The 54,175-nt window shown below is 70.7% G+C and carries 47 protein-coding genes; 27 read left to right on the top strand and 20 right to left on the bottom strand.

Features of this window, described 5'->3' with window-relative positions:
• Nucleotides 1–263 precede the first annotated feature (263 nt).
• From gcvH to BBH68_RS21240, 5 genes are all read left to right on the top strand, one after another.
• A complete protein-coding gene (gene gcvH / locus BBH68_RS21260; RefSeq protein ID WP_065964915.1) occupies nt 264–644 on the top strand; it encodes a glycine cleavage system protein GcvH in 381 nt (126 codons plus the stop codon).
• A gap of 23 nt (nt 645–667) precedes the next feature.
• Nucleotides 668–1,933: a serine hydroxymethyltransferase gene (gene glyA / locus BBH68_RS21255; RefSeq protein ID WP_065964912.1), complete on the top strand. Its 1,266-nt coding sequence runs from the start codon at nt 668–670 to the stop codon at nt 1,931–1,933.
• Nucleotides 1,934–2,028: 95 nt separating this feature from the next.
• On the top strand, nt 2,029–3,411 hold the full coding sequence (locus BBH68_RS21250) for an L-serine ammonia-lyase (RefSeq protein WP_065964910.1): 1,383 nt from the start codon (nt 2,029–2,031) through the stop codon (nt 3,409–3,411).
• 439 nt (nt 3,412–3,850) lie between these two features.
• On the top strand, nt 3,851–4,438 hold the full coding sequence (locus BBH68_RS21245; protein WP_141713035.1) for a hypothetical protein: 588 nt from the start codon (nt 3,851–3,853) through the stop codon (nt 4,436–4,438).
• Nucleotide 4,439: 1 nt separating this feature from the next.
• Entirely contained in the window at nt 4,440–5,057 is a 618-nt protein-coding gene (locus BBH68_RS21240; RefSeq protein ID WP_065964907.1) for a restriction endonuclease subunit S domain-containing protein, read from the top strand.
• Nucleotides 5,058–5,114: 57 nt separating this feature from the next.
• On the opposite strand, the gene BBH68_RS21235 is transcribed toward BBH68_RS21240, so the two are convergent.
• Nucleotides 5,115–5,492 carry a hypothetical protein gene (locus BBH68_RS21235; protein WP_065964932.1) on the bottom strand — a complete coding sequence of 126 codons (378 nt, stop codon included), beginning with the start codon at nt 5,490–5,492 and terminating at the stop codon, nt 5,115–5,117.
• Between the two features lie 8 nt (nt 5,493–5,500).
• The gene (locus BBH68_RS43255; RefSeq protein WP_245738196.1) at nt 5,501–7,558 is read right to left on the bottom strand and encodes a CdiA C-terminal domain-containing protein; all 2,058 of its coding nucleotides are present in this window, start codon (nt 7,556–7,558) and stop codon (nt 5,501–5,503) included.
• Between the two features lie 200 nt (nt 7,559–7,758).
• Here BBH68_RS43255 and BBH68_RS21225 point away from each other — a divergent pair, with 200 nt between their 5' ends.
• The 4 genes from BBH68_RS21225 (at nt 7,759) to BBH68_RS39650 (ending at nt 13,779) form a co-directional block, all read left to right on the top strand.
• On the top strand, nt 7,759–9,015 hold the full coding sequence (locus tag BBH68_RS21225; protein ID WP_065964904.1) for an AAA family ATPase: 1,257 nt from the start codon (nt 7,759–7,761) through the stop codon (nt 9,013–9,015).
• A complete protein-coding gene (locus tag BBH68_RS21220; protein WP_079151118.1) occupies nt 9,015–9,764 on the top strand; it encodes an RloB family protein in 750 nt (249 codons plus the stop codon). The genes BBH68_RS21225 and BBH68_RS21220 overlap by 1 nt, the downstream gene beginning before the upstream one ends.
• Nucleotides 9,765–9,905: 141 nt before the next feature.
• Nucleotides 9,906–12,614 (top strand): type I restriction-modification system subunit M, encoded by a 2,709-nt coding sequence (locus BBH68_RS21215; RefSeq protein WP_065964900.1) that lies wholly within the window; start codon nt 9,906–9,908, stop codon nt 12,612–12,614.
• Nucleotides 12,607–13,779: a restriction endonuclease subunit S gene (locus BBH68_RS39650; protein ID WP_079151117.1), complete on the top strand. Its 1,173-nt coding sequence runs from the start codon at nt 12,607–12,609 to the stop codon at nt 13,777–13,779. Before BBH68_RS21215 ends, BBH68_RS39650 begins: the two co-directional genes overlap by 8 nt.
• Before the next feature lie 72 nt (nt 13,780–13,851).
• Here the strand turns inward: BBH68_RS39650 and BBH68_RS21210 are convergent, their stop codons facing one another.
• Both BBH68_RS21210 and BBH68_RS21205 read right to left on the bottom strand, forming a co-directional pair.
• On the bottom strand, nt 13,852–14,076 hold the full coding sequence (locus BBH68_RS21210; RefSeq protein ID WP_065964899.1) for a DUF397 domain-containing protein: 225 nt from the start codon (nt 14,074–14,076) through the stop codon (nt 13,852–13,854).
• Entirely contained in the window at nt 14,076–14,966 is an 891-nt protein-coding gene (locus tag BBH68_RS21205) for a helix-turn-helix domain-containing protein (RefSeq protein WP_425428830.1), read from the bottom strand. The genes BBH68_RS21210 and BBH68_RS21205 overlap by 1 nt, the downstream gene beginning before the upstream one ends.
• Before the next feature lie 486 nt (nt 14,967–15,452).
• Between BBH68_RS21205 and BBH68_RS42060 the strand changes: the two genes are divergently transcribed.
• The 4 genes from BBH68_RS42060 to BBH68_RS21190 all read left to right on the top strand — a co-directional run bounded on the left by BBH68_RS42060 (nt 15,453) and on the right by BBH68_RS21190 (nt 20,570).
• Nucleotides 15,453–15,620 (top strand): hypothetical protein, encoded by a 168-nt coding sequence (locus BBH68_RS42060; RefSeq protein ID WP_170066584.1) that lies wholly within the window; start codon nt 15,453–15,455, stop codon nt 15,618–15,620.
• Nucleotides 15,617–15,901, top strand: a complete 285-nt coding sequence (locus BBH68_RS21200; protein ID WP_245738191.1) for a hypothetical protein — start codon at nt 15,617–15,619, stop codon at nt 15,899–15,901. The genes BBH68_RS42060 and BBH68_RS21200 overlap by 4 nt, the downstream gene beginning before the upstream one ends.
• Before the next feature lie 232 nt (nt 15,902–16,133).
• Nucleotides 16,134–19,796 carry a type I restriction endonuclease subunit R gene (locus tag BBH68_RS21195; protein WP_076970736.1) on the top strand — a complete coding sequence of 1,221 codons (3,663 nt, stop codon included), beginning with the start codon at nt 16,134–16,136 and terminating at the stop codon, nt 19,794–19,796.
• Between the two features lie 6 nt (nt 19,797–19,802).
• On the top strand, nt 19,803–20,570 hold the full coding sequence (locus BBH68_RS21190) for a M48 family metallopeptidase (protein WP_245738189.1): 768 nt from the start codon (nt 19,803–19,805) through the stop codon (nt 20,568–20,570).
• Between the two features lie 157 nt (nt 20,571–20,727).
• Here the strand turns inward: BBH68_RS21190 and BBH68_RS21185 are convergent, their stop codons facing one another.
• The 6 genes from BBH68_RS21185 to BBH68_RS21160 all read right to left on the bottom strand — a co-directional run bounded on the left by BBH68_RS21185 (nt 20,728) and on the right by BBH68_RS21160 (nt 26,156).
• Nucleotides 20,728–21,111: a VOC family protein gene (locus tag BBH68_RS21185; RefSeq protein WP_065964889.1), complete on the bottom strand. Its 384-nt coding sequence runs from the start codon at nt 21,109–21,111 to the stop codon at nt 20,728–20,730.
• A gap of 54 nt (nt 21,112–21,165) precedes the next feature.
• A complete protein-coding gene (locus BBH68_RS21180) occupies nt 21,166–21,906 on the bottom strand; it encodes a DUF624 domain-containing protein (protein WP_079151116.1) in 741 nt (246 codons plus the stop codon).
• Nucleotides 21,907–21,916: 10 nt separating this feature from the next.
• On the bottom strand, nt 21,917–22,843 hold the full coding sequence (locus tag BBH68_RS21175; protein WP_065964885.1) for a carbohydrate ABC transporter permease: 927 nt from the start codon (nt 22,841–22,843) through the stop codon (nt 21,917–21,919).
• Complete coding sequence (locus BBH68_RS21170; protein WP_065964881.1) at nt 22,840–23,742, bottom strand: carbohydrate ABC transporter permease; 903 nt, start codon at nt 23,740–23,742, stop codon at nt 22,840–22,842. The genes BBH68_RS21175 and BBH68_RS21170 overlap by 4 nt, the downstream gene beginning before the upstream one ends.
• A complete protein-coding gene (locus BBH68_RS21165) occupies nt 23,739–25,013 on the bottom strand; it encodes an ABC transporter substrate-binding protein (protein WP_245738187.1) in 1,275 nt (424 codons plus the stop codon). Before BBH68_RS21165 ends, BBH68_RS21170 begins: the two co-directional genes overlap by 4 nt.
• 123 nt (nt 25,014–25,136) lie before the next feature.
• Nucleotides 25,137–26,156: a hydroxyacid dehydrogenase gene (locus BBH68_RS21160; protein ID WP_065964878.1), complete on the bottom strand. Its 1,020-nt coding sequence runs from the start codon at nt 26,154–26,156 to the stop codon at nt 25,137–25,139.
• Nucleotides 26,157–26,362: 206 nt separating this feature from the next.
• On the opposite strand from BBH68_RS21160, the gene BBH68_RS21155 reads away from it, so the two are divergent.
• The gene (locus BBH68_RS21155) at nt 26,363–27,466 is read left to right on the top strand and encodes a substrate-binding domain-containing protein (RefSeq protein WP_065964876.1); all 1,104 of its coding nucleotides are present in this window, start codon (nt 26,363–26,365) and stop codon (nt 27,464–27,466) included.
• Between the two features lie 78 nt (nt 27,467–27,544).
• Here the strand turns inward: BBH68_RS21155 and BBH68_RS21150 are convergent, their stop codons facing one another.
• Nucleotides 27,545–29,572 (bottom strand): DUF2264 domain-containing protein, encoded by a 2,028-nt coding sequence (locus tag BBH68_RS21150; RefSeq protein WP_065964874.1) that lies wholly within the window; start codon nt 29,570–29,572, stop codon nt 27,545–27,547.
• A gap of 149 nt (nt 29,573–29,721) precedes the next feature.
• Here BBH68_RS21150 and BBH68_RS21145 point away from each other — a divergent pair, with 149 nt between their 5' ends.
• Nucleotides 29,722–31,713, top strand: coding sequence for a heparinase II/III domain-containing protein (locus BBH68_RS21145; RefSeq protein ID WP_079151115.1), 1,992 nt, complete (start codon nt 29,722–29,724; stop codon nt 31,711–31,713).
• Nucleotides 31,714–31,804: 91 nt separating this feature from the next.
• Here the strand turns inward: BBH68_RS21145 and BBH68_RS21140 are convergent, their stop codons facing one another.
• Nucleotides 31,805–32,131 carry a plasmid stabilization protein gene (locus BBH68_RS21140; protein ID WP_065964872.1) on the bottom strand — a complete coding sequence of 109 codons (327 nt, stop codon included), beginning with the start codon at nt 32,129–32,131 and terminating at the stop codon, nt 31,805–31,807.
• Nucleotides 32,132–32,133: 2 nt separating this feature from the next.
• Nucleotides 32,134–32,715 (bottom strand): hemerythrin domain-containing protein, encoded by a 582-nt coding sequence (locus BBH68_RS21135; protein WP_065964922.1) that lies wholly within the window; start codon nt 32,713–32,715, stop codon nt 32,134–32,136.
• 197 nt (nt 32,716–32,912) lie between these two features.
• Between BBH68_RS21135 and BBH68_RS21130 the strand changes: the two genes are divergently transcribed.
• Both BBH68_RS21130 and BBH68_RS44075 read left to right on the top strand, forming a co-directional pair.
• Nucleotides 32,913–33,140, top strand: a complete 228-nt coding sequence (locus BBH68_RS21130; protein WP_065964870.1) for a DUF5133 domain-containing protein — start codon at nt 32,913–32,915, stop codon at nt 33,138–33,140.
• Between the two features lie 22 nt (nt 33,141–33,162).
• Nucleotides 33,163–33,540, top strand: a complete 378-nt coding sequence (locus tag BBH68_RS44075) for a TraR/DksA family transcriptional regulator (protein WP_065964921.1) — start codon at nt 33,163–33,165, stop codon at nt 33,538–33,540.
• Nucleotides 33,541–33,555: 15 nt separating this feature from the next.
• Here the strand turns inward: BBH68_RS44075 and BBH68_RS21120 are convergent, their stop codons facing one another.
• A complete protein-coding gene (locus BBH68_RS21120; RefSeq protein ID WP_065964869.1) occupies nt 33,556–34,122 on the bottom strand; it encodes a Uma2 family endonuclease in 567 nt (188 codons plus the stop codon).
• A gap of 72 nt (nt 34,123–34,194) precedes the next feature.
• Between BBH68_RS21120 and BBH68_RS41265 the strand changes: the two genes are divergently transcribed.
• The 4 genes from BBH68_RS41265 to BBH68_RS21105 all read left to right on the top strand — a co-directional run bounded on the left by BBH68_RS41265 (nt 34,195) and on the right by BBH68_RS21105 (nt 36,395).
• A complete protein-coding gene (locus BBH68_RS41265; protein WP_245738185.1) occupies nt 34,195–34,347 on the top strand; it encodes a tetratricopeptide repeat protein in 153 nt (50 codons plus the stop codon).
• A gap of 9 nt (nt 34,348–34,356) precedes the next feature.
• A complete protein-coding gene (locus tag BBH68_RS21115) occupies nt 34,357–35,283 on the top strand; it encodes a UbiA family prenyltransferase (RefSeq protein ID WP_079151114.1) in 927 nt (308 codons plus the stop codon).
• A gap of 171 nt (nt 35,284–35,454) precedes the next feature.
• Complete coding sequence (locus tag BBH68_RS21110; RefSeq protein WP_065964866.1) at nt 35,455–36,009, top strand: GH25 family lysozyme; 555 nt, start codon at nt 35,455–35,457, stop codon at nt 36,007–36,009.
• Nucleotides 36,010–36,086: 77 nt separating this feature from the next.
• Complete coding sequence (locus BBH68_RS21105) at nt 36,087–36,395, top strand: hypothetical protein (protein WP_065964864.1); 309 nt, start codon at nt 36,087–36,089, stop codon at nt 36,393–36,395.
• Nucleotides 36,396–36,441: 46 nt separating this feature from the next.
• On the opposite strand, the gene BBH68_RS21100 is transcribed toward BBH68_RS21105, so the two are convergent.
• The 5 genes from BBH68_RS21100 to BBH68_RS21080 all read right to left on the bottom strand — a co-directional run bounded on the left by BBH68_RS21100 (nt 36,442) and on the right by BBH68_RS21080 (nt 40,765).
• Nucleotides 36,442–36,657, bottom strand: a complete 216-nt coding sequence (locus tag BBH68_RS21100; RefSeq protein ID WP_065964862.1) for an EF-hand domain-containing protein — start codon at nt 36,655–36,657, stop codon at nt 36,442–36,444.
• 81 nt (nt 36,658–36,738) lie between these two features.
• Nucleotides 36,739–37,356 carry an N-acetylmuramoyl-L-alanine amidase gene (locus BBH68_RS21095; RefSeq protein ID WP_065964859.1) on the bottom strand — a complete coding sequence of 206 codons (618 nt, stop codon included), beginning with the start codon at nt 37,354–37,356 and terminating at the stop codon, nt 36,739–36,741.
• A gap of 476 nt (nt 37,357–37,832) precedes the next feature.
• Nucleotides 37,833–38,336, bottom strand: a complete 504-nt coding sequence (locus BBH68_RS21090; protein WP_245738184.1) for an ATP-binding protein — start codon at nt 38,334–38,336, stop codon at nt 37,833–37,835.
• A gap of 288 nt (nt 38,337–38,624) precedes the next feature.
• Nucleotides 38,625–39,392 (bottom strand): enoyl-CoA hydratase/isomerase family protein, encoded by a 768-nt coding sequence (locus BBH68_RS21085; RefSeq protein WP_065964857.1) that lies wholly within the window; start codon nt 39,390–39,392, stop codon nt 38,625–38,627.
• A 140-nt stretch (nt 39,393–39,532) separates the two neighbouring features.
• Nucleotides 39,533–40,765: a L,D-transpeptidase gene (locus BBH68_RS21080; protein WP_065964855.1), complete on the bottom strand. Its 1,233-nt coding sequence runs from the start codon at nt 40,763–40,765 to the stop codon at nt 39,533–39,535.
• A 307-nt stretch (nt 40,766–41,072) separates the two neighbouring features.
• On the opposite strand from BBH68_RS21080, the gene glgX reads away from it, so the two are divergent.
• The 3 genes from glgX to BBH68_RS21065 are packed head-to-tail and all read left to right on the top strand — an operon-like array spanning nt 41,073 to nt 47,340.
• On the top strand, nt 41,073–43,454 hold the full coding sequence (gene glgX, locus BBH68_RS21075; protein WP_065964853.1) for a glycogen debranching protein GlgX: 2,382 nt from the start codon (nt 41,073–41,075) through the stop codon (nt 43,452–43,454).
• A 35-nt stretch (nt 43,455–43,489) separates the two neighbouring features.
• On the top strand, nt 43,490–45,442 hold the full coding sequence (locus BBH68_RS21070) for an ABC transporter ATP-binding protein (RefSeq protein ID WP_245738182.1): 1,953 nt from the start codon (nt 43,490–43,492) through the stop codon (nt 45,440–45,442).
• Nucleotides 45,439–47,340 (top strand): ABC transporter ATP-binding protein, encoded by a 1,902-nt coding sequence (locus BBH68_RS21065; RefSeq protein WP_065964852.1) that lies wholly within the window; start codon nt 45,439–45,441, stop codon nt 47,338–47,340. Before BBH68_RS21070 ends, BBH68_RS21065 begins: the two co-directional genes overlap by 4 nt.
• A 49-nt stretch (nt 47,341–47,389) precedes the next feature.
• Here the strand turns inward: BBH68_RS21065 and BBH68_RS21060 are convergent, their stop codons facing one another.
• Nucleotides 47,390–47,914, bottom strand: a complete 525-nt coding sequence (locus BBH68_RS21060) for a DinB family protein (RefSeq protein WP_065964849.1) — start codon at nt 47,912–47,914, stop codon at nt 47,390–47,392.
• 489 nt (nt 47,915–48,403) lie between these two features.
• Between BBH68_RS21060 and BBH68_RS21055 the strand changes: the two genes are divergently transcribed.
• From BBH68_RS21055 to BBH68_RS21045, 3 genes are all read left to right on the top strand, one after another.
• Nucleotides 48,404–50,626, top strand: coding sequence for a M4 family metallopeptidase (locus BBH68_RS21055; protein WP_065964917.1), 2,223 nt, complete (start codon nt 48,404–48,406; stop codon nt 50,624–50,626).
• Between the two features lie 418 nt (nt 50,627–51,044).
• On the top strand, nt 51,045–52,652 hold the full coding sequence (locus BBH68_RS21050) for a M4 family metallopeptidase (RefSeq protein WP_104531363.1): 1,608 nt from the start codon (nt 51,045–51,047) through the stop codon (nt 52,650–52,652).
• 130 nt (nt 52,653–52,782) lie between these two features.
• The coding region (locus BBH68_RS21045) for a M4 family metallopeptidase (protein WP_065964847.1) at nt 52,783–54,175 on the top strand (1,393 nt) is incomplete at its 3' end.

Genomic DNA, 54,175 nt, shown 5'->3' with positions numbered 1-54,175 from the left:
CAAGCCAAGCGGCGCTGAGCGCTCTGCGGGCGGCGCTGGGCGCTGGACGACCGGCGCCGAGCGCTTCCGCGAGCGGCGCTGAGCGCTCTGCGGGCGGCGCTGAGCGCTTCCCACGAGCGGCGCCGAGCCGCACCGAGCACGCGCCGGGCCGCCCGGCGCGCGGGCGGCGCCGGGGCACTCCCGCGCGTACCCGCCCATACCGCCTGTCCCACCAGGCAAGACCCGTTTCCCAAGCACTCCCCCGTATCCAGGAGAATCGCATTATGAGCAACCCCCAGCAGCTGCGTTACAGCAAGGAGCACGAGTGGCTGTCGGCCGCCGGCGAGGACGGCGTGTCGACGGTCGGCATCACCGAGTTCGCGGCCAACGCGCTCGGCGACGTCGTCTACGTCCAGCTCCCGGAGGTCGGCACGACGGTCACCGCGGGCGAGACCTGTGGTGAGCTGGAGTCCACGAAGTCCGTCAGCGATCTGTACGCGCCGGTCACCGGCGAGGTCACCGAGATCAACGAGGATGTGGTCAACGACCCGGCGCTGGTGAATTCCGCCCCCTTCGAGGGCGGCTGGCTGTTCAAGGTGCGGGTGACGGACGAGCCGGACGAGCTGCTCTCCGCCGACGAGTACGCCGCCTTCGCCGAAAACTGACCCCTCCTTCGATCGGGACCCTGATGTCGCTTCTCAACAGCCCCCTGCACGAGCTCGACCCGGACGTAGCCGCCGCGGTCGACGCCGAACTCCACCGCCAGCAGTCCACCCTGGAGATGATCGCTTCGGAGAACTTCGCTCCGGTCGCGGTCATGGAGGCCCAGGGCTCGGTCCTGACCAACAAGTACGCCGAGGGGTACCCGGGCCGCCGCTACTACGGCGGCTGTGAGCACGTCGACGTGGTCGAGCAGATCGCGATCGACCGGGTCAAGGCGCTCTTCGGGGCCGAGGCGGCCAACGTCCAGCCGCACTCCGGCGCCCAGGCCAACGCGGCCGCGATGTTCGCCCTGCTCTCCCCCGGCGACACCATCCTGGGGCTGAACCTGGCGCACGGCGGGCACCTCACCCACGGCATGAAGATCAACTTCTCCGGCAAGCTCTACAACGTGGTGCCCTACCACGTGGACGCCGGGACCGGCCTGGTCGACATGGACGAGGTCGAGCGGCTGGCCAAGGAGCACCGCCCCAAGCTGGTGATCGCCGGCTGGTCGGCGTACCCGCGCCAGCTCGACTTCGCGGCCTTCCGCCGGATCGCGGACGAGGTCGGCGCCTACCTGATGGTGGACATGGCCCACTTCGCGGGCCTGGTGGCGGCCGGGCTGCACCCCTCCCCGGTGCCGCACGCCCATGTGGTCACCACCACGACCCACAAGACCCTCGGCGGCCCGCGCGGCGGCGTGATCCTCTCCACGGCCGAGCTGGCCAAGAAGATCAACTCCGCGGTCTTCCCCGGTCAGCAGGGCGGCCCGCTGGAGCACGTGGTCGCCGCCAAGGCCGTGGCCTTCAAGATCGCGGCGGGCTCGGCCTTCAAGGAGCGCCAGCAGCGCACCCTCGAGGGCGCCAAGCTGCTGGCCGAGCGGCTCACCCAGCCGGACGTGGCCGAGGCCGGCGTCGCCGTGCTGTCCGGCGGCACCGACGTCCACCTCGTCCTGGTCGACCTGCGCGACTCCGAGCTGGACGGCCGGCAGGCCGAGGACCGCCTCCACGAGATCGGCATCACGGTCAACCGCAACGCCATCCCGAACGACCCGCGCCCCCCGATGGTGACCTCCGGCCTGCGCATCGGCACCCCCGCGCTGGCCACCCGCGGCTTCACCGCCGACGACTTCCGCGAGGTCGCCGACGTCATCGCCGAGGCGCTCAAGCCGTCCTACGACGCGGAGGCGCTCAAGGCGCGCGTCACCGCGCTCGCCGACAAGCACCCGCTGTACCCGGACCTCACCAAGTAATCCGGGCCGGAAGGTGGAGGGGGCGCACCACCCCGGCGCCCCCACCCACCCCGCACCACACGCACGCACTCCGTGCAGATCCAAGGAGCTCCCCCGTGGCCATCTCCGTCTTCGACCTCTTCTCGATCGGCATCGGACCGTCCAGTTCCCACACGGTCGGCCCCATGCGGGCCGCGCGGATGTTCGTCCGCCGGCTGAAGAACGACGGCCTGCTGGCCCACACCTCCGCCGTGCGCGCCGAGCTCTTCGGCTCACTCGGCGCCACCGGCCACGGCCACGGCACCCCCAAGGCCGTCCTCCTCGGCCTGGAGGGCCACTCCCCCCGCACCGTGGACGTCGAGACCGCCGACGACGAGGTGGAGCGCATCCGCACCACCAAGCGGCTGCGGCTGCTCGGCGCGGAGATCGGCGCCGAGCACGAGATCGCCTTCGACGAGTCCGCCGAGCTGGTCCTCCACCGCCGCCGCTCGCTGCCGTACCACGCCAACGGCATGACCCTCTTCGCGTACGACGCCGACGGCCTCCCCCTCCTGGAGAAGACCTACTACTCGGTCGGCGGCGGCTTCGTCGTGGACGAGGACGCGGTCGGCGCGGACCGCATCAAGCTCGACGACACCGTGCTGAAGCACCCCTTCCGCACCGGCGACGAGCTGCTGCGCCTGTCCCATGAGACCGGCCTGTCCATCTCCGCGCTGATGCTGGAGAACGAGAAGGCCTGGCGCACCGAGACGGAGATCCGCGAGGGCCTGCTGGAGATCTGGCAGGTGATGCGCGGCTGCGTCGAGCGCGGCCTGTCCCGCGAGGGCATCCTCCCCGGCGGCCTCAAGGTCCGCCGCCGCGCCGCCACCGCCGCCCGCGCCCTGCGCGCCGAGGGCGACCCGGCCACCCGCGCCATGGAGTGGGTCACCCTCTACGCCATGGCCGTCAACGAGGAGAACGCCGCCGGCGGCCGCGTGGTCACCGCCCCCACCAACGGCGCGGCCGGCATCATCCCCGCCGTCCTCCACTACTACACGCACTTCGTCCCCGGCTCCGACGAGGACGGCGTCGTCCGCTTCCTCCTCGCCGCGGGCGCCATCGGCATGCTCTTCAAGGAGAACGCCTCCATCTCCGGCGCCGAGGTCGGCTGCCAGGGCGAGGTCGGCTCCGCCTGCTCCATGGCCGCCGGCGGCCTCGCCGAGGTCCTGGGCGGCTCCCCCGAACAGGTCGAGAACGCCGCCGAGATCGGCATGGAACACAACCTCGGCCTCACCTGCGACCCCGTGGGCGGCCTCGTCCAGATCCCCTGCATCGAGCGCAACGGCATGGCCTCGGTCAAGGCCGTCACGGCGGCCCGCATGGCCCTGCGCGGCGACGGGCGGCACCACGTCTCCCTCGACAAGGTCATCAAGACCATGAAGGAGACGGGCGCCGACATGAAGGTCAAGTACAAGGAGACGGCGCGGGGCGGGCTCGCGGTCAACGTCATCGAGTGCTGACGGCCCGGCTCGCCTGCTGAGCTCCTCTGCGGTCCCGGCCTGGTTCCGCAGGCCCGACCTGGTTTCTGCGGCGGTCGGGCTTCCTCATGTGTCCGCTACTACGCACCACTACGCATCACTACGCGCTAGTCGCGTAGGTACCTACGCGACAAGAGATCCTGTCTTCTGGTAGCTTTTCATTAGTCAGAAGGCGACGGCTCATTAATTGACGGAAGCCAAAAGCATCTGCTGGCGACAGAGCTACGCCCCGGGGCGCTTGCTATGCCTAGGCGCACACCGGGGCTTACACGCCGACCATACCTGGCGTCAACCACGGAATCAATCCTGCGGGGGTGCGGTGCGTACTCAGGAGTTAAGCCTCGGCGCGGTGGCCAGGGCGGTGCGAGCGGAGGTATTCTCCCCGGCCGGCAGCCTCTGCTCTCCCAAGTGCGAAGGCGCCATGCGCTGGTACGCCTGGGAAGCCGAGATCGCCTCGGCCTTCTTCCCGCTCCTGCGCCATCTGGAGCGGACACTCGGACATGCCATGGCGAAGCAACTCACGGCGCGGTTCGGCCGGATGGACTGGTGGGACCACCCCGAGATCGATCTCCATCATGTCTCCCGCAGCAAGATCGCAGCCATCCAGAAGAAGCTGGCCCGCGACCGCCGACGTATGCCCACAGCCGGGGCCGTGCAGCGCGAGCTCACGCTGGGCTTCTGGGTTTCCCTCCTCGGTCCCGGCAACGACTACGAGACCCGGCTTTGGCGGCCCACCCTGCGACATGCCTTCCCTTCCTATAGCGGGCCTCGCAAGCCCCTCCACCAGGACCTGAACAAGCTGCGCGAACTCCGCAACCAGGTGGCCCACCACGAGCCGATCGGCTCCCGGCCCCTCGCCGCCGATCGGGAAAGCGCGTATCGCGTCCTCGGGTACCTTTCGACTGACGTGCGCGACTGGGCGGCCGTGGACGACCGGATCCCCCAGATCCTCGCCGAGCGTCCGACTGCCTGCGCTCCGGCGCTCCCGGGCACCCGGAAGGAACTCTGAGATGCCCACATACGAACGGCTTGCCCTCGGCGAACTCTGCGAGATCGTGCCCGGCCCCTCCGGCGGTCTGCTCGACGAACTGTCGCCGGGTATCGAGGGTGTACCCGTCATCGCACCCCCCGATCTCACCGACCGCCAGGCCGTGGACACCAGCCGCATCCGGCGGGTGAGCGGGGAAACCGCGAACAGCCTGGCGGAACGGTTCCGGCTCCGTCAGGGCGACGTGGTCCTCGTTCGCCAGTCGACGACGGGCCTCGGGCGACGAGCTTTGATCACCGAAGAGCAGGAGGGATGGCTGTTCGCCACGTCCTGCCTTCGGGTCGTGGTGACGAATGACCGACTCCTCCCGTCCTACCTGCTGCACTACCTGGGCCATGCGCCGGTGCACCGCTGGATCAGCAACCGGGCCAACCCAGGACAGGCCGTGGAAACCCTGACGTCCAGGAACTTGTCAGAGCTTCCGGTGTTGTTGCCCGACCTGGAGAGTCAGCGGGCGCTGGCGGGGGCGCTCGACCAGATCAACACACAACTACGGATGCATGACGAACTGAGCAGACGGCTGCCGCTTCTGGGGCGAGCCATGCTCACCGCAAAACTCGGGGATGCGCGATTGGAGTGACCCGGGCGCCTCGGCAGACGTCCCCCAGGCGCGGCGTGCCGGGCGCGTCTCAGCCGATCAGCCGGAGCCGGGCCCTTGCCGTGGAATCGCGGAATCGAGCAGAACTTGCAGGTCTAGGACGAGGGCCAGGGAATATCTCTCCAGGGATGCCAGGTTTCTGAAGATCGCGCGCGCGAGGTTCTCCTGTCGCACCAAGTCCGAACCAAAGTCCCTGACGGCGAGCAGGGAATCATACGCCTCGAATGGAATTCCGTAGGCTTCCTCGTACTCATGCGAGAGCTCGACCTCCACGGCCGCATATCCCAGATTGGCGGAGTAATCCACAAATTCAGAGGAGGCCGACCTCAGATCGACTCCGCAGGCGTAGGAGATATCCGAGAGAAGTCGCTCCCTGGGCCGACCCGGGCTGATGAAGACGTAATGGTATTCGCTCACGCTCTCCCCTATGGCCACTTGATGTCGTAGCCGTCGCCGATGATCCTGATAGAGTTCATCCGGCCTGGCGGGTTGTTGCGCAAGAATTTTCCCATGCCTTCTCGCGCGCCACCCTCGTCAAGCCCGCTCCCACGCGCGTCCACGACGGCATCTCGGGACTGCTTTTTCGCTGTATTGAGTGTGTTCTTCACGGCATTGGGAGCGGCTCCCGGTTGCAGCGTCTTGAACTCGGTCGGCACTCCATCCACCAGAGCATCGGGCGTCTTGACACCATCCACGGCAGACTCTTTGAGCGCCTTGACGCTCTTGCCCTCAGCCTGCAGCGTCTCGGCTATTCTACGCTCCTTTGGGCTGAACGGTTTTTCGGTCTCATCAATGCTTCCCTTATCGCTTTGCGCAGGGCCTTGGTCCCGGTCCCCGGAGCTTTCCTCTCGCCCGCCGGCATCGCTGCCGGACGCCGCCGTCATGAGGACGACGCCCAGGGTGCCGAGCGCGGCAGCGTGAACGGCCGCCTCGGTGGTGACAGCGCCCGCTGTCACTCCTGTGGTCGCGAGGGCGAGCCCGCCGCCGGGTGGGAAGAGGGCGAGGAGGGCCAGCAGCATGAGGGCGAAGCCGAGGTAGGCCAGGAAGTTGTTCAGCGCGTCGAGGAGATGGAGGTTGCGGATCACCGGGCCGTCCGGCGCCACGCCGACCCCCAGCCTCAGCACCAACAGCACACCCGTGACACCGCCGCCGAGCGCCACCCAGATCCGGAGGCGGATGATCGCGAGCACCTCGCCGTGCGGAAGCGCGAGGGTCGCCCGCCAGGCGACCAGCAGCCGCATGAGCTGCCAGCCGGTGAGCAGCAGACCGACGATCCCGAAGCCGACCAGGATGTACAGCCCGTTGCCCGAGCCGAAGTACCGCTGCACCTCAGCCGCAGCGGGAAAGGACCCGAGCAGCAGAAGGGCCAGGGCCGGGATCGTCAGCCCGAGGGCGATGACCACAAACCACTTCCGGCGCGGGTCCCGAAGCACGCCCCCTGCCCGGAGCACGGCCCGTAAGTCGACACCGCGCCAGGCCTGTTCGCGGTCGGAGGCGTCGATCTGGGAGGCGGCCCACGCGACCGTGCGGTGCAGGACCTCAGCACCCGCGTACGGCGCACCGCCCGTCATCCCGTAGAACAGCGACCGCCGGAGCCGTGCGAAACGCAGGGCGATCAGCGTCGACCAGGGCACACACCAGGCCGCGTACCCCGCGAGTGCACTCAGACCGGACCTCCCGGCGCGCTCCGCGTGCAGCAGGACGCCCGGCACCACCGGTTTCGCACGCCGCACCTGCCGCAGATCGGCGGTCAGGGCCACGGCCAGGCACACCAGGGGAACCGCCCACAGCACCCCCTGGAACGTATCGACCCGTGACGCGGCGTCCCGGTCGGTCGGATGCGCGGCGGCGTAGTTGGTGAGCATGTGCAGAGCGGACGTGGCGACCAGGGGCACGACGCCGAGGGCCCGTACCCAGCCCCTCGCACGCAGCAGAACTCCCACACCGAGCGCGGCCAGAGCCGTGTAGACCAGATGGGGACTGGTTCCCGCGGCCGGGGAGAGATCACCCAGTTCGAGAGTTCCCTGCGGAGCGGGGAACCAGGCGGAGAAGACCTGCTCGGGGCCTGGGACATAGGGCGCGCGAAGGCTGTCGGGAATGATCCAGCCGCCGCCCGGATGGCTGATCACCCGCTCCGCCTCCAGCCCGTACCGTGCCACGGCCTCCAGCAACCCGAACCCCGCACCCAGCCCGGCGCCGAGCACCACGAAGTCCGTGAGCCCCCACTGACGGCGGATCTTGATGTTCCACCCGACCAGCAGCAGCGGCGTGACCTTGATCAGCTCTTCGACAACCGGGTCGACCGTGTAGCTCGCGGTTTCCACGACCTTGGCCAGCGGCTCCCCGGTCGCCTCGGCGGCATTCCGGGTGTACGCCAGCTCCAGCAGCGCCGCCACGACACCGCATCCGTAGACACCCACCGCGATGGCCAACAGTGCCGTGGAAACCCGTGCCGATCGCGCCGGCGAGGACACCACGAGCATCTGCGCCACGCCGTACACCGTCGCGGCAACCATGAGTAACGCCACATCCGCCCCCCGCGGCTGTTCGACTCGGGTGGCGAGGTTATGTCCTGATCATGGTCGCGACAAGATGATTTTCTTGCCGCCGGCCGGCCCGATGTACAAGACGATCACTCCAAGCCGCCGCATCACCGTTACGCTGTGTCGATGAGGAGGGTGGCATGCTGCTGAGATTCCGCGTGGCGAACGCGTTGTCCCTGCGCGACGAGCAAGAGCTGTCCTTCGTCGTCCCGCAGGGAGAGGACCCGGCGACGGCCCGCGCCCTCAAGCTGTCCGACGGCAAAACGCTCGACGTCTACCCTCTCCTGGGTATCTTCGGGGCGAACGCCTCCGGGAAGTCGAACGTCCTCAGCTCGCTCAAGAAGATGCGTGAGGCCGTCCTGAAGTCCTACACGGGCTGGGGATCCCACAAGCCCGTCCCCCGCGAGCGATTCGCCCTCGATCCACACTCGGCCGACGAGAACACCTTCTACGAGGCGGACTTCGTCCTTGAGGACGGCGTCCGCTGGACCTACGGCTTCGAGCTGAGCGACATCCGGGTCGAGGCCGAATGGCTGCACGCCTACCCCAAGGGGCGGCGACAGGAGTGGCTCGACCGGGACGCCTCACGCGACAGGGAGTTCCACTTCCCCGGGGAACGTATCCAGGACCGCGCGCTCCTTGCCCGTACCACCCGGTCCAACGCCCTGCTGCTCTCCCGGGCCGCCGCCGACAACCACCCTCAGCTCAGCCGGATCCACCGCTGGTTCTTCGACAACCTCTGGGACATCGACCCGGAGGCGGAACGGCTCCAGCGCGAGGCATACACGACGGAAAGGCTCCAGGACCCCGAGGTGCGGTCCCGCATCGAGGAGTTGCTGCGCGTCGCCGACCTCGGAATCACGGGCACCCGCGTCGACCAGCGGCCAGGCACCGACCGTCCTGTCGTCCGGCTGATCCATGCCGCCGGGGAGGGGGAGGGAGTGGCGATCGCCTGGGAGCGGGAGTCCTTCGGCACCCGTTCCTGGTACGCCCTCCTCGGCCCGCTGCTGCTCGCCCTGGACGAGGGGGCGGTGCTGCTGGTCGACGAACTTGACTCCAGTCTGCATCCGCGCTTCGCCGCCGAGGTCGTCCGGCTCTTCCACGACCCGCTTGTCAATCCCAAAGGTGCGCAGTTGGTCTTCACCTCGCATGATCCCTCGCTGCTGTCCGCGCCGAGCGGCGGCAGGCTGCTCGACCCAGGCCAGATCTGGCTCACGGAGAAGGACAGCCATGGGGCCACGGAGCTGTACCCGCTCACGGCGGCGGAACCAGGCGAGGACGAGGATCTGACCCGGTCCTATCTCGAAGGCGCGTTCGGCGGCATCCCCACGCTCACCGCGGGACAGATCGGGCGCAGACTGCTGATGGCACGAGCGACGGAGGTGGAGCGGACCTGATGGCTCCGAAGAGGGGGAAGGACTCTGCACAGCGCACCGCCCGGCGAGCCGTTCGCCGCCGGATGGTCTATGTCTTCACAGAGGGCACCCTGACCGAGCCCTCCTACATCGACGCGCTGATCCGTTTCAGGCAGCAGGCGCGGGACGCGGGAACCTTCACAGCGGAAGGCGTCGAGTCCACTGTCGAGATCATGTGGGACGAGCGCACCCACGGCGGGACGCGTGGTCCGAAGCGCCTCGCTCATGAGCGCAAGCCGCTGACGATCGTCGAGGCCGCCATCGCGCACAAGAAGAAGGTGACGCGGGAAGCACGGCATCTGAGGAAGCAGTACCAGCCCTCCGTGTGGTGCCTCTTCGACCGGGACGATCACCAGGGCGTACAGCGGGCGGCCGGCATGGCGCAGAAAGCAGGCGTCGAGATCGCGTACTCCCACCCCTGTTTCGAACTCTGGCGCCTGCTGCACTACCAGGACTACACGACCCCCCTCGGCGGTGTGTGCGGGGAGGTATCGGCCCGCCTTCGGCGGAATCCGAAGTTCATCAAGACGTACGGTCGGCACCTGACGTCCGTCTCCGACGACCAGGCCAAGCTGGTGCTCCCCTCACAGGTGGAGGGCGGGTACCAGCAGGCCAAGAAGTTCGCGAAGAAGATCAACGAGCAGCACACCTCCCCTGATCGCGAGAAATGGGACCCATACACCGACGTCTGGCGCTTTGTCGAGGACGCCATCGGGCTGACCGACTACTGACCGTCGCTCCCGCCGAAGGCCGTAGGCTGCTCTGCGGCAGCCCCGCCGTTCCACACACCGTTGCCGCATGCGGCTCCGCCGCGCGGCACGACCGAACGGGGCGGGGTGCCGGGCAGTACATCAGCAGAGGGAGTCTCGTACGTGGCAAAGCTCACGCTCGCCCAGTTGGAACGCCATCTGTTCGCGGCGGCGGACATCCTGCGGGGCACGATGGACGCGGCCGAGTACCGCGACTTCATTCTCGTCCTGCTCTTCCTCAAACGCGTCAACGACGAGTTCGACGCCGCCCGGGAAGCGATCATCGCCGAGGAGCGGGCGAGAGGTGAGTCCCAGGAGTACGCCGAGGAAGTCGCCGACTTCGCGGAGACATACGCCACCCGCAAGGCGCTCTACGTGCCCAAGGCAGCCCGCTGGGAGCGGCTGTCCGGAGCGGTGGACGACGTGGCCGGCCAGTATCTCCAGCCCGCCCTCCGCGAGCTGGAGGCCAGCAACTCCGCCCTGCGCGGTCTCTTCGACCACATCAACTTCAACCGCATCGGCGGCGGAGCGGGCAGCAGCACCTCGGCGGCGAAACTCGCCGACAAACGGCTCTCCGCGCTGATCGGCCACTTCGGGAGCGTGCGCCTGCGCGGCGAGGACTTCGAGTTCCCCGACATGATCGGCGCCGCGTACGAGTACCTGCTCAAGGACTTCGCCGACTCGGCGGGCAGCAAGGGCGGCGAGTTCTACACCCCGCGCGCGGTCGTGCGCATGATGGTGGAGCTGGCCCGCCCCACGGAGCAGCATCGGATCTACGACCCCTGCGTCGGCTCGGGCGGCATGCTGATCCACGCCAAGGAGTACGTCGACGAGCACGGCGAGGAATCCGACGGCATGCTGCTGGCCGGGCAGGACGCCAACAGCGGCTCCTGGGTCATGGCCACCATGAACATGCTGTTCCACGGCGCCAACCGCTTCCGGCTGAGCACCGGCGACACCCTCACCGATCCGGCGCACCTGGACACCGGATTCGACCTGGTGCTCAGCAATCCGCCCTTCTCCATGGACTACACGCTGGGGGAGGTCAAGCACCAGTCGGCTCGCATGCCGTACGGAGTGACCTCGGAGCGCGGCAAGGCCGACCTGATGTTCCTCCAGCACATGCTGTACCAGGTCCGCGACCAGGGCGGCGCCGTCTTCAGCGTCATGCCGCACGGCGTTCTGTTCCGAGGCGGCGCGGAGCGCGCCATCCGTACCGAGCTGCTGAACGCGAACCTGATCGAGGCCGTCATCGGACTGGCCCCGAACCTCTTCTACGGCACCGGCATCCCCGCCTGCGTCATCGTGCTGCGCGCCCCGGGCGCCAAGCTGCGCCACCAGGGGCGCGACGTGCTCTTCATCAACGCCGACCGTGAGTTCCACGCGGAGCGGGCGCAGAACGTGCTGCTGCCCGAGCACGTCGAAAAGATCGTCTCGACGTACCACCGCTTCCGCGACGACGAGAACTTCACCGGGGTGGAGGGCTTCGCCCGCCGCGTCACCCGCGAGGAACTCGCGGACAACGACGACAATCTCAACATCCGCCGCTATGTGGACAACACCCCGCCGCCGGAGCCGCAGGACGTGCGGGCGCATCTGAAGGGTGGAGTGCCGCGCGCGGAGATCGAGGGGAAGAAGGGGCTACTCGACGCGTACGGAATCGGCGTGACGGATCTGTTCGCGGAGCGCCCCGGCGACCCGGATTACGTCGACTTCCTGCCGGAGGGGCAGCGGCCCGACGCGGCCCGGTTGGCGGAGCTGGCGCGGACGCGTGAGGACGTGCTGCGCGGGGAGTTCGCGAAGTGGTGGGACCGTGAGGCCGAGCAGATCGCCGCGCTGGCACCGGTGGAGGGCGATGACCGCACGGAGAGCGAACGCCGCAGGCAGCTCGCCCGGCTGCGGGCCGATCTGATCGACTCGTTCCGCTCGCAGCTCCTCCAGGTCGGGCTGCTGGACGAGTACGCGCTGGCCGGCGCGGTCGCCGGCTGGTGGCAGGACGCGCGCAACGAGCTGAAGGCCCTGTCGGTGGGCGGCTTCAAGGGCGTGGTGGACGGCTGGGTCGAGAACGTCGAAACCATGCTCGCCCCCGAGCGCGACCCCCGTACGGGCGGAGCCCGCAACCGCTCAGGCGCGGAGCGCCGTCAGGCGTACGACCACAAGGTGGTCGCCGCCATTGCCTCTGATTTCCTGGAGGAGCTGGCGGCGGCGGACCGCCACAAGGCGCAGTTGGACGCCAAGCTCAAGGCCGCACAGGAGGCGGAGGCGGCGCTCGCGGAGGCGCGGGCGGAGGCCGAGTCGGGGGATGGCGAGGGTGAGGGCGACGGCGGTTCCGGGGGCATCGATCCGGCGCTCGTGGAGGCGGTGCTCAGCAAGGCGCAGATGACCAAGCTGAAGAAGGACCGCACGGCGGCGGGTAACGAGGTCAAGCGGCTGGAAAACGACTTCTGGCCGCTGGAGCCCTCCGGGCGGGGGCGACCGAAGGCGAAGAAGAAGGCGGTGGCTGCCGAGACGCCCGAGCAGGGCACGCTGAATGTCCTCGCGGATGTGCTGCCTGCCGATGCCGAGAAGTCTCCGAAGATGTCCCGCCTCGCCCGCGCGCGCAAGGCGTTGGCGGAAGAGGTGGACGGCGAGCGCCGCGTGGTGCTCGGCATCCTCCGGGACGACCTGGCCGGCAAGCTGGAGGGCCATGTGGTGCGGCGCCGCCGGGAGTTGGTCGAGGCGTACCGGGTGTGGGAGGACAAGTACGCGGTGTCGCTCCGGGAGATTGAGGAACGGCGGGCGGAGGCAGCGAAGCGGCTGGAGGGGTTCCTGGAGGAGCTGGGTTATGCGTGAGCTGGATTGGGTGCCGCTTTCTGATCTCGTGCAGGTTAACCCTCGGCCACGTCCTTCGGGGGACACGGTCCCTTACGTGGGCATGGAAGATGTCTCCAACGACGGCCAATTGTTGAGGGTGACCGAACGGGCAGCAACCTCAGTAAGCGCAGGCCAGCCATCCTTCGAGGATGACGACATTCTTTTTGCGAAGATCACGCCTTGCATGGAAAACGGAAAGGGGGCATACGTAGCAGGCCTAAACGGCAGAGTCGCCTACGGAAGTACGGAGTTTCATGTATTGCGCGCACATCCGGGCGTACATGCAAAATTCATTCACCACTGGACTATGACGCGGGAATTCCGACGCAAGGCCGAGTCTATGATGACTGGAACAGGCGGACAGCGCCGAGTTCCAGCAGATTTTTTCACCAGATTGCAAGTTCCCCTGCTTTCATTTGATCACCAGCGACGGATTGCGCGGGCACTCGATACCATCACGGAATCCGAGCAAGCCATCTCAGCATCCATCAGGAAGTTGCACCTTTCACGTCACGCATCCATCGAATCCATGCTGTCCGAGATGTACTCGACGGCGCCCCTGATCTCGCTAAGCGAGGTGGCCGAAGTTGAAAGAGGGAAGTTCTCTGCTCGCCCGAGAAACGATCCATCATATTTCGGAGGGGAGTATTGCTTCATCCAGACGGGCGACATTACCCAGGCAAACGGAAATGTAATTACCGACGCATCACAACATCTGAACTCACGCGGATTGAAGGTCAGCCGCGAGTTCCCTCCAGGAACCGTTGCCGTGACCATCGCGGCTAATATTGGAGAAACAGCCATCCTCGGAAAATCTATGTGCTTCCCCGACAGCGTGGTTGGGGTTAGCCCGCACGAGGGGTTCGAGTCACGTTTTCTAGAGAGGTGCATCAACAGGTTCCAGCCCCTCCTTGAGGCCCAGGCACCTCAGAGTGCCCAGAAAAACATCAACCTTCAACATCTTCGCCCTCTCCCGATCCCCCACGTCCCGATCAATAAGCAGCGCTACTTCCTGTCAGTTTGGGAAGGATATGAGCGCAGGCTGCTATTCGCTTCTCGTGAACTGGCCAAGCTTCACAAACTCAAGGGTGGATTGGCGGACGACCTGCTAACTGGCAAGGTCCGATTCAGCGGCAGCTCGTAAATTGAAGCCGCAAAACGCGCGGCCTCGCCGTTCTCGCCCAAGTGAGACGGCGAGGCCGCGCGGCATTACTCCTCAGGAAGTGGGGAAGTCTTCGCTCCTCACGGCAACCGTGAACATGTCCCACGCGTCCACCGAGAAGACAAGGACCGTGCCATTCGGGTTCTTACTGTCCCGGACAGGGACGGCACCGGAAATCCTGGCTATGTCGGGGGCGAACTCGACACACTCTCCTTCATGGCCGTTGCTGTAGCTGGACTTGACCCATTTGGCGCCGGAAAGGTCGAGGGCAGTCCTCATCAGGTGTACTCCTCCATGATTCTGCGGATCATCGCCAACGACTCATCCGGGTGGAGAGCCGCTGCCCGTAGCCTCTCGTACGTAGCCGTCGCGTAGTCAACTTCCGCCGGAGAGTCGATCACCCGACCCCCCATCGCCGTGTCTTCATACACCACACCAGGCCCCTCGCTGAACGTAAGGAGAGTGAAGCTCTCTCCAGCAGGTAGAGCCCCCGCCCCGAACGGTAGAACCTGAACGGCCACATTGGGGGAATCCGCTTCGGCCAGAACATGAGCAAGCTGTGCACGCATGATCTCCGCCCCTCCTACGTTGATGCGTAGACAAGCCTCGTTTAGGACGCACCACAGAAGCGGAGGGGTGTCCTTCTCCATCACCGCACGCCGCCGGAGCCGTCGTTCCACCTTGGCGTCGATCGTTTCCGCCCCGTCCCGTGGATGAGCAGCTCGGAAGACAGCACGAGCGTAATCAGCCGTCTGAAGCAGGCCCGTAACGCGAGCCACCGAGTAGTTGGAGATACCCGTCGCCTGCCGCTCCAACTGCACGTACGGCACGAACCATTCCGGATAGCCGTGCTGACTGGCCCGCTGCCGTAGCCGCGCGAACGTGCCCGGCGTGCCGAAGACCCGGTCACACGCGTCGGCGAACTCAGGGCTCGCCAACCGCTCCCCCGCCTCGACCTTGGCCACATACTGCTGCCCGTAGTTGGCCTTCAAGCCCAACTCCCGCTGACTCAGCCCGGCCTTCAGCCTCCAGGCTCGCACCTCGGCACCAAAGAACGCGGCTCCGCTGAGCGGTTCCTGTCCTTCCTTCATCGCCCCATTCATCTGCGGGTCTCCCCTCACCCCAAGCCTCTTGGTGTGCGCAATCCCCTGTTGCCTGCTGTTCCTCACGGCAACGCTGGGAGTACACAGAGTGATTAAACCTCGCAAGAAGCATCCAGGTCAGAAAGAACCCCCCAAGGTGTTTCCCACCGAACACGCCATCGAATCCACACGACCCCCGAAACCCACAACCCCCGCCTCCCCCAAACTCCACCGCGTCGCAGACCGCGTAACCCGCGAGATGCGGGAAGTGGCGCGACGACGCGGGTGGGTCGCGGCGGCCCCGAGCGAGCCATCAACGGCAGACACACTGGACGTCCTCTTCTGCGGGGCCCTCCGCGAAGACCTCGCACGGCGGCACGCCGCAGGACTTCAGCGCCGGAAGCACGGAGCCGCCACCCCATGAGCCCCGACACGCCCTCGCCGTCGCCCAGACCTCCCGCCGCAAACCAGGAAGCAGCCCACCCCTCACCCAACACCCCCGCCCTCGACGAGCTGTGGCGTCTCGCCGACCAACAGCCCCACACCCACACCCCCACCCACCGAAAGTGACCGATGACCGACGACACCTGCCCCACCTGCCGCCACTACCAGGCGCTGCGCGAACAGGCCAAGCAGGCCGGGGACTACAGCAAGGCGACCGACTACGAGGTGCTGCGCCGCCGGCACCCCACCCACACCGTCCACATCCCCAGTCAGCCCGGAGGGGGACGCGCCGCATGAACGCCGGACCCAAAAGCAGTGCCCGCCGCCAGGAGCCCGTGCCCGGCCCCGGCCGCCTGCCCCGCCCGGACCGCCTTCCCGGCCCCGGCCAGCTCGCCTACGACCCCGTCAGCGGCCGGACCGGCGTCGTACAAGCGGTGCACCCCACCGCCGAGCTGTGCTTCGACCACCAGGTCACCGGTCCCCACGTCGCCTTCCTCCGCCCGGCGCGCGGCGGCGTCGAGTGGACGGCCGACGCCTCCACCCTCCTGAGTCCCGCCACCGAGGATCGGGCTACCTGACGCCCGTACCGGCGCCCCAATCCACGCTTTGCGGTGAGTATGGGACAGCGACACGCCGTCGCATCGGCGTGTCGCCGTCCCATACTCACCACAAAAACGCGCACATACGGAACGGCAGCCCCAGCCGACACACCGCCCCCTCCCCTTCCGGCCGTAAGCCCAACGCCCCTGTCGCACAATGGATTAGAGGCACGGGGCAGGCACAGCCGGACGGGCGAAGGGGCGCGGGCGCATGGCTACGGCACGGAGAGAGGCCGAACGGGAAGAGGTCGAGCGACCGTTCATCGATCAGCTCGTCTCGATGGGGTGGACCCACCTGCACGGCACCGACCTCGCCACCGAGCGCTCGTACGAAGAGGTGTTCCTGACCCGGCGCATCGACGCCGCGCTGCGCCGCGTCAACCGTCTCGCGCAAACACGCACACGGTGGGTCAAGGACGCGCAGGCGGCTAAAGCCGTCGACGACCTCCGACGGGCGGCGAGGAACATCGCCGGACGCCCGCTGCTCACCGCGAACCGCGAGACCACCGAGCTTCTCCTCCACGGCACCCTGGTGAAGGGCGACGAGGTCCACCACCAGGGCACCGACCAGAAGGTGCACTACATCGACTGGGACATCGAGGGCCCGGACCTCCTGGAGCGCAACGAGTTCCTCGTCGTCGACCAGTTCCGGGTGCGGACGTCCGACGGCGAGGACGAGATACTCGACCTGGTGCTGTTCGTCAACGGCATCCCGGTCGCCGTCGTCGAGTGCAAGAGCCCTGACGTCAAGGACCCCATCGGGAAGGCGATCCGTGATCTGCGCGCCTACTCCGGAAACCCGCTGACGGACGACGGCCGGAAGGGCAAGGACAGACCGCGCGGCGTCCCCGAGCTGTTCTCACCCGCGCAACTGCTGATCGCCGCGTGCGGCGAGACCGCCGCGCTCGGGACGATCTCCGCCGACGAGAGGCACTATGCCGCGTGGCGCAGCGTGACCCCGGGGTACCGGGACGAGCGGGAACTGCGCCGCGAGCTGGAGGGCCGGCGGACGGCGGACGGGCGGCGGCTGCTGGAGCCGGGAGCGGAACTGACCGAGCAGCACAAGCTGATCGCCGTCGTCCTCAAGCCGGAGAACCTGCTCAACATCATCCGGCATTACGTCTTCGAGCTTCCTGTCAAGGTGAAGGAGGGCGAGCCCGCGAAGTCGGTCAAGACGGTCTGTCGGCACCAGCAGTTCCGGGCCGTGGAGAAGATCGTCCACAAGCTGAGGACGGGGCGGACCCCGCTCGACGCGGGCGCGGAGGACGACGAGCGCGGGGGTGTCATCTGGCACACCCAGGGCTCAGGCAAGAGCCTGACGATGGCGTTTCTCGCGCGACGGCTGCATATGAGTCCGGATGCGGGGCTGAACAGGTTCACCATCCTCGTCGTCACCGACCGGACCCAGCTCCAGGACCAGCTCTCGGCCGCTGTCCGGGTCAGCGACAGCGCTGTCGGGGTGGCGACCTCACAGGCCGATCTGGAGGGGCGGCTGGAGCGTGCGGGCCGGGACGGCGGACGGTCCGTGATCTTCGCGATGATCCAGAAGTATCTCGGGAGTATTCCGGGGCTCGGCGACACCAAGGGCGACGATCGGGCGCTCGCGGAGGACTTCGAGCAGGCCCGTAAGCGTATCGCCGCCGGCGCGGACCCGGAGGAGGTGGCGGACCCGAAGCCGGACGAGGCGACGAAGAAGGCGGCGCGCCGCAGATTCCGGGAATGCAGCGATTCGACGCAGGTGCTGGTGCTCGTGGACGAGGCGCACCGCTCGCACACCTCGGTGCTGCACGCGTGTCTGCGGGACGCGCTGCCCAACGCGGCCCGCATCGGCTTCACCGGTACGCCCATCATGAAGAGCACGTTGCAGGACACCGGGCGGATCTTCGGGCTGGAGCCGGGCGGCGGGTTCCTCGACGAGTACCGGATGCGCGAGGCCGAGCGGGACAAGGTGGTCATCCCCATCCGCTACGAGGGTCGGACCGGACCCGCGGACGTAAGGGACAAGGGGGAGCTGGACGAGAGGTTCGAGGACCTGATCGCCCCGCTCGACGATGACGCCAAACGGCGGATACGCGACCGCTGGGCGCCTCCCACCGGCCGCGATGTCTCCGAGTCGACGCCCATGATCCGTGCCAAGGCCCGGGACATGCTCCACCACTACGTGCTGGGTGCGATGGGCGAAGGCTTCAAGGCCCAGGTCGCGGCGGTCAGCCGCCGGGCGGCGGTGCTCTACCGGGACGCGCTGCGTGATGTCCGCGCCGAACTGCTGACCCGGGTGCGCAACGATTTCGGTCCCGAGGTCCGGGAGGCGCTGCGGCACAAGAGGACCGAGGAGTACACCCGGGACGAGCTGCTGCTGCTTCGGGCCTGGCACTACCAGGAGTTGCTGCGGCGCATCGACTTCGTGCCGGTGATCTCGGCGGGCGACGAGTTGAAGGCCGGGGTGTGGCGGGAGTGGACGGACAAGAAGAAGCAGGAGGAGCATGTGGAGCGGTTCCTGGAGCCGTTTCCCAACCTGCCTCCCGATAATCCATGGGAGGTCGTCCACGGCCCGGAGGAGTACGCCGTGCCGGAGGAGGCCCCCGTACCGGCGGGCGGGCTCAACCCGTGGAGCGGTCGGACACCGCCTGTCGCCGCCCCCGCCGAAAAGCCTCCGATCGCGTTCCTGATCGTGAAGTCGATGTTGCTCACCGGGTTCGACGCGCCCATCGAGCAGGTGCTGTACCTGGACCGCCCCATCCAGGACGCCGAGCTGCTCCAGGCGGTGGCCCGGGTCAACCGCCCGGCCCCCGGCAAGGGGGAGGGGCTCGTCGTGGACTACTACGGGGTGCTGAACAATCTCGCGGTCACCCTCGCCGCGTACCAAGGGGCACCGCCCACGCTCGGCGCGACGCGCCTGTCCGACGGACTGCCCGCGCTGGAAGAGGCGGCCTATCTGGTCGAGCTGTTTCTGGAGGGGGTGGGCATCGAGGACCTGTCCAGCCGGGCCAAGGTGTCCGAGGCCATGCTCACGCTCCATGACGAGGAGCAACGGGCCGCCTTCGACCGCCTGCTGCGGAAGTTCATGAGCGCGCTGGACGGTGCCCTGCCGCACGAGGCGGCCCTGCGACAGGTGCCGAACGCCAAGGCGTGGACGCTGCTGCAGAAGCGCGTACGGCGGCACTACCGCGATGCTCCCGGTGGCGGCTTCTCCGTACGCGGCTACGGGCGCAAGGTGCGGGCCCTGATCGCCGAGCACCTGGAGCTGCCCGAGATCGAACAGGCCATCGCGCCGGTGTCCATCCTCGCGACGGACTTCGACGAGATCGTGGACCGTATCCCCGATGTCCGCGAGTCCGCCGCCGAGCAGGTGCAGGCCCTGCGCTACCACCTGGAGGAGCGCGCGCAGCGGGACGACCGGCCGGTGCACCGGAAGCTGTCGGAGGAGCTGGAGGAGGTACTGCGCGAGTTCGATGGCCGGTGGGACAAGATCAAGGAGCGGGTCGGCCCGCTGATCGACCGGGCCCGCGAGGCGGAGCGGCCGGACTCGGAGGTGGCCGACCTGTCGCCGGCGGAGCAGAAGCTCTACGCCCATCTCGGTGACCGTCTCACCGATCACCCCTCCTTCGCCGTCCCGGACACCGACTTCCTCCGCACGCTGACCCGGGAGGTGTGCGCGGAGATCGTCCACCTGGCGTGCCTCCCCCGGTACGCAGGGGGCGACAGCGATGGAAACGTCTCGGAATTGCAGGCGCATATCTGGGAGCGACTGCGCCGTGCCGGCCTGCGGCCTCAGCAGGGCGGGCTCGCGGCACTGCGCGACCTGTCGAACTCACTCGCGGGCTTCGCACAGGACCACCTGGAGATCTTCCGGGAGGAGGGTCGGGCAGAATAGGCGGCCGTGTCCGATGCGATCCCCTCCTTCCCCGCCGCCCCCGGCCTTCTCGTCGACAGGGAGATGCTGTCGGTGGACGGCCTGGCGCTGGAGGTACGCGTGAGCGCGCGGCGCTCCCGCCTCGGGCTGACCGTCGAGCGGGACGGGTCGCTGGTCCTGCGCGTTCCGCCGACGTGCTCACGCGAGAGGGCCGAGGCCTTCGTCCGCGCCGGCCGCCACTGGCTCGATGACAAGCTGCGGCTGCGCGAGGAGCGGCAGCCCTTGCATCCCACCCGGCAACTGGTCGACGGGGAGGTCCACCGCTACCTCGGCCGGGAGTACCGGCTGCTGTTCGTGGAGGGGCCGGGAGCGCCCGTACAACTGGTCGCGGGCCGGCTGCGCCTGGACCGGTCCACCGCCGCCGACCCCAAGCTGGCCAGGCGGGCGCTGGCCGACTGGTACACCCGGGCCGGTCTGCGCTGGGCCCAGGGGCGGCTGCAGCCGTGGGCGGCGCGGATGGACGTGAGCGAGCCCCGCGTCGAAGTGCGGGACGTGGGGCGCCGCTGGGGCACCCACCGACCCGGCCGCATCGCGCTGCACTGGGCCACTTTCCAGCTTCCCTTCCATCTGGTCGACTACGTGATCGCCCATGAGCTGGCACACGCCCGGGTCGCGGGGCACGGGCCGGACTATTGGCGGTTGCTGCGCCGGGCCATGCCCGAGTGCGCCCGGTGGAAGGCGGAACTGGACGAAATGGGCAGGAGAGTGTGGATGGGCGACCTGGCTGAGCAATGACCGAGCCGTCCAAGTCGCCCCCTCGCTTCCCCCATCGCCGTTCCGAGGCGCGGGGCGGCCTCGCGGCGGGTGTGATCGAGTGCTGACGGAGCGCTCAGCCGGCGGTCGGCGGCTCCTCCGGCCGGGGGGCTCGCGGGATGGAGCAGGACTCGCGGCTTCAGGAATTCACCGCGGTCCGGTCGGATTCGCCGCCGAGAACGCAGAATTCGTTGCCTTCGGGGTCGGCGAGGACGGCCCAGCCGGAGCCATCGGGGTTCCGGTGATCGGCGACAAAGGTGGCACCGAGCCCCAGCAGCCGTTCCACCTCCTGCTCACGCGAGGTCTCGGGGCGCAGACACAGATGGAGCCGGTTCTTCGTCGTCTTGGCCTCGGGCACCTGGTTGAAGTACAGCGCCGGGCCCTCCGCCAGCAGCACCTGGGTCTCCCTGGCGCCCGGCTTGTCCTCCGGATGAAGGGGACGGCCGGTCACCCTGCTCCAGAACCGGGCCAGCTCGTAGGCATCCGCACAGTCAATCGCGACGTTCTGCAACACCGAAACCATGCGCGCCAGTCTCCCTGAGTGCCGCTCCGGGCTCCACCGGGTTGCGCTGATCGTTCACGCACCGCGCGTCACCACCCCCACCGCCTCCAGTATGGCCCCGCAGTCGCGCCAGACGACGAACAGGACGCAGCCGGGCACCGCGGCCAGGCCCAGCAGCGGGGCCTGGTTGACGATGGTCAGGGCGACGCCCAGCAGGGCGAGGTTGAGCAGGGTGAGGGGCCAGCGGCGGACCGACGCGTAGGAGGCGGCCAGCAGGGTGTGGCGGGTGAGCCTGATGTCTTCGGCCAGGGCGGCCATCGCGACCACGCCGGAGCTCAGGGCGACCAGGGTCACCACGATGAGCAGGGGGGCCAGCACCGGGCCGGGGCCGGTCGTGCCGAGGGTGGCCAGGTCGGTGGTGGCCACGGCGGCCAGCAGGGCGAACGGGGTCCAGGCCAGGAGCGCCCGGGTGAACAGGCGGCGGTAGTTGCGGAACAGGGTGGTCACCGGGGCCCGCGCGTCGTCGGCGGCGGCGCGGAGGTAGGCGAAGGCCGCGGCGAGCGAGGGGCCGGCGCCGAGGGAGAGCAGGCCGAAGAAGACCGGGTACCGCCAGGGCCGGTGCTCGGCGGCCAGGGCCAGCAGCAGCGGCAGGTTGGTCACCGCCACTCCGAGGTTGACCACCAGCACCCGGTGGACGTGGGACCAGATGAGGTCCCATGACTCATGGCCGACGTTCAGCCGGGGCCGGCGGGCGCCGGCCGGGATACCCGTTGTGGCCGGTGTGACTGGTCTGATCGGTGTGGCCGGTGTGCTCATTCCCGTCACCTCACTTCATTCCGCTGGTGGAGATGCCCTGGACGAAGTACCGCTGGCCCAGCAGGAAGACCACCAGGATCGGCAGGACGGACAGCACCGAGCCGGTCATGATCATCGCGTACTGGGAGCTGTACATGCCGACGAACGACCGCAGGCCGAGCTGCACGGTCCACAGGTCGTTGTCCGTCAGGTAGATGAACGGACCCATGTAGTCGTTCCAGGTGTTGACGAAGGTCAGCAGCGCGAGGCCGGCCAGCGCGGGCTTCGACAGCGGCAGCACGATCCGGGCCCAGATGCCGTACTCGGTCAGTCCGTCCAGCCGCGCGGCCTCGCTGATCTCGTCCGGGATGGTCAGGTAGTACTGGCGCATCAGGAAGACGCCGAACGCGCCGAACGCCTGGAGCAGGATCAGGGAGAGGTGGGTGTTCACCAGGCCCAGCTTCTGCATGAGGATGTACTGCGGCACCATGTACGCCTGCCACGGCACCGCGATGGTGGCGATGTAGGCGAGGAAGACCGCGTCGCGCCCCGGGAAGCGGACCTTGGCGAAGCCGTACGCCGCGAAACTGCCGGTCAGCACCTGGAGCGCGGTGATGACGACGCTGAGGAACAGCGAGTTCCCCAGGTAGGTCCACAGCGGGATCTGGTCCCAGATGTCGGAGAAGTTCTCCCAGCGGAAGGACTTCGGGATCCACTGGATCGGGACCGTGAAGACCTCGGAGTCCGCCTTCAGCGAGGACACCAGCATCCAGGCGAACGGGACCAGGACCGCGGCCGCCAGCCCGGTCAGCGCCATGTACAGCAGGGCGCGGCCGACGATCCGCCCCGGCCCGGCCGGGCCCCGGCGGTGGGGGCGGGGGCCGGCCGGGGCGGCGGGGGCCGGCTGCCGCGGCAGCCGGGCCGTCGTGCTGTCCTCCCGCAGCACGGTCGTCTTCATCGCTCGCTCCTCCGCTGGAATCGGAACTGGGTCACGGTGATGATCAGGACGATCAGGAACAGCACCAGGGAGATCGCCGAGGAGTAGCCGAACCGGCCCTGGGTGATGCCCTCCCGGAAGATGAGCTGGGACAGCACCAGCGTGGAGCGGCCGGGGCCGCCCTCGGTCATGACCTGGACCAGGTCGAAGACCTTGAAGCTGGAGACGGTCAGCATGACCAGCACGAAGAAGGTGGTGGGCCGCAGGGACGGCACGGTGACGTGCCAGAACCGCTTCCACGGGCCGGCGCCGTCCACGCGGGCGGCCTCGTACAGCTCCGCCGGGATGGCCTGGAGCCCGGCCAGGTACAGCACCATGTAGTAGCCCATGTCCCGCCACACGCTGGTGATGACCACCGCCGGCAGCGCCCAGTCGGTGTCGGTGGTCCACCCCGGCGGGTGGGCGACCCCGACGGCCCTCAGCAGCTGGTTGACCGGCCCGGCGTCCGGGCTGAACAGCATGTTCCACACCACGGCCACCGCGACCAGCGAGGTGATGTAGGGAAAGAAGAAGGCCGTGCGGAAGAAGGCGACACCGCGCAGCTTCTGGTTGAGCAGCACCGCGAGGCCGAGGGAGGCCGCCATGGTGAGTGGGATGTGCCCGGCCGCGTACCAGGCGGTGTTCGACAGGGCCGTCCAGAAGTTGTCGTTGTCCCACATGCGCTGGAAGTTGTCGAAACCGATCCAGTGCGGGGTGTCGTACGAGTTCCAGTCGGTGAACGCCAGCAGCAGTGTGGCGCCCACCGGGACCAGGGTCAGGGCGGCGAACCCCACCAGGTTGGGCAGGATGAAGCTCCAGCCCACCAGCGCGGTCCGCCGCCGTCGCCGCTTGAGCGCCGCAGCGCCGTCGATCTTCGTCATTCGACTTCGGACTTCACCCGGGACTCCATCTCGGAGATCCCCTTGTCGATGGACTTCTCGCCGGACATCACCAGCTCGTGCTCCTCGGTGAGGATCTGGTCGATGTCGGAGGACTTCGGGCTGACCGGCATCTCCAGCTTGACCGTGTCCGGGGTCATGGCCTTCTTCGACAGCGCGTCGGCGGGCATGCCCTTGACGCCGAAGAAGGTCTTCAGGACCGCGTCGTCGGTGTACGAGGGGACGACGCCGACCTTGGCGATCGCGGCGGCGCCCTCCGGGCCGGAGGCCCACAGCACGAACTTCTTGGCGGCGGCCGAGTTCCGCGCCTTCTTGTTCACGGCGAACGCGGTCGGCGAGCCGAAGGTGACCGCCTTGCCGTTCGCGGTGGTCTGGGGCAGCGGCGCCATGCCCCAGTTCACATCGTTCTTGCCCTCGGCCTTGGCCTGCAGCAGCCGGGCGGCGAGCCAGGTGCCCATGGGCACCATCGCGGTCTTGCGGGTGGTGAACATCGCGTCGTAGGTGACCTGCTGGCTCTTGGCCGTGGAGAACGGCATCGCGGCGCCGGCCTTCTGCAGGTCCACGGCCGTCTCGTACTGCTTCTTGAAGAACCCGTAGTCGCCGCTGAGCAGGTCGCCGCCGGTCTGCGCGGCGGCGGTCGCCTGGACCACCGAGCGCCAGGTCTGGTGGTAGGTGCCGTAGACCTTGGACGAGCCGGAGCCCGTGGTCAGCTCCTTGGCCAGTGACGCGTAGTCCGGCCAGGTGAGCTTGGACAGGTCCGCGTCGCTCTTCTTGACGAGGTCCTTGTTGTAGAAGAGCACCCAGAAGTCCTGCCGGTACGGCAGGGCGTAGTAGTCGCCCTTGAGGTCGAAGGAGTCGAGGCCGGAGTACTTGGCCTTGTCGAGCTTGTCGGCGTCGGCGGTGAGCGACTGGAGCTGGCCGCGGGTGCCGTAACGGGCGTAGTCGGTGACGTTCTTCATGGTCAGCACGTCGGTGTTGTCACCGCCGGCCAGCATGGTGGTGACCTTCTTGGAGTAGTCGGCGGCGAGGATGTCGACCGGCTGCACGTCGATGTCCGGGTTCTTCGCCTCGAAGCCCTCGATCAGCGCCTTGAACTCGGGGGTCTTCGCGTAGTCCCACACCGCGACCTTGACGATGGTCTTGCCGTCGGCGGTCTTGCCGCTGTCGCCGCCGTTGCCGCAGCCGACAGCGAGGAGGGACAGCGCGACGGCCGCGGTCACCATTCTGACGGGGCGTCCGACGAGGGATTTCATGGCGGCGGCTCCTTGGTTGCGGGGTTTTCTGCGGGTGTGTGGTGGGTGGTGTGTGGCGCGAGGCGGGGTGCCGGGGGGGCTGAGGGGTGGTGCGGGCCGGCGGGTGGGGCGGGGGTCGGCGGCTCAGGCGCGGAGGCCGAGGGCCAGGGACTCCGCCGTGATCTCGTCCTGGAGGGTTTGGCGCGCGGTCCACCGGGCCAGCTCGTCCAGGGCGTGGTCGGTGAGGCGCCCGATCTCCGTGCCGAGCGAGCCCGCGATATGCGGGGTGATCATCACGCTGGCCTGGTGCCGGAGCGGCGAGTCGACGGGCAGGGGTTCGGGGTCGGTGACGTCGAGGATGGCGAAGAGGCGTCCGGAGGCGCACTCGGCGGCGAGCGCCTCGGAGTCGATGAGGCTGCCCCGCGCGGTGTTGATCACCGTGGCGTGGTCGGGGAGGAGACGGAGCTGGTCGGCCCCGATCAGGTGCCGGGTCTCCCGCAGTTCGGGGGCGTGCAGGGACAGCACGTCCACGCGCGGGAGCAGCTCCTCCAGCGGGACCAGGGTGGCGCCCGCCCGCTTGACCTCCTCCCGGTCCGCGTAGGGGTCCGCGACCAGGCAGGTGGTGTCTCCGAGGATCTTGAGCAGGTCGACGACCTTGCGGCCGATGCGCGAGAAGCCGACGATCCCCACGGTGCGGCCGAAGTTCGACAGGTCGCCGTACCCCGTCACCATCCCCCAGCCCTGGTAGGCGCGTTCCTCGTCGGCGGCGAGGAACGGGGCCTTCTTGCCGGCGAAGATGATGGCCGCGAGGGTGTACTCGGCGACGGGGATCGCGTTGGCGTCCGCCCCGCTGGCCACCCGGATCCCTCGGCGCCACACCTCGTCCCCCACCAGGCCCCGCACGCTGCCGGCGCAGTGCAGCACCGCGCGGAGCGCGGGGGCCCCGGCGAGCCGTTCCGGCGTCAGCCTGGGCGCGCCCCAGGACGTGAGCAGGACCTCCGCCTCCGCGAGGCGCGCCTTCGCGGCGGGGTCGTCGAGGTCGTCGGTCCAGACCGGGTCGCCCAGGGTCACCATGTCCGCCAGGCGGGCGAGCCGGGCGGGGTCGAAGTGCGCGTCGAAGCTCTGCCTGCTCATCACGACCAGCGCGGGGGGCTTCGTCTGCATCGGGCGTCGGGTCCTTCCCTCGGCCGGCGTACGTCCCGTGGCCGGCGCACGCCGGCCAGTCGGCACCTGGCTGGCACGTGTTGGCTTGTTCTTGTCGAACAGGTTGGAACAGGGATAGTGGTAACCAGCACAGAGCCGCTAGAGATCGAACACATACGAATCAAAACGTTCACGATCGAACAGGCCGCCGCGCGAAAGGGTGCCCGATGACCGCAGACCGACCGTTCGCCCTTCAGCGCAGGGAACGTCTGATGGATGAATTGCGCCGCCACGGCACCGTGCGGGTCCGGGAGCTGGCCCGGCTGCTGGAGGTCAGCGAGCTGACCGTACGGCGCGACATCACCGCCCTGGCCGCCCGCGGCCTGCTCACCAAGGTCCACGGCGGTGCCACCCTGCCGATCGACCTCGACCCCGCCCCGGCGCGCCGCCCCCGCCCCGCGGCGACCCCCTTCACGATCGGCATGGTCGTGCCCTCCCTGGACTTCTACTGGCCGTCGATCGTCAGCGGGGCGCGCACGGCGGCCGCCCAGCTCGGGGTCCACATACAGCTCCGCGGCTCGACGTACGACCAGGACGAGGACCGCCGCCAGATCAGCCGGCTGATCGAGGCGGGGCAGGTGCAGGGGCTGCTGCTGGCGCCCAACCTCGACGGCGAGGGCGCCGACGAGATGATCGACTGGATCGGCGCGCTGCCGGTGCCGACCATCCTGGTCGAGCGGCAGAGCGCACCCTGGACGCCGACCCCGCGCCAGCTCGAATGGGTGCGCAGCGACCATGCGCTCGGCCTGGAGATCGCGGTACGCCATCTCCACGAGCACGGCCACCGCCGGATCGGGCTGGTGCTGTCCAAGGGCAGCCCGACCTCGGCCCACCTCGCCCAGGGCTGGCTGAAGGCGTGCGCGGAACTCGGCCTGCCCAGCGGCTTCATGGTCCGCGAGGGCGTGGCCCTCGACGTGCCGGGCCACCGGCAGATCATCGAGGGCATCCTCAACCGGTGCCGCAGGTCCCGGATCACCGCGCTGATCGTGCACAGCGACCCCGACGCGATGTCCGTCGCCCAGTACCTCACCGAGCGGGGGGTCGCGATCCCGGACGACATCGCGCTGGTCAGCTACGACGACGAGGTCGCGCATCTGGCGGAGCCGGCGATGACGGCCGTCCGCCCGCCCAAGGCCCGGGTCGGGCGGGTCGCGGTGGAGATGATGGTGTCCCGGCTCATGGAGGGCAGGCGCCGCCCGGCCCAGCGCGTCCTCATCCTGCCGGAGCTCGTCCTCCGCGACTCCTCGGTCAAGCGGGCCTCGGCCGTCTGAGGTCTGTGGTGAGTATCGGACAGCGACACGCCGTGGCGTCGGCGTGTCGCTGTCCGATACTCACCACAAAGTCACTGACTACCGCGCGACGGGCAGTTCGACCTCGGCGGTGAGGCCGTCCGGCCAGGTCAGCCGGGCGCGATGACCGCCGTCGGGGGTCGGGTGCACGGCGAGGGCCGGGTCCGGGCCGCCCGGCCCGTCGGTGTCACCCGCTTCGCCACGGTCGAGGACCACCGCGGCGGCGAGCACCTCGCCGTACGGCACGCCGTCCGTGGCCAGCCATGGGATCGCGGTCCGGGCGCCGAGCGGGCTGTCGTCCTTGCCGAGGGCGACCCCGGCGTGGCTCAGCCCCCGCAGACCGCGCAGCGCGGAACGCAGGGGTCCGGAAGACGGGCAGCCGGGAGGCGGGGACGCGGTGCCCGCTTCGGCGTACGGTCCCGAAGGCCCGGTGCCCGTCCGCGTCTCGGGCGGGGCGCCGGCGGCGACCGGCCAGCCGCCCACCCGTACGCAGACCCCCGACGAGGCCGCTCGGGAGGCCGGGGCATCCACCCTGACCAGCCGGACCTCCACCCCCGCGCGCAGCACGGAGACGACGGTGACCCGCGGCCCGGGTGTCGTCGGCCCGGTCCGGCCGGAGCCATGGTCGGGCGAGTCGTCGGCGGTGGTGTCGACCCAGCGCACCGGCCCCCGGGAGCCTGCGGCGAGCACCCCACCGGGCAGTTCGCGCGCGAACAGGGTCTCGAATCCGCTGCGGTGGCTGGCCCGGCCGGCGCCGTCGAGCAGGACGACCGCGTTGTCGACCGGGTCCGCCGCCGAGGCCGCGGTCAGTGGCGGGACGGTGGCGGTCGAGTAGCCGAGCCGCGCGTACAGCGGGGAGTCGGCGCTGGTGTCGCCGGGGCGGGCGTGGTCGGTGCCGTGGTTGAGCACCATCGCGATGCCGTCGCGGCGCCGCGCGGAGAGCAGCCAGCCGGGGGCCTCGATCACCCGCTCCACGTCCCCGGTCTCCACCGGCAGCGGCAGTTCCGCTTCCGTCCACACCGGGTGGTCGGCCGGGAGCATCAGGCCGAGCAGCCCCTTGGCCGCCCAGTACGGGGAGCCCGGCCCGGAGTAGGACTGCCGCATCGCCGGCCAGGCGGCGTGCCAGCCGAGGCCCAGCAGCCCGTCCCGGCCGGGGGCGCCGCGGTCGGTGAAGTGCCGGACGATGCCGCCGGCCGCCCGGCGCACCAGCCCGGGCGGCTGCCCGCCCGCCCCGGTGACCGCGCCGACCCAGAAGGGCGCCGCGGCGGCGAAGCGGTAGGCGAGGCTGCGGCCTTGCAACAGCGGCGAGCCGTCGGCGCCGACCAGCCGCACCGCGTCGTCGAGGTAGCGGGCGAGGTCCGCGGCCCAGGTCTCGCGGAGGGCCGGCGGGCACAGCGTGCCCGTGACGTCGAACAGGTGGGTCCACAGCAGCGGGTACAGGTGCAGCGCCCAGCCCGTGTAGTGGTCGTAGGCCCGCTCCTGCCCATCGCTGAGCCAGCCGCCGGGGCGGCGCAGCGAGGCGTGGACGGCGAGGTCCTCCTCGATGTCGCCCGCCGACCAGGGCCCGCCGGCCTCCCGGAGGAACGACTCGACGACGATCCGGAACCAGACCCAGTTGATCGGCGGGTAGGGCTGCCCGACGACGGTCCCCAGCCAGGCGACGGTCCGCTCGCGCACCCCGTCGTCCAGCCGGTCCCACAGCCAGGGCCTGGTCAGTTGGAGGACCAGGGCGATGGAGGCGGCCTCGACCTTGGCCTGGCCGAGCCGGTCGGGGCGGGGCCAGGCCTCGGGCGAGTGCGGGTCGGTGCCCGCGGCCAGGCCGCGGGCGTACCGCTCCAGCAGCCCTCCGGGGTCCGCGCCCCGCTCTCCGGCGACCCGGAAGCCGGCGATCAGGAACGTCCGGGCGAAGCCTTCGAGTCCGTCGGAGACCGGGCCGCTTCGGCTGGCCGGGCCGGGCAGGTCGATCCGGGCGCCGGCCGGGGAGGCGTACGGCCCGGTGGCGGCGAGCAACCGGTCGGCGAGCGTGGTCCAGTGCGCCCTGGTCCATCCGGTGTACGGAGAGAGGTCCCGGTCCTCGTGAGGCGACACTGCTTCCTCCGGAAGTCTGTGGTGAGTGGTGATCTGCCACCTCACCCCGTGGCATAGTTCCGAGTCAACGATTTCGAACAGAAACGACCAGACAACCGATCAGGTGTCGGCAGAGAACCGATCAGGCAACCGATCAGGAGAGATCCACCATGGGCACGGTAGAGCCGGTTTCCGCCGCGCACCGCTCCCTCCGGGACCGGCTGGGCCCGGTCCCGGAGGCCGGGCCCGGCGCCGATCCCCTGGTCGAGCTCCTACGGGACGCCCGGGCGCGGCTGCGCGTCCCCGACGTGACCGCCCGCCCGGTGTGGGACGCGGTGGACGCCGCCACCCGCCGGGGGCTGTTGGACGAGGCCGCGGCCGAACTCCGCCGCGACGCGCCCGTACTGACCGCGTCGGACTGGGCGCGGACCTTCCGCGACGGCGTGCGGACCGCCTACGAGGACGCCGCCGGGCGACTGCGGGAGCGGACCACGCTGCTGGTCCTCGCCGCCACGCTCACCGGCGAGGTGGCGGCGGCCGACGCCCCGCCCGGGGCCGCGCCCCACCTGGACGCGGCGGCCGACGCGCTGGTGGCCCTGGCCGAGGCCAGTACGTGGTGCTGGGCGCCGCACGACCGGTTCGCCGACTCGCGCGGCGAGGTGCTCCCGGACCCCGACCGGCCGTTCCTCGACCTGGGGGCCGCCGAGGTGGCGTCCCTGCTGGCCTGGGCCGACCACGTCCTGGGGCCGCATCTGGACCGCCGGATCCCCGGGCTGCGGCGGCGGCTTCGGCGCGAGGTGGACCTGCGGGTGCTGATCCCCTTCGAGCGCGTCCGCGACTGGCACTGGATCGGCCTCGACGGGGACGCCCACAACTGGAACCCGTGGGTCCATGGGGCGGTGCTCGCCGCCGCCCTCCTGCTCACCGACGACGAGGAGCGGCGGGCCCGGCTCGTACGGCTCGTCGTGGAGGGCCTGGACCACTACCTCGCGGTGCTCCCCGACGACGGCGGGATCGACGAGGGCGTCGCCTACTGGTGGCAGGGCGCCGGCCGGCTCCTGGAGGCCCTCGACCTGCTCGCCGACGCCGGCGGCCCCCCGCTCGACGCCCGCGACCTGCCCGTCTTCGGCCCGCTCAGCAAGTTCCCGAGCCGGATGCACCTCGCCGGGGACTGGTACGTCAACGCCGGAGACGCCCCCGCCCGACTGTGGCCCGACCAGCCCTGGCACCTACTCTTCCAGTGGGGCGAGCGGCTGGCCGACCCCGGCGTCCGCGCCCACGCGCTGGCCCGCGGCCGCGACGGCGCCGCCGTACGCCCCCGGGCCGGCCTCGCCCGAGCCCTGGCGGGGCTCACCGACCCCCGCTGGCACCGCGCCCTGACCGCCCCCGCGGCCGGGAGCACCTGGCTGTCCCGCGAGACCTGGCTCCCCCGGGTGCAGGTCCTCGTCGCGCGCGAGGCGGCGGGCACGGCGGCCGGACTGACGCTCGCCGCGAAGGCCGGGCACAACGGCGAACGGCACAACCACCTCGACGTGGGCTCCTACTGGGTCGCCCTGGACGGCCGGCCCCTGGTCGTCGACATCGGCCAGCCCACGTACACCGCCTCCAGCTTCGGCCCGGACCGCTACCAGGCCTGGCCCCTGCGGAGCGCCTGGCACAACGTCCCCGAACCGGGAGCCGCCCAGCAACCCGGGCCCACCCACGCGGCGGACGACGTACGCGTGGACCTCACCCCCACCGGCGCCGCCCTGCACGCCGAACTCGCCGGTGCCTACCCGCCGGGCCTGCTGCGGAGCTGGCGCAGATCCCTGCGGCTCGTCCGCGCCACCCGGGACTCCCCCGCCCACATCCTGGTCGAGGACCGCTGGACGCCGGCTCCCGGCGCCCCCGGCCCGGCGCGCCCCGCCCACCCCGTGCTGCTGCGGCACGTGCTGTCGGGGGAGGTCGAACTGGCCGAGGGGCGGGCCCGGGTCACCGCCGAAGGGCTCGCCTTGTCGATCACCTGGGACCCGGCCCGCGCCATCGCGCACCTCGAACACCGGCCCCTCGACGACCCGCTGCTGCGCGCGTCGTGGGGAGACCGGCTGGCCAGGCTCACCCTGACCCTCACGGCCCCCTGCGCCGAGGAGCCGTTCACCGTCCGGATGGAGCGGTCACGGTAAGACGTGGGAAGAGGCCCTGGCCATCGACCAGGACCTCTTCCCACGCGCACACCCCGCGGGCCCCTGGGCCCACGGGCCCGTTCGAGGACGGTCAGCGGCCCAGGGCCTTGGCCAGCTCGTCCTTGGTCATGTGCGAGCGGCCCTCGATGCCGCGCTGCTTGGCCTCGTTGTAGAGCTGATCGCGCGTCGGCCCCTTCGAGCCGCCGCCCGACCGCTCGCCGCCGCGCTGCGGCGCGGACTTGCGGTCCCGGGTCGAGCTCTTGCTGGCGGACTTGCTCTCGCCGGCGCGGGCCCGTTCCTTGTTGACCGTACGGGCCGCCATCTCCTTGGCACGGCCCTCGGACGCGCCCCGCTTCTCCGCGCCCTCCTTGATGTGCTCGTACTGTCGTTCGCGCTTACTGCTGGATCGTGCGGGCATGGTTATCCCTCTTCCCTGCCCTTCGGTTGCTTGCCGCGTCCGGTGACCAGATCACGGGCCCGGTCGACCAGCCCCGCCCCGGGGGCGAGGAGCTTGAGCGCCGGAGCGCTGTCCGGCGCGCCCGGGTGCGGCCTGGTGGGCGCGGTCTTCTTCGCGCTGCGTACCTTCTCCCCCAGCTCGTGCAGGGCCTCCTTGTCGCAGGCCCGGCGCAGCTGCGGGAAGAGGTTCGTCTCCTCGTCACGAACGTGGCTCGTGACCTCTGTCTTCAGTTTGCGCACAAGGACGTCGAAGTCGGAAGCGTCCGCGTCGCGCCCCTCCAGGTCCTTGAGCAGCCGCTCGACCGTGCCGTGGTCGGCGATCTCCTTGTCGGCGGTCGCGTCACCGTCCGGCAGGTGGCGCCGGACGGCCGGATAGAGGTACTCCTCCTCGGCAACCGAATGCCGTACCAATTCGATGGTCACCTGGTCCACCAGGCGTTTCCGCTCTGGGCTTCCCGCAGCGGCGGCCCCGATCTGCTCGAAGAGCCGGTCCACCTCGCGGTGGTCCCGGGTCAGCTCTTCGATGACGTCTCCGCCGTGCCCCACTACCATCACAACCTTTCTGGTCCGGTTCCCGTGGACACCGCTCCTGGTGCCCGTGGACACCACGTAACCGGGTCCCCGCCATTTCCCGCCTCTAACACCACTGGGACCTCTCGAAACACGAGGGCATACGCGTTCACCCGGCGGGTATCCGAGCTTCCGCTCACCCCTGTAACGGTTCTGCGCCCCAAGGAGGCCCCATGCTGATGGCACACCCCGCGGTCCTGCGCAACCTCGTCCAGCAGTACGAAACCCTGCGCGCGCTGAACGCCGAGGAAGGCAGCCCCGAAGTACGGCAGCGCATGGACGACGTCGCCTACACCCTGTGCGTCTCCACCGGGACCCGGGACGTGGACGCGGCCCTCATCGCCGCCCGCCACCGGCTCCCCGGCGCCCGCGTCGAGGACGACTCCCTTGTGGCCAACTGACGGCGGGACCGGCTTGACCACCATGAACAGCACACCCCCGCGCGAGAGCCCCCTCGGGCCGCAGGACCTCGATGAGGCGGCCGCCGTACTGTCCGACCTGCGCGACCGCCTCCGCGCGGAGATCGCCGACGCGCGGAAAACCGAGTCGGCCGTCCGCGGCGACTGCGTCCTCGACGCCGCGGACGCCGGCGCCACCACCCTCGCCATCGAGGAACTCCACACCCGCGCCGACGCCGCCACCGCCCTCCTGGAACGGACCCTCGCCGCCCTCACCCGCATCCAGGACGGCACCTTCGGCACCTGCGCCACCTGCGGCGCCCCCATCGGCCGGGAGCGGGTGCTGGCCGTACCGCACGCCGAGCGGTGCGTCGCCTGCACCGAGCGGCAGAGCAGGGCCTGAGCGACGGGCCGGTGGCTACATCTGGCCGAGGTCGATGTCCACCGGGAACGGAGCCGTTGCCTTCACCACTCCGGTGAACACGTCTCCGTCCCGGTAGACCCTGGTGGCGGGGTCCAGGACGTACGTGTACACCAACGGAACGCCGGTGGCGGCCTGCTCGACCCGCCAGTAGAAGGCAATCCCGGCCTTCGCGTACTGATCCACCTTCACGATCCGGTCCGTGGTCTCCGAACCCGGCGACACGACCTGGGCGACCAGCAGCACATGCTCGGGGCGGGTGGGCGTGACGTCGATCGTCTCCGCGCGGTACACGACCACGTCCGGGCGCTGATTGGTGAGCGGCACGTCCTGCAGGCGGACGTCGAAGTCCGTGTCGGCGTTCCACTCGGGTCCGGCGGCGGCGTCCAGGGCGTTCGCGAGGATCCGGGCCAGGCGGTTGTGCCGCTTGGACGCGCTTGGGCTTACGACGACCATCCCGTCCACGATCTCGACGCCCGCGCACTGCTCCTCGGACCAGGAGTCGTACTGCTCGGCGGTGATCTGCTGGTGCATCCACGCGGGAGCGACCATCTCGGCGGTCATGACTCACCTCCCTGACCGTGCACTACGCGGGTCCGTGCTGATGGGCTCAGCGTACTGGAGCAGGACCTCGGGTTGGGCCGCCCTGCCGAAGCCCTCCCACTGGCACACCGGGCCCTGACCATCACCGAGACCATCCTCGGCCCCGGTCACCCCGACACCGCCACCCGCCGGGACGACCTCGCCGCGCTGCGACGCGTTCTCGCCGGCGAAGGGGACGACGGCTAGATTCTGCCCATGCCCCCAGGCTCACAGGCCGCATCGGCCACCCCCGACGGTCCGTTACCCCGGCCGTCTCCGCACGTCGCCGCCGCACGGGTGGCCTGGCTGTGTCTTCGCGAGGCGCGCCCCGTGGTCCAGGTGGTCTTCCTCGCCCGCTTCGCCGTCGGGGCCCTCGGGGCCTGGCCCGGCGAGCACTTGTCCGCGGCGCGGGTCGCCGTCGGGGCCCTCGCCTCGTTCTGCGCCACCGCTTCGGCCTATCTGCTCAACGGCGTGATGGACCTGCCGGAGGACCGGGCCAACGGCTCGCGGCGGCCGCTGGCGTCCGGCGCGCTGTCCGTCCGCGCGGCCGCGTGGGCGATCGGCGTCCTGACCGCGGCCGCTCTGCTGCTCGGCGTCGGCGATCCGGGCCTCCTGCTGTGCATCGGCGGAATGCTGTTCTTCGGCTGGGCGTATTCCGCGCCGCCGCTCAGCGCGAAGCGGCGCAGCTGGTCGTCGTCGTTGTCGGTGATCGGCGTGGGGCTGTGCACGTACGGGGCCGGGGCGCAGGCCGCGGGCGGGGCGCCGCGGCCGGGGTTCTGGCTGGTCGCCGGCGTGATGTCGGCGTGGATGGGTCTGGTGGGGGCGTTCGCGAAGGATCTGGGCGACATCCCCGGGGACCGGGAGGGCGGGCGCCGCACGCTCGCGGTGGTCCGCGGCGAGAGGGCGGCGCGGACGGTCACGGCGGTCTGCGCCCCGGCGGTGGCCCTGGCGTTCGCCGTGGGCGCCGCCGTCTGGGATCCGCCGCTGCTGGGCGCGGCCGCGGTGCTGGCGGGGGGCGCGGGCTGGGTCTCCTGGTTGTGCCGGCATCCCGCCGCCGGGCGGGAACGCGCCCCGTACCGCGCCTTCATGGCCGGCCAGTACGTCACTCATCTGGCGATCGCGGCCGTGTTTCTGCTGAGCTGATGAGAAGTCGGGTCGGGTCGCCCAGGAAACGACTCGTCCGGGGAACGGCTGGTCCAGGGCACGGCTCGCCGCGTAGAGACGGATGACGCCCCTCGACGGTGCGGACGGCGCCGCGCCGGGCATGACAAGGACAACAGGGGACATCCGGCACGGCAATCCAAGGCAGGCAGCATGCTGCGGGGCATCGACGTCAGTTCGCACCAGTCCAGCTTCGACCCGGACGGACAGGCCTTCGTCTTCATCAAGGCCACCGAGGGCCGCTCCTACATCAACCCACGTCAGTCCGCGCAGGCCGCCCGCGCCCGCGCGGCGGGGTGCGTGGTCGGCTTCTACCACTTCCTGTGGCCGGGCAACATCGCGGCGCAGGCGGCCTATTTCGTGGAGAAGTGCGCCTCCCGGTCGCACGACCTGCTCGCCGTGGACTGGGAGACCACCTCCGAGGGCACCCACGCGAGCAATGCCGAGAAGGACCGGTTCATACGGGAGGTCAAGAAGCTCCGCCCCGGGCACCGGGTGCTGCTGTACTGCAACCGCACGTACTGGCTGAACGTCGACACCACCTCGTACGCCGGGGACGGGCTGTGGATCGCCGACTACGTGACGGCGGGCGAGCCGCGCATCAAGGCGACGTGGCGGATCCACCAGTACACCGACCACCCGGTGGACAAGAACGTGGCGCGCTTCGACAGCAAGGCCGACCTGCAAGCCTGGGCCCGGAAGGAGTAGCCGGGAGCAGATGGGGGCGGCTGGGAGCGGGTGGGGCAGCCGGGGCGGCTGTCGGTGGCGGCACCTACCCTTCCGGTATGAGCTACGCAGACCTGCGCGAACTCCGCAGCGCGCTCACCACCGCGTCGGACATCGCCTTCTCGCTGGACGCCGCGCCCTCCGGACAGGAGACCGAGCTGCTCGTCGACGCCCTGCGCCGGGCGCTGGCCGCCGCCGGCGCGCTGGGCGCGGAGCACGGCGCGACGGGCTGCCCGGAGCATCCGCGCGGCGCCGTGGACCCGCTGTACGGGGACAAGGACGACCCGCTGCCGCCGGGGTACGGCCGCTGCCTGCTGTGCAACGACCGCCGGCGGCGGGCGAGCGCGCAGCGGCGCGGCTGGCGGTGATCCGCCGGCCGCGCCGCCGGTCGTGCCTACGTAGGGTCGGCCTGGTTCAGCCCTTGTTCTGGGACGCCCAGAACTCCTCGAAGGAGAGCAGTCCGTCACCGTTGGAGTCATGGGAGTTGATCACGGCCTGGGCGACCGGCTCCGTGACATACGGGTCCCCCAGCTGAGCCATCACGCTCTTGTACTCGGCCGCGCTGATCAGCCCGTCCCCGTTGAGGTCGTACCGCTCGAACGCCTTCCGCGCCGCCTCGATGTCCGCCACGTGATCCGCCCCTTCTGTGCGCTTGTCTGACCCGCACAGATTAGCGGTCCGCTGTCCGCGCCGGGCCGCGCGGCCCGCGCGTCAGGCCGCCTTGACCAGGGCCATGTAGCGGTCCCAGTCCCAGTACTTGCCGGGGTCGGTGTGGGTGGCGTTCGGGACCTCGTTGTGGCCGATGATGTGGGTCCGGGTCTTGGGCACGCCGTAGCGGTCGCAGATGGCGGCGGTCAGGGTCGCGGAGGACTCGTAGAGCGCGTCGGTGAAGTACTCGGGCTTGTCCACCCAGCCCTCGTGCTCGATGCCGATGCTGCGGTTGTTGTAGTCGCGGTTGCCCGCGTGCCAGGCGACGTCCTTCTCGCGCACGAACTGGCCGATGTAGCCGTCGGCCGAGGCCACCATGTAGTGGGCGGAGACCTGCTTGGCCGGGTCCTGGAAGATCTTCATCGCGTCCGGGAACGTCTCCTGCGTCACATGGATGACGACGAAGTCGATCGGATACGAGGTGGGACGGCTGGAGACCCGGTAGTTCGAGGTGCTGGCCGGGATCCAGTGGGTGGGTGGGTAGGCGACAGCGGCCCGGACGCGTCTCGCGTCGGCCCGCGCGGGGGTCGTGGCGGCGGTGAGCCCGGCGGCGGCGGCGCCGAGGTAGGCGCCGGAACGCAGCAGGGTACGGCGGGAAGGGGTGCGGCCGTGCGTTTCCATGGGGGGTCTCCCGGGATCCATAGCCGTGACAGTGGGGGGGGTGTGACGCGCGTAGCGCGGTTCCATGGTGGGGTGTCGGCAGGGCCATGCCAAGGATTGAGAGGCAAAGAAAGAATTCGCGTCACGGTATGGACCACTGGAAATTCCCTACCGAAAATGGCCACCCAAAGGAAAGACGACTCCATTACCCATTATTAACAAGGTGAGTGTCGCACCTCACCTTTGATTGATTTGGTGGCTGGATCTGGTCTCTGCGATAGTGAGGCACGCGACCCCCCGTCGACCCGAGCGAGGTCGTTCACCCCACTGCCACGGATGACACCCCTTTCCATCCGCGGCGGCACGAAAGAGGCCCCGCGCCGTCGCGAACCGACGGTGGGGGCCTCTTCGGCTTGGGGCCGCCGGGCCGGAAGGGCCGCAGGCGGGGTGCGGTCAGGGTGCGGTCCCGGCTCGGTCGGGGCTCGGTCAGGGTGCGGTCAGGGCTCTGTCACCCGCATCTCGAACCAGGTCGTCTTGCCGCGCGGCAGCAGATCCGCCCCCCACCGCTGGGCGAGCAGGTCCACCAGCCACAGCCCCCGCCCGCTCGTGTCGAGCTCGGCCACCGGGAGCAGACAGGGCAGCCCGCGCGAGGGGTCGCGCACCTCCACCCGGATCCAGCCACGCCGCCGCAGCATCCGCAGCCCGAAGGTGCGGGCGCCGGTGTGCCGGACCGCGTTGCCCACCAGCTCCGACACCAGCAGCACCGCGTGTTCGGCCAGCTGGGGGCTCAGGCCCCAGTCACGCAGCACCACACATTCGGCCAGCCGGCGGGCGGCGCCCGCCGACTCCGGGCGGGACGGCAGCCGCACCTCGTCGACCGCGGGGTTTCCGAACAGCTCCACCGCCCTGGCGGCCGACTCGTCGTCGGCGGAAGGTGCCCGGGAAGGCGCGGCCGTACCGGTGCGCCGCTGCGGCTGCTCCATACCCTCCAAGCCCGCCATGCCCCCCATCATGGCCGTCCGGCATACCGTCCGGGGCGGAACCAGGGGATTCCAGAACACCGGGGCCCTAGGCTCCACAAACCGGCTCCAACGTGTGCCAGCGACCGTCAGATGCCCCAAATACCGCGCCTGACCTGCGATGTCACGGCGCGTACGCACGATCACCCAGCGTACCGGACCGGCTCGTCCCAGGGCTCGCGGGTGGGGAAACAAATTCGCCCGCACGGGGCATGCTCACCCGCGCGGGGGTACGGCTCGCCCGGGCGGCGGGGCCGCCCGGGCCACCGCTCAGCGGAACGTGGCCTTGCCCGGCCCCTCCTCCACGAAGCTCCGCATCCCGATCTCGCGGTCCTCGGTGGCGAACAGCCCCGCGAACCAGCTCCGTTCGATGGCCAGACCGGTCTCCAGGTCGGTCTCCAGGCCCGCGTCCACCGCCTCCTTGGCCGCGCGCAGCGCGATCGCGGGTCCCCGCGCCAGCCGGGCCGCCCACGCGTGCGCCTGCTCGTAGACCTCCGCCGCCGGTACGACGCGGTCCACCAGACCGAGCGCCAGCGCCTCGTCGGCCGTCACCTGACGGCCCGTGAAGATGAGGTCCTTGGCGCGGGAGGGGCCGATCAGCCGGGCGAGGCGCTGGGTGCCGCCCGCGCCCGGGATCAGGCCGAGCAGGATCTCCGGCTGGCCGAGCTTGGCGTTCTCGGCGGCGATCCGGTAGTCGGCGCACAGCGCCAGCTCGCAGCCGCCGCCGAGGGCGTAGCCGGTGACGGCGGCGACGACGGGCTTGGGGATCCGGGCGATGGCGGTGAAGGAGTCCTGGAGGGCGCGGGACCTGGCCACCATCCCGGCGTGGTCCATGTCCCGCATCTCCTTGATGTCCGCGCCGGCCGCGAACACCTTCTCGCCGCCCCAGATCACCACGGCCCGTACGTCGTCGCGGCCGGTCACCTCCTCGGCGAGCTCCCGCAGCCGGTCCTGCGTGGCGATGTCCAGCGCGTTCATGGGCGGACGGTCCAGCCGGATGGTGCCGACGCCCTCGGCGACCTCGAGGTTCACAGTCATGAGCGCAGGTTAGCGTCCGTTAGCACGCCGCCCACACCCTCCCCGCGCCTCCCGCTGTCCCTCCTGGTCGTCGCCACGGCCTTCCGCTACGGCCTTCCGCTACGGCCTGCCGCTCCTGGTCGGCCTTTACTGGCCGGCCTTTACTGGTCGGCCTTCCACTTCTTCCACGACATGTTCCAGCCATTGAGCCCGTTGTCCGGCTGGATGGTGCTGTCGTGCGAGTTCTTCACCACGACCACGTCACCGATGATCGAGTTCCGGAAGAACCAGGCCGCCGGGGTCGACTTGGAGCCGCCGCCCCGCTGGTCGAAGAGGCCGACGCAGCCGTGGCTCACGTTCGCCGAGCCGAAGGTCGCCTGGCCCGCCCAGTAGTTGCCGTGGATGAAGGTCCCCGAGGTGGACAGGCGCATCGCGTGCGGCACGTCCTTGATGTCGTACTCGCCGTCGAAGCCGACCGTGGCCCCGTTCATCCGGGTCACCGCCAGCCGCTCGCTGATGACCATCTTGCCGTTGTACGTCTCGTGGCCGGGCGCGCCGGAGGTGATGGGGAGCGTCCTGATGGTCTTGCCGTCCCGCTTGACCACCATCTTCTTGCTCTTGGCGTCGACCACGGAGACCTGGCTGCGGCCGATGGTGAACTTCACGGTCTTCTTCTGCTCGCCGTAGACGCCCGGCCGGCCCTCCACGCCGTCCAGGTCCATGCTGAGGGTGACCTTGGTGCCCGGCGCCCAGTACTTCTCCGGCCGGAAGTCCAGCCGGTCGTTGCCGAACCAGTGGCCCTCGATCGGCACCGACGGGGAGGCCGAGACCTTGAGCCCCTGCTCCACGGCCTTCGGGTCCGTGATGCCCCGGGAGAAGCGGATCGAGACCGGCATGCCGACGCCGACCGTCGAGCCGTCCTCCGGGGTGTATGTCCCGAGGAACGTCTGCTTGGGCCGGAGCGTGGTGAAGGAGGAGCGCTTGGCCGCCGTCAGGCCCTGGGCGTCCTTGGCGACGGCGTCCACCGTGTAGGTGGTCGCGGAGCCCAGGTGGTGGGTGGGCCGCCAGGTGCTGCCGTCCTCGGTGATCTTCCCGTCGATCGCGTGGCCCTTGGTGTCCTTGACCTTGACGGAGGTGAGCCGGCCCTTGGCCGAGGTCACCTTGAGCGCGCCGTGGGTGTTGACGCCCTTCGCGCCGTCCTTGGGCGCTATCGCCACGACGGCGCGCGAGGTCTTCCGGCCGCCCCCGCCCTTGTCGCCGTCCGCGCCCTTCTTCCCGTCGTCCGACCCGCCGTCACCGCCACAGGCGGCCACGACCAGCAGCATCGTCCCGACCATCAGCGCGAGGAACCCCCTGCGGCCCCGCGCCGCGAACGCCCCCGATACCGGCTGCATTTCCACTACGGCTCTCCCCTCCGCCCGCACCGCTCCCCGCGGCACCCCCGTACAGAGCGCGCACGCGCGCATGGCGACAGGTAATCACACGCCGGTGACAGCGGGCTCCCGATCAAGGTCACGGTTCAGTCCCAGGTAAGACCCTCAAGTCCCAGGTAAGCCCCTCAGTCCCAGGTGAGACCCCGTGGCCCTGGGAGCGCCGGGCGAAACGTGAGCGTTGCCCCGATCGCGGGCAGAACAGGTGAGAGGGCGGGGGAACGCCGGGGCCGAAGCCGGAGCCGGAGCCGCGAAAGCCGGAGGCGACACGTTGTCGAACGCAGCCGATCACAGGACGGCCCACAACGGGCTGCCGAGGCCACGCCCGGGCGCGGCGGCCGTCGAGCGGGGCGGCCGCCGCGCGGACTCCGGGCCGTCCGGGGCGCCCGCGAGCCCGGCCGCCGCGCCCGGCGGGCCGGCCGGCGGCGCCCCGGTGTGGCCGGGGAGCGCCCAGCCGCTCGGGGCGCGGGTGCGGACCGGGCCCGGCGGGGTGACCGGCACCAACTTCGCGCTGTGGGCGCAGGGCGCGGAGGCCGTGGAGGTGTGCCTGTTCGACGACGAGGGGCATGAAACCCGCTGTCCGCTCACCGAGCGGACCGACGAGATCTGGCACGGCTTCCTGCCCGGCGTGCCGGCCGGGCAGCGGTACGGATACCGGGTGCACGGCCGCTGGGACCCGTGGATGGGCGCCCGCTGGAACCCCGCCAAGCTGCTGCTGGACCCGTACGCCCGCGCCGTGGACGGCGACTTCGGGGGCGCGGGGATCGTCCCCCGGGAGTGGCGGGGCCCGCTGCCGCCCGAGGTCTACGGCCATGTGCGGGACTGGCCGCAGCAGCACGTCGCCGACACCGTGCGCGACGACCGCGACTCGGCGCCGTACGTCCCCAAGGGCGTGGTCGTCGGCGACGACGCCCCCGACGGGCCGCCCGACGAGTGGATCGACGACCGGCGCCCCAAGACCCCCTGGGCCGACACCGTCATCTACGAACTGCATGTGCGCGGCTTCACCAAGCGCCACCCCGGCGTCCCGCCCGAGCTGCGCGGCACCTACGCGGGGCTCGCGCACCCGGCCGCGATCGAGCACCTCACCCGGCTCGGGGTGACGGCCGTGGAGCTGCTGCCGGTGCACCAGTTCGCCCACGAGGACCACCTGCTGCGGCGCGGCCTGAGCAACTACTGGGGCTACAACTCCATCGGCTACTTCGCGCCGCACGGCGCGTACGCGGCGAGCGGGACCCGCGGCGCGCAGGTCGGGGAGTTCCGGCGGATGGTGCGCGCGCTGCACGAGGCGGGCATCGAGGTGATCCTCGACGTGGTCTACAACCACACCGCGGAGAGCGGCGAGCTGGGCCCCACCCTCTCGCTGCGCGGCATCGACAACCGCGGCTACTACCGGCTCCAGCAGGACCCGCGCCGCTACACCGACTACACCGGCTGCGGGAACACCCTCCATGTGATGCACCCCCAGGTGCTACGGATGATCACGGACTCGCTGCGCTACTGGGTGACCGAGATGGGCGTGGACGGCTTCCGCTTCGACCTCGCCGCCACCCTCGCCCGCGCCATGGACGACGTGGACATGCTCTCCCCCTTCCTGGCCGTGATCGCCCAGGACCCGGTGCTGCGCCGCGTCAAGCTGATCGCCGAGCCGTGGGACGTGGGCTCCGGCGGCTACCAGGTCGGCGCCTTCCCCCCGCTGTGGACGGAGTGGAACGACCGCTACCGCGACGCGGTGCGCGACTTCTGGCGCGGCGCCCTGCCGGACGTGCGCGACCTCGGCTACCGGCTGTCCGGCTCCAGCGACCTGTACGCGTGGGGCGGCCGCGGGCCGTACGCCTCGGTCAACTTCATCACCGCCCACGACGGCTTCACCCTCCGCGACCTGGTCAGCTACGACCGCAAGCACAACGAGGCCAACGGCGAGGGCAACCGCGACGGCACCGACGACAACCGCTCCTGGAACTGCGGCGCCGAGGGCGAGACCGACGACCCGGCCGTCCGGGCGCTGCGCCGCCGCCAGCTGCGCAACCTGCTCAGCACGCTGCTGCTGTCCACCGGCGTCCCGATGCTGGTCGCGGGCGACGAGATGGGCCGCACGCAAGGCGGCAACAACAACGCGTACTGCCAGGACAACGAGACCGGGTGGGTGGACTGGTCGCTGCTCGAGGACCCGGGCTGGCGGTCACTCACCGACCTCACCGCCCGCCTCGTCGCGCTGCGCCGCGGCCACCCCGTACTGCGCCGCCGGACCTTCTTCTCCGGCCATGCGCAGGGCCCCGACGGGCTGCGCGACCTGGCCTGGTTCACCGCGCGGGGCACGGAGATGACCGAGCCGGACTGGTACGCGCCGACCGCCGCGCTGGGCCTGTACCTGTCCGGCCGCGACATCCCGCAGCGCGACGAGCGGGGCGGCCCGATCACCGACGACAGCTTTCTGGTGCTGCTGCACGCGGGCCCCGAGCCGGTGGAGTTCGCCCTCCCCGGGCCGCCGTGGGCCGCCTCGTACGAACTCCTCGTCGACACCTCGCGGGAGGACCAGCACGCGCCCCCGGGCACGCCGCACCGCGCCGGCTCACGGATCGAGCTGCCCGGGCGCTCGGTGCTGCTCCTACGCGCCGTCACGGCGGCGGAGGGCGGCCGGAAAACCGAGTGAGCGCTGTCGGTGCCGGACCGTAGTCTCGGCGGGTGATGGCTGCCACAGGTGAACGACTCGGGGAAGCGGAGAGCGAGCGGGACACCGAACGCGGGGGAGGCGACCGGGGGGCCGAGCGGGGAGACGACCGGGGGGCCGAGCGGGGAGCCGGCCGGGATACCGGGCGGGGAGGCGGGCGGGGGCGCTCGGCCACCCGCTCGCTGGCGCGCCTGTGGCCGTATCTGCGCCCGGTCGGCGGGCGCTTCTTCACGGCCGCCGGGGTCGCGGTCGTCGCCTCCTGTCTGGGCCTGGTCATCCCGCTCGTGCTCAAGTGGCTGGTGGACGGGCCGGTGGCCGACCGGGACCCGGGCGGGGTGTGGCTGGGCGGCGCGCTGCTGCTGGCGCTCGGGATCGGGGAGGCGGGGCTCTTCGGGGTGCGGCGCTGGCTGGTGGCCCGGCCGCTGGCCTTCGTGGAGGCCACGATGCGCGCCGACCTGTACCGGCACCTCCAGCGGCTGCCGGTCTCCTTCCACGACCGCTGGGCGTCCGGGCAGCTCCTCTCGCGCGCGACCACCGACCTGATGCTGCTGCGGATGTTCCTCGCCTTCCCCCTCACCTTCCTGGTGGTCAACGGGGTGACGGTCCTCGTCGGGTTCGCCATCCTGCTGGCGCAGGAGTGGACGCTGGGCCTGATCCTCCTCCTCCCCGCCGTCCCGCTGGTGATCCTGTGCTCCGTCTTCGAGACGCGGTACGCGGTCGTCGCCCGCTCCGTCCAGGACCAGACCGGCGATCTGACCACGGTGGTCGAGGAGGGCGTGCTCGGCATCCGCATCGTCAAGGGCTTCGGGCGCCACCGCAGCCAGGCGCGAGCCTTCAAGGCGCTGACGGAGCGGGTCCGCTCGACGGAGCTGCACAAGGCGCGGCTGCTGGCGATGATCTGGGCGCTGATCATGACCCTGCCGGAGCTGGCGATCGGCGCCGCCCTGGTCCTCGGCACGATGCGGGTCGCCGACGGCGAGTTGTCGGCGGGCACGCTCGTCGCCTTCCTCTCCACGGCGCTGACGCTGCGCTGGCCGGTGGAGTCGCTGGGCTTCCTGCTGGCGATGAGCCAGGACGCGGCGACGGCGACGGACCGGTTCTTCGAGGTGATGGACGAGCCGGCGGCGGAACACCCGACGGTGGAACAGCCGAAGGCCGAGCAGTCAAGGGCGGAACAGTCGACGGCGGAACGGCCGAAGGGCGAGCAGCCGACGGCAGAGCAGCCGGACGGGCTGCGTTTCGCGGGCGTGGAGTTCCGCTACGCGGACGCGCCGCCCGACGCCCCGCCCGTGCTGGCCGGGGTGGACCTGCACATCCGCTCCGGCGAGACCATGGCCCTGGTCGGGGCGACCGGCTCGGGCAAGACCACGCTCACCGCCCTGGTGCCGCGCCTGCACGAGGCGACGGGGGGCCGGATCACCCTCGACGGGCGGGACATCACCACCCTGCCCCGGGAGGAGCTGCGCGGGCTGGTCGCCGTCGCGTTCGAGGAGCCCACGCTGTTCTCCGCGACGGCCGGGGAGAACGTCCTGATGGGCGCCGCCGACGCCGAGCGGGCCGACCTCGCGCGGGCGCTCGAGGTGGCCCAGGCCGACTTCGTGCACGCGCTGCCCCAGGGCACCGACACCCAGGTCGGCGAGCAGGGGTTGAGCCTGTCGGGCGGACAGCGCCAGCGCCTCGCCCTGGCGCGGGCCGTCGTCGGGCGGCCCCGCTTCCTCATCCTCGACGATCCGCTGTCCGCGCTGGACGTGCACACCGAGGCGCTGGTGGAGGCCGCGCTCCGCCAGGTCCTGGCCACGACGACGGCGCTGGTCGTCGCCCACCGCCCGTCCACCGTGCTGCTCGCCGACCGCGTCGCCCTGCTCTCCGGCGGCCGTATCGCCGCGGTCGGCACCCACCATCAACTGCTGTGCGACAGCGCGGAGTACCGGTCGCTGATGTCCGGTGACGAGCGGGAGGAGCACCGATGACCCAGACCGCGACCGGCCCCGGCAAGGGCACCGGCACCGGCACCGACGCCAAGGACGCCGAGAGCGCCAGGGCCGGGGCCTCCGGCGCACCCGGGGCGGCGCCGGACGGCGACCCCTTCGACCGGGACGTGCTGCCCGCCCCGAAGGGCGCCTCCCTCGCCCTGCTGCGCTCGCTGCTCTCCCCGCGCCGCCGCCGGGTCTGGGTGGCGGCCGTCCTGCTGCTCCTGCAGCAGGCCGCGGTGCAGGCCGGCCCGCTGCTCGTCGCGTACGCCATCGACACCGCCGTGCCCGCCCTGCGCGACGGCGGCCACGGCCCCCTCGTCGCCGTGGCCGCCGCCTACCTCGGCTGCGCGCTCGCCTCCGGGGCGCTGCAGTACGCCTTCATCCGCACCTCCGCCCGGATCAGCCAGGACGTGCTGCTGGATCTGCGGGGCAGGATCTTCCGCCACGCCCAGGCGCTCAGCGTGGACTTCCACGAGCGCTACACCTCCGGCCGGCTGATCTCGCGCGCCACCACGGACGTCGAGTCGCTGCGCGAGCTGCTCAACGAGGGCCTTGAGGAGCTGCTCGGCGTCGCGCTCGCCGGCGTGTACATCTCCGTGACGCTGCTGTACCTGGACTGGGGTCTGGGCGCCGCGGCCCTGCTCTCCTTCTGGCCGCTGTACCTCCTGGTCCGCTCCTTCCAGCGCCGCTCGATGCGCGTCTACCGCAAGCGGTCCACGGCCACCGCCGCGGTCATCGTCAAGTTCGCCGAGACCATGAACGGCATCCGGCCGGTGCAGGCCTTCCGCCGGGAGCGGGTCAACGACGCGCACTTCCACGAGCTCAACCACCGCCACGAGCGGATCAACGGGGACGCGATCCTGGAGATGGCCCGCTATGTGGTCAGCTCCCGGATGGTCGCCAACGCGGCGGTGGCCGCGATCGTCCTGTGGGGCGCCCACCGGGTGGCCTCGGGGGGCCTGGCGCTGGGCGTGCTGGCCGCGGCCGCGCTCTATCTGCGCAGGCTCTACGACCCCATCGACCGCCTGGGGATGTTCCTGAACTCCTATCAGTCCGCGGCCGCCTCCCTGGAGAAGATCGCGGGGCTGCTCGCCCAGCGGCCCTCCGTCGCCGAGCCCGCCGACCCCCGCCCGCTGCCGCCGCGCTCCTCGGGGCTGCCCGGCCGCGAGGTGGTCTTCGACGGCGTGCGGTTCGCCTACCGCACGGGCGGCGAGGTGCTGCCCCGCTTCGACCTCACCCTGCCGGCCGGGCAGACCGTGGCCGTGGTGGGCGCGACCGGCGCGGGCAAGTCCACACTCGCCAAGCTGCTCGCCCGCTTCTACGACCCCACCGACGGCCGGGTCCTGCTCGACGGCGTGGACCTGCGCGAGCTGGCCACGCCGGAGCTGCGCCGCGGCGTGGTGATGGTCACGCAGGAGGCGTTCCTGTTCTCCGGTACGGTCGCCGACAACATCGCCCTCGGCCGCCCCGACGCCGGCCGCGCCGACATCGAGCAGGCGGCCAGGGCCATCGGCGCCCACGACTTCATCGCCGCCCTGCCCGACGGCTACGACACGGACGTGCGCAAGCGCGGCGGGCGGATCTCGGCCGGGCAGCGCCAGCTCGTGGCCTTCGCCCGGGCGCTGCTCGCCGACCCCTCGGTGCTGATCCTGGACGAGGCGACCTCCTCGCTCGACATCCCGGGTGAGCGCGCGGTGCAGCGCGCCATGCACACGGTGCTCCACGGCCGCACCGCCGTCGTCATCGCGCACCGGCTGTCGACGGTGGAGATCGCCGACCGGGTGCTGGTGATGGCGGACGGCCGGATCGTCGAGGACGGCTCGCCGAAGGAACTCATCGCGGGCGAGGGCCGCTTCGCGGCGCTGCACCAGGCGTGGCGGGAGAGCCTGGCCTGACCTCCGGGTACCAGCCCCGTCCGAGCGCCGTACGCACGTGGGGTCCCGCTCACTCCCCGACCGTGCCGTCGGCCAGCTCCCGGACGACGTCGAGCTGCCCGGCGTGCCGGGCGTACTCCTGCAGCAGGTGGAAGAGGATCCAGCCGAGCGCCGGGGCCTCGGCCTCGGTGGCGAAGCGGCCGCCGGGGCGGGCCCGGCGGTCGAGGGGGACGCCGGCCACGGTCCGGCGCGACCAGGCGCACTGCTCCTCGAAGCGCGCCCGGACCTCCGCCGGCGGCAGGTCCTCGGGGACGTGCCAGCGGTCGTCGGGGCCCCGGTCCCCCCAGGGGGCGTCCACCGGCTCGCCGAGGAACCCCCAGCGCAGCCAGCGCCGTTCGACGTGGGTGAGGTGGTGGAGCAGCTCCAACGGGGTCCAGCCGGAGGGGAGTCGGGTGGTGCGCAGCTCGGTCTCGCCGAGGCCGTCGAGCTTGTGGAGGACGACGCCGCGGTAGTAGTCGAGGTAGGCGTCGAGCATCTCGCGGGGGTCGGTGAGGGTGCTGGGCGGCTCGTCGATGGGGTTCACGGGGGTCGGCATGGCGCGATGGTACGGGCGCGCGCCGATGCCCCCTCCCGACGCCCCCCGCCCGCCCCCGCGCCGGCACCGGCCCCGCCACCCGCGCCGACACCGGTCCGGCCACCGGCCCCGACGCCGGCCCCCGCATCCGAAATCCGAACACCCGCCACATGTCAACGGACACTTTCCGGCCAAGTTTTTGTCGCGCTCCTGACAGGTCACGTCCACCGGTGGCACCCTTCCCTCGATCGGTGCACAGCTCCCCCACAGCTCGCCGCTGGGCCCCGACACCCTCGGCACCCGCTTTCGCACGTTCCCCCCATGCGTTCTGCCTCGCCATGCCCGGACGGCCTCACCCGGCCGCCCGGTGGTACCCGGTCGCGCCACCGCGCGGCCAGCGCAGAAGGAGCCAGTGTGAGACCGACCTCCGAACGCCCCCACAGACCCCCGACCTCCCACACACCCCGCCGGCGCGCCGTCGCGACCGGCGCCCTGGTCGCGGCGGCGGCCATGCTCGCCGTCGGCGTGCAGACCGGCCCCGCGGCCGCCCGCCCGGGCGACACGGCCCCGGCCGCCCGCACCACCTTCGCCAAGCCGGACCCCGGCGCCCTGCCGGTGGCGCTGTCCCCCGCCCGCCGCGCCGAGCTGATCCGCGCGGCCGACGCCGACAAGTCCGCCACCGCCAAGGCGCTCGGCCTCGGCGCCAAGGAGAAGCTGGTCGTCAAGGACGTCACCAAGGACGCCGACGGCACCCTCCACACCCGCTACGAGCGCACGTACGACGGCCTGCCCGTCCTCGGCGGCGACCTGGTGGTCGAGGAGTCCAGGAGCGGCGCCGTGCGGTCGGTCGCCAAGGCGACCAAGGCGCGGGTCAAGGTCGCCGACACCACCGCCACCGTCGCGCCCGCCACCGCCGAGAAGGCGGCGGTGAAGGCGGCGAACGCGCAGGGCTCGCGGAAAACGGAGGCCGAGCGGGCGCCGCGCAAGGTGATCTGGGCGGCCAAGGGCACGCCCACGCTCGCGTACGAGACGGTCGTCGGCGGCCTCCAGGAGGACGGCACGCCGAACGAGCTGCACGTCATCACCGACGCGACCACCGGCGCCAAGCTCTTCGAGTTCCAGGGCGTCAAGGAGGGCACCGGCAACAGCCAGTACAGCGGGCAGGTCACCCTCGGCACCTCGGGCGGCTCGGGCTCGTACAACCTGACCGACGCGGGCCGCGGCGGCCACAAGACGTACAACCTCAACCGGGGCACCTCGGGGACCGGCACGCTGTTCACCGACGCCGACGACGTCTGGGGCAACGGGACGACCGGGGACGCCGCGACCGCCGGTGTGGACGCGCACTACGGCGCCGCGCTGACCTGGGACTACTACAAGAATGTGCACGGCCGCACCGGCATCAGGGGCGACGGTGTCGGGGCGTACTCCCGGGTCCACTACAGCAGCAACTACGTCAACGCCTTCTGGCAGGACTCCTGCTTCTGCATGACGTACGGCGACGGCTCGGGCAACGCCAAGCCGCTCACCTCGATCGACGTCGCGGCCCACGAGATGACCCACGGCGTCACCTCCGCGACCGCCAACCTCACCTACAGCGGGGAGTCCGGCGGCCTCAACGAGGCGACCTCGGACATCTTCGCCGCCGCCGTCGAGTTCAACGCCGCCAACGCGAGCGACCAGGGCGACTACCTGGTCGGCGAGAAGATCGACATCAACGGCGACGGCACCCCGCTGCGCTACCAGGACAAGCCCAGCAAGGACGGGGCGTCCAAGGACAACTGGTACTCCGGGGTCGGCGGCGTCGATGTGCACTACTCCTCCGGCATCGCCAACCACTTCTTCTACCTGCTGTCCGAGGGCAGCGGCGCGAAGGTGATCAACGGGGTCAGCTACAACAGCCCGACCTACGACAACCTGCCGGTCCCCGGGATCGGGCGGGCCAACGCCGAGAAGATCTGGTTCAAGGCGCTCACCCAGCGCATGACGTCCAACACCAACTACGCGGGGGCGCGGGACGCCACCCTGTGGGCGGCGGGCGAGCTGTTCGGCCAGGCCAGCCCCGAGTACAACACGGTGGCCAACACCTGGGCGGCGGTCAACGTCGGGTCGCGGATCGTCGAGGGTGTCTCCATCACCCCGCCCGGTGACCAGACCAGCATCGTCAACCAGGCCGTCAGCCTGCAGATCACGGCGACCAGCTCCAACCCGGGCGCGCTCACCTACGCCGCCTCCGGGCTGCCCGCCGGGCTGTCGATCAACTCCTCGACCGGTCTGATCTCCGGCACCCCGACCACCACCGGATCCGGCACCGTGACGGTCACCGTGACCGACTCGGCCGGCAAGTCGGCCACGGCCTCCTTCACCTGGACGGTGAACACCACCGGCGGCAACGTCTTCGAGAACACCACGGACGTCGCCATCCCCGACGCGGGGGCCGCGGTCACCTCCCCGATCACGGTGAGCCGGGCCGGCAACGCGCCGTCCAACCTTCAGGTGGGCGTGGACATCGTGCACACCTACCGCGGCGACCTGGTGATCGACCTGGTGGCGCCGGACGGTACGGCCTACCGGCTCAAGAACTCCAGCTCCCTGGACTCGGCGGACAACGTGAAGACGACCTACACCGTCGACGCCTCCTCCGAACAGGCCGTCGGCACCTGGAAGCTGCGGGTGCAGGACGTCTACGCGCAGGACACCGGCTACATCAACAGCTGGAAGCTGACCTTCTGAGCAATCCGGCCAGGCAATCCGGCCGGGTAATCCGACCAGGCAATCCGGCCAGGTAATCCGGCCATGGACAGGCGCCGCCAGGGGTGACCCGACTCCCCCTGGCGGCGCCTCATGTGCCGTCCGGAGCCACCCAAAAACGTTCCGCATTCCGAAAATTGATCAACGCTAAACGAACATTTTCCCGCCCACCTGCGCCGATCCCCGTGACATGTACGCGCCTTGTATGACAGTCTGCCCACGCGATCGCATCCGCACCTCTTGTTCAGGCCCGGGCGGCTCTTCCCCGCCGCCCGGTCCTGACCCCCCACAGCAACGAGGAGTTCGCGTGAGCAAGACCTCGAACCTGCCCGTTTCCCCCACGCATTCCCCCGCGCACGGCCGCGGCAAGCGCCGCGCGGCGTCCGCCGCCGGTGCCGCGATGGTGGTGGCGGCCCTGCTGGCCACCGGCGTCACCGCCGGCCAGGCCGGCGCCGCGACCACCGGCGCGGCCACCACGGGCGACGGCGCCACAGCCGGCGCGCGGCCCGCCGTCCTCACCGCCCCGGCCCGCGCCCAGCTGCTGCGCGACGCCGACACCGCCAAGGCCGCCACCGCCAAGGCGCTGGGCCTCGGCGCCAAGGAGAAGCTGGTCGTCAAGGACGTCGTGAAGGACGCCGACGGCACCGTCCACACCCGCTACGAGCGCACCTACGACGGCCTGCCCGTCCTCGGCGGCGACCTCGTCGTCCACACGAGCCCCCGCGGCACCGTCAAGGGCGTCACCAAGGCGGTCAAGGCCACCATCGCGGTCCCCTCCACGACCGCCGAGGTGACCCCGGCCTCCGCCGCGCGGGCCGCGGTCAAGCGCGCCCGGGCGGACGACGCCCGGCACGCCACCGCCGACGGCGCCCCGCGCAAGGTGATCTGGGCCGCCGGCGGCAAGCCCGTCCTCGCGTACGACACCGTCGTCGGCGGCGTGCAGAAGGACGGCACCCCCAACCGGCTGCACGTCATCACCGACGCGGCCACCGGCGAGAAGCTGTACGAGTACCAGGGCATCGAGACCGGCAGCGGCACCAGCCAGTACAGCGGCACGGTGGAGCTCGGCACCGCCAAGGACGGCAGCGGCTACACCCTGACCGACGCCGACCGCGGCGGCCACCGGACCACCGACCTCAAGGGCGCCGAGTCCGGCGAGGGCGCGGCCTTCGCGGACGACGACGACACCTGGGGCACCGGAAAGGCCGACGACCCGCAGACCGCGGCCGTCGACGCCCACTACGGCGCCGCCCTCACCTGGGACTACTACAAGAACGTGCACGGCCGCGACGGCATCGCGGGCGACGGCAAGGGCGCGTACTCGCGGGTCCACTACGGCCACGGCTACGTCAACGCGTTCTGGGACGACAGCTGCTTCTGCATGACGTACGGCGACGGCCAGGACGACAAGGCCCCGCTCACCTCGATCGACGTCGCGGCCCACGAGATGACCCACGGCGTCACCTCCGCCACCGCCGGGCTGGAGTACAGCGGCGAGTCCGGCGGCCTCAACGAGGCCACCTCCGACATCTTCGCCGCCGCCGTGGAGTTCAACGCCAAGAACGCGAGCGACCCCGGCGACTACCTGGTCGGCGAGAAGATCGACATCAACGGCGACGGCACCCCGCTGCGCTACATGGACAAGCCCAGCAAGGACGGCGGCTCCGCGGACAACTGGTCCGACGGCGTCGGCGACCTGGACGTCCACTACTCCTCCGGCGTCGCCAACCACTTCTTCTACCTGCTGTCGGAGGGCAGCGGCGCCAAGGAGGTGGGCGGCGTCACGTACGACAGCCCGACCGCCGACGGCTCGAAGGTCGAGGGCATCGGCCGCGACAAGGCCGAGAAGATCTGGTTCAAGGCGCTCACCACGTACTTCACCTCCACCACCGACTACCACGCCGCGCGCGAGGCCACGCTGAAGGCCGCGAGCGACCTGTACGGCGCGGACAGCGCCGAGTACAAAGGCGTGAATTCGGCGTGGGCCGGAGTGAACGTCACGGCGTAAAAACGCATCAGACAAGGTGCACCACATAGCCGGTGCCCGGGGCCCGTTCCCGGGCACCGTCATGTTTCCGCACCTTGTTCCGCCGGGCGGCCACATCGGCGCCCGGCACCCCACAGCAACAGGAGACAACGTGACGCAAGGATCGACCTCCGGCAGATCGAGCACCTCCCCGATATCCCGCGCCACCGCGCGCAGGCGCTCCCGTACCGTCGTCGCCGCGGGGGCGGCGACGCTCACCGGAGCCCTGATCGCGGCCACCTTCACCGCCGGCACCGCGGGCGCGGCCACCCCGCCGCCCACCGCGGCCGGCGCCCCGTCCCTCGCGCTCTCCCCCTCCGTCCGCGCTGAGCTGCTGCGCGAGGCCGACGCCACCACGGCCGCCACCGCCCGCTCCCTCGGGCTCGGCGCCAAGGAGAAGCTGGTCGTACGGGACGTCATCAAGGACGCGGACGGCACCGTCCACACCCGCTACGAGCGGACCTACGACGGGCTGCCGGTGCTCGGCGGCGACCTGGTCGTCCACAAGTCGGCGAGCGGCACGGTCCAGGAGGTCACCAAGGCCACCGAGGCCACCATCAAGGTCGCCGACACCCAGGCCGCGATCACCCCGTCCGGCGCCGAGCGGACCGCCGTACGGGCCGCCAAGGCCGAGGCCGGCGCCAAGTCGGACACCACCGGCAGCGCCCGCAAGGTCATCTGGGCCGCCAGTGGCAAGCCCGTCCTCGCGTACGAGACCGTCGTCGGCGGCTTCCAGGAGGACGGCACCCCCAGCAAGCTGCACGTCATCACCGACGCCGACACCGGCAAGAAGCTGTACCAGTACCAGGCCGTCCAGAACGGCACCGGCAACGGCCAGCACAACGGCAAGGTCACCGTCGGCTCCACCAAGAGCGGCAGCCAGTACCTGCTCAAGGACACCGCCCGCGGCGGCCACATGACCTACAACCTCAAGCACGCCGAAGAGGGCAAGGGGTCGAAGTTCCTGGACGCCGACGACGTCTGGGGCAACGGCAAGCCGACCATCGCCCAGACCGCCGCCGTCGACGCCCACTACGGCGCCGCCAAGACCTGGGACTACTACAAGAAGGTCCTCGGCCGCAACGGCATCCAGAACAACGGCAAGGCCGCCTACTCGCGCGTCCACTTCGGCAACGAGTACGTCAACGCCTTCTGGGACGACGACTGCTTCTGCATGACGTACGGCGACGGCGAGGGCAACAAGAAGCCGCTCACCCAGCTCGACGTCGCCGGCCACGAGATGAGCCACGGCCTGACCGCCGCGACCGCGAAGCTCGAGTACAGCGGTGAGGCGGGCGGCCTCAACGAGGCCACCTCCGACATCTTCGGCACGGCCGTCGAGTTCTACGCCAAGAACGCGAAGGACCCCGGCGACTACCTCATGGGCGAGAAGATCGACATCAACGGGGACGGCACCCCGCTGCGCTACATGGACAAGCCCAGCAAGGACGGCCTGTCCTACGACTACTGGTCCAGCAGCATCGCCCAGGACGACCCGCACTTCA

It is taken from the genome of Streptomyces sparsogenes, from assembly GCF_001704635.1.
GTDB classification, from domain to species: domain Bacteria; phylum Actinomycetota; class Actinomycetes; order Streptomycetales; family Streptomycetaceae; genus Streptomyces; species Streptomyces sparsogenes.
This window is presented reverse-complemented; position numbering and strand designations above follow the sequence as displayed.

Excerpts from the sequence above, each read along its gene's own strand:
- gcvH (WP_065964915.1), top strand. The coding sequence starts at position 264 with ATGAGCAACCCCCAGCAGCTGCGTTACAGCAAGGAGCACGAGTGGCTG.
- glyA (WP_065964912.1), top strand. The coding sequence starts at position 668 with ATGTCGCTTCTCAACAGCCCCCTGCACGAGCTCGACCCGGACGTAGCC.
- BBH68_RS21245 (WP_141713035.1), top strand. The coding sequence starts at position 3,851 with ATGCGCTGGTACGCCTGGGAAGCCGAGATCGCCTCGGCCTTCTTCCCG.
- BBH68_RS21240 (WP_065964907.1), top strand. The coding sequence starts at position 4,440 with ATGCCCACATACGAACGGCTTGCCCTCGGCGAACTCTGCGAGATCGTG.
- BBH68_RS43255 (WP_245738196.1), bottom strand. The coding sequence starts at position 7,558 with ATGCTCGTGGTGTCCTCGCCGGCGCGATCGGCACGGGTTTCCACGGCA.
- BBH68_RS21225 (WP_065964904.1), top strand. The coding sequence starts at position 7,759 with ATGCTGCTGAGATTCCGCGTGGCGAACGCGTTGTCCCTGCGCGACGAG.
- BBH68_RS21220 (WP_079151118.1), top strand. The coding sequence starts at position 9,015 with ATGGCTCCGAAGAGGGGGAAGGACTCTGCACAGCGCACCGCCCGGCGA.
- BBH68_RS39650 (WP_079151117.1), top strand. The coding sequence starts at position 12,607 with ATGCGTGAGCTGGATTGGGTGCCGCTTTCTGATCTCGTGCAGGTTAAC.
- BBH68_RS21210 (WP_065964899.1), bottom strand. The coding sequence starts at position 14,076 with ATGAGGACTGCCCTCGACCTTTCCGGCGCCAAATGGGTCAAGTCCAGC.
- BBH68_RS42060 (WP_170066584.1), top strand. The coding sequence starts at position 15,453 with ATGACCGACGACACCTGCCCCACCTGCCGCCACTACCAGGCGCTGCGC.
- BBH68_RS21200 (WP_245738191.1), top strand. The coding sequence starts at position 15,617 with ATGAACGCCGGACCCAAAAGCAGTGCCCGCCGCCAGGAGCCCGTGCCC.
- BBH68_RS21195 (WP_076970736.1), top strand. The coding sequence starts at position 16,134 with ATGGCTACGGCACGGAGAGAGGCCGAACGGGAAGAGGTCGAGCGACCG.
- BBH68_RS21185 (WP_065964889.1), bottom strand. The coding sequence starts at position 21,111 with ATGGTTTCGGTGTTGCAGAACGTCGCGATTGACTGTGCGGATGCCTAC.
- BBH68_RS21180 (WP_079151116.1), bottom strand. The coding sequence starts at position 21,906 with ATGAGCACACCGGCCACACCGATCAGACCAGTCACACCGGCCACAACG.
- BBH68_RS21175 (WP_065964885.1), bottom strand. The coding sequence starts at position 22,843 with ATGAAGACGACCGTGCTGCGGGAGGACAGCACGACGGCCCGGCTGCCG.
- BBH68_RS21170 (WP_065964881.1), bottom strand. The coding sequence starts at position 23,742 with ATGACGAAGATCGACGGCGCTGCGGCGCTCAAGCGGCGACGGCGGCGG.
- BBH68_RS21165 (WP_245738187.1), bottom strand. The coding sequence starts at position 25,013 with ATGAAATCCCTCGTCGGACGCCCCGTCAGAATGGTGACCGCGGCCGTC.
- BBH68_RS21160 (WP_065964878.1), bottom strand. The coding sequence starts at position 26,156 with ATGCAGACGAAGCCCCCCGCGCTGGTCGTGATGAGCAGGCAGAGCTTC.
- BBH68_RS21155 (WP_065964876.1), top strand. The coding sequence starts at position 26,363 with ATGACCGCAGACCGACCGTTCGCCCTTCAGCGCAGGGAACGTCTGATG.
- BBH68_RS21145 (WP_079151115.1), top strand. The coding sequence starts at position 29,722 with ATGGGCACGGTAGAGCCGGTTTCCGCCGCGCACCGCTCCCTCCGGGAC.
- BBH68_RS21140 (WP_065964872.1), bottom strand. The coding sequence starts at position 32,131 with ATGCCCGCACGATCCAGCAGTAAGCGCGAACGACAGTACGAGCACATC.
- BBH68_RS21130 (WP_065964870.1), top strand. The coding sequence starts at position 32,913 with ATGCTGATGGCACACCCCGCGGTCCTGCGCAACCTCGTCCAGCAGTAC.
- BBH68_RS44075 (WP_065964921.1), top strand. The coding sequence starts at position 33,163 with ATGAACAGCACACCCCCGCGCGAGAGCCCCCTCGGGCCGCAGGACCTC.
- BBH68_RS21120 (WP_065964869.1), bottom strand. The coding sequence starts at position 34,122 with ATGACCGCCGAGATGGTCGCTCCCGCGTGGATGCACCAGCAGATCACC.
- BBH68_RS21115 (WP_079151114.1), top strand. The coding sequence starts at position 34,357 with ATGCCCCCAGGCTCACAGGCCGCATCGGCCACCCCCGACGGTCCGTTA.
- BBH68_RS21110 (WP_065964866.1), top strand. The coding sequence starts at position 35,455 with ATGCTGCGGGGCATCGACGTCAGTTCGCACCAGTCCAGCTTCGACCCG.
- BBH68_RS21105 (WP_065964864.1), top strand. The coding sequence starts at position 36,087 with ATGAGCTACGCAGACCTGCGCGAACTCCGCAGCGCGCTCACCACCGCG.
- BBH68_RS21095 (WP_065964859.1), bottom strand. The coding sequence starts at position 37,356 with ATGGAAACGCACGGCCGCACCCCTTCCCGCCGTACCCTGCTGCGTTCC.
- BBH68_RS21090 (WP_245738184.1), bottom strand. The coding sequence starts at position 38,336 with ATGGCGGGCTTGGAGGGTATGGAGCAGCCGCAGCGGCGCACCGGTACG.
- BBH68_RS21085 (WP_065964857.1), bottom strand. The coding sequence starts at position 39,392 with ATGACTGTGAACCTCGAGGTCGCCGAGGGCGTCGGCACCATCCGGCTG.
- BBH68_RS21080 (WP_065964855.1), bottom strand. The coding sequence starts at position 40,765 with ATGCAGCCGGTATCGGGGGCGTTCGCGGCGCGGGGCCGCAGGGGGTTC.
- BBH68_RS21070 (WP_245738182.1), top strand. The coding sequence starts at position 43,490 with ATGGCTGCCACAGGTGAACGACTCGGGGAAGCGGAGAGCGAGCGGGAC.
- BBH68_RS21065 (WP_065964852.1), top strand. The coding sequence starts at position 45,439 with ATGACCCAGACCGCGACCGGCCCCGGCAAGGGCACCGGCACCGGCACC.
- BBH68_RS21060 (WP_065964849.1), bottom strand. The coding sequence starts at position 47,914 with ATGCCGACCCCCGTGAACCCCATCGACGAGCCGCCCAGCACCCTCACC.
- BBH68_RS21055 (WP_065964917.1), top strand. The coding sequence starts at position 48,404 with ATGCTCGCCGTCGGCGTGCAGACCGGCCCCGCGGCCGCCCGCCCGGGC.
- BBH68_RS21050 (WP_104531363.1), top strand. The coding sequence starts at position 51,045 with ATGGTGGTGGCGGCCCTGCTGGCCACCGGCGTCACCGCCGGCCAGGCC.